This window comes from Thiocapsa marina 5811 (genome assembly GCF_000223985.1).
GTDB classification, from domain to species: Bacteria; Pseudomonadota; Gammaproteobacteria; order Chromatiales; family Chromatiaceae; genus Thiocapsa; species Thiocapsa marina.
In genome coordinates this window covers 1-57,671 of the sequence record NZ_AFWV01000006.1, presented here as the reverse complement: position 1 = coordinate 57,671, position 57,671 = coordinate 1, and the positions used below count along the sequence as shown (strand labels likewise).

The following is a 57,671-nucleotide window of genomic DNA, read 5'->3' as shown; positions in this document are numbered from 1 at the left end:
TCCCGCGCGCCAACGGCTTTTGGATCGACGAAGGATATTTGCAGGGATATGGGTATCGAGCGACACCCCCAATGAACCTACGTAGACTGAAACAATCGGTCGATCTCATTCGCGTCTTGGTGGGACGCGATATCAAGTTGCTTTACAAGCGATCGGCGCTCGGTGTCCTCTGGACACTGGTTAATCCCTTGCTCCAACTCTTGACTTTTGTTTTCCTGCGTGCAGTCTTGAAGTTCGATATTCCCCATTTCACCTCTTACGTCTTTACCGGACTCTTGGTCTGGCAGTGGTTCAGCAAGACGACAAGTCAATCGACCAGCATCATTATCGGAAACCGTCCCTTGATTCGGCAGCCCGGTTTTCCCGTCGCAGTCTTGCCGCCGGTGGTCGTTACGACCGGAATGATTCATTTTGCTTTGGCATTACCGGTTTTGATGGTCTTCTTGTTCTTCGATGGATTGCCGATGACGCCGGCCTTGATGTGGTTGCCGGTCGTCATGCTGATCCAATTTTTTCTAACGGTTACATTGGCATACCTGTTGGCGGGTATCAATGTCGTCTTTCGCGATACACAGAATGCCTGGGCGGTTTTGGTCCAGGCATTCTTTTTCCTGACCCCGATCTTTTATTCTCTTCGGCAGATTCCTGAGCATTTCCATGCGCTCTATGTCTTGAACCCGATGGTCTCGATCTTGACTGCCTACCGCAGCATCCTCATCGAGGGACATGCACCCGACTGGACAGCGCTTTTCAAGGTTGTCGCGGTGCTCGCCGTCTTATTCCCGATGAGCGTGCTTTTGTTCAGACATCAGAGTCGCCGGTTCGTCGAGGAGATCTGATGACAGCGGCCATTCGTATCGAGAATCTCGGAAAGCGGTTTCGTCGCTATCACGCGGACCGACCCCGAACACTGAAAGAAACGCTCGTCTCGGGTTGGCGCCCCCGCGGCAAAGGAGAGGAGTTCTGGGCGCTGAGACATGTCGACTTGGCGGTTGCCGCCGGCGAAATGGTGGGCATCGTGGGGCAGAACGGGGCCGGCAAATCAACCCTGCTGCAGTTGACGGGCGGCGTCGGTACGCCCGACGAGGGCGCGGTTCGAGTCCGGGGCCGTATCGGAGCCTTGCTCGATCTGGGCGCCGGCTTCTCGGGCGATCTGACCGGACGCGAGAACGTCTTCGTGACGGGGGTCGCGGCCGGATTGACGATCCGCGAGGTGCGCCGAAGATTCGAGCGCATCGTGTCCTTTGCCGAGTTGGAAGATTCGATCGACAATCCGGTCCGAACCTACAGCAGCGGGATGCAGATGCGGTTGGGCTTCTCGGTGGCGGTGCACACGGACCCCGAGGTTCTGCTTGTAGACGAGTTCCTGTCGGTCGGAGATCTCGCCTTTCAGACCAAGTGTCTGAATCGCATTCGGGAGATCAAGGCGAGCGGCTGCGCCATCCTGCTGATCTCGCATAGCCCGACGCAGATTAACGAGCTCTGCGATCGCGCGATCTGGTTGAAGCGGGGCGAGGTGGTGGTCGCCGGGCTGCCGGAGGTCGTGACCGGGCAATACGAGGTCGAGATGCGCTCGGAGACGCGACGGCGGACGCCGCATCGACCGACGACGCTGGCCGCATCGGGGCTTAAGCTCGAGGTCAATCGCAACCGCTTCGGGTCACAGGAGGTCGAGATCGTCGATGTCCGCTTAACCCCAGGCGAGGAGATAGGCCAGGGCGAGGCACTGGTCGTCGCGATCGAGTTCAACGCCCCGAAAGCCGTCCGGGCACCTCGCTTCAATGTGGGCATCAGTCGGGCCGAAGACGGCTTCTCCTGTTTGGACCTCAACACAGAGGTGATCGGGGATCGCGCCGAGGTCCTTGGGAGGGGCTGGGCGACCCTCTCGATCAAGCGTCTGGACCTGGCTGCGGGCCGTTATTACGTCAATGTCGGCGTCTTTCAATCAGACTGGGAGTACGCCTACGACTATCATTGGGAGGTCTATCCTTTGCGGGTGGAGGGCGGGGTAAGCAGTAAGGGTGTCCTTGGGCCACCGTTTCGTTGGGATCTCGAAGCACATCGAGCATTATCCTGATTCGCGCCGTTGACCAGCGCGGATCCGCATAGTGGGCCCAGCCCAATACTGAGCGTGTACTCCCGAAGATCGACAGTACTTTCCCCGATTCCTTAGCCTTAGCAGATCGAATCATCTGGATAGTCTGAATGAAGGTCCAAAATCGATACCAGCTCAGGATTTTCCGCGGGCGAGAAGACCTCGGTATGCTCTTCGAGGCATGGAAGTTCATCGGCGGAAAGATGCAGTCGCCCTGTTTCGTGCAGTTACCTGAATGGACTGAAGCCTTTATTTCTGTGGAACCGGAAGCAAGAAGTCGGTTTCGGGGAATATTAGTGTCTAAAGAGGAGAAGCCGTTCGCGGTGATCCCATTGGAGCATTATTCCCTTTCGAGGTTCGGATTGAGGTTCGGTGCCTGGCGTCTCTTCTGGCCGAACGACATGGGTATCAACGACTTAGTCTGCGAGCCAGGCAGCGATCTCGACGGGCTGCTGGATGCCATCATCGAAACGCTGGCAGGGGAGGCGGAACCTTTCGATCTGATCCTGTTTCAAAACGCAGTAGAGGGCAGTTCAGTTTCCGCTATGTTAGAGACAAGCAAGCCGCGGAGAAAAGTCAGCGTCTATAGCCATGACAGCAAATACGTCCTTTGTCGAAGCAGTTACCAATCTACGCTTGCAGGCGTTTCTGGGAAGTTCAAAAGAAACATTCGAAGGAAACTACGGAACTTAAACTCCCTCGGCACGATTTCCTTCGAGTCGGTGCGCAAAGACACAGATCTCGAAAAGGCTTTCGGAGAGTTCCTTCGAACCGAAGCGTCAAGTTGGAAAGGCAATGCACGGACGGCGCTTTTATATGATCATGCACTTCGCCGGTTTTATGAAGAGCTGACCGAAAGGCTCGCGACTAACAGGAAATGCGTCATCGATACCTTGAGACTTAACGGCGAACCGATCGCCGCACAGTATGGTGTGATTACCGGAAATACCTACCATCTGCTTAAGATTGGCTATAATGATGAATACAAAGGACAAAGTCCCGGGGCCTTGCTGCTCGATCATACAATCCAGATTTGCTCCGGGCACCCGGTAATCCGAAAAATCAGCTTCGTTACCGGGGCCAAATGGAACGATGATTGGGCGCCACAGAAGTTATCGGTATTCAACCACTATATCTATCGCGAAACACTTAAGGGCGGTCTTGGGCTACTTCTTCACAGTCTCAAACGCCTCGCGATCAGGTGATGTCAAGCAAGAGTCCGCGTGAGGGGACAAAGATCTGTGGAAATTCCGAGGCCGCTCCATCATTGCACGGGATGCGACGTGGCAATTCCGGGGGCTCAGAATTCCAAGCATCTGCCTTCGACGCCTATCCGGCCTCATTAGGTGTTCCATGGAATCGGCTGCCCTAGAGTCCGTAATTGATCAATCCTTCTGCGTTTCCCCATTGTTGCGGGAAATATGCATCCGGCGGATGCAGCTTTTTACTACTCGGACCGGTCGATATAGTTTCCAGAGCGGCTGATCAATCCAGGGTACGTTGAATGTCACTTCATCGGCAGGACGTGGCATTATGAGTGCTTGCAGAAAGTATTGGATCTGGTGCAAGCTCATTCCGTGAATGCGGAAGTATACCTCATTGATTCCGAGACATCTCAAGGTGCGGGACGGTTGTTTTTCAGGCAAAAACAAGGCTGAAAGTACCGGCGCCAAATCCCTCTGTCGCGCTTTTTTGCGCACGTACTTCGGAGCCTCCGGAGGGATTGGTGTCTCTATAAGATGGTGGGCTACTTGGATGCCGATACGGAGGATTCTTTCGGCGCGAGAGGCCTTTGCGAAGTGTTGAAGTCGTTCCCAATCAAATGCGCCTGTGGAGCGTAGGATACGATCGATATCAACAACCCATTTCAATTGCTTCCATCGGTCTCTCGCGGCGTGAATGCAGACGTTTAAGAGTTGGTGTTCAGCGGACAATGTCAAAGCACTTACGCCACCAAAGCTGAGGGGAGTGGCTTCGTTCCAAACCGTGCTGAGGTCGGGGTCGGACGGGTACATGCGCGGCGACCACCGCCAATGAAGATCGAGAGGCATAAGTTCGTCCCGGCTTTGAAGTGTGAACTCATGATAGTAATTCTCGTAGACGATTAACTGTTTAGGGCTTAACTGCTGAATTAGGGGGTTGCGAAGCATAAATTGCGGATAGATTCGACTGTAACCGATGTCTTCGCACAAGTGGCACGCTCGGTCGAGGTGATCAGGATGTAGCAGCAAGTCGATATCGCCAAATTGTCGGAGTGCCGGGTGCTCGTAGACAGTGCTCGATAGGGCGAAACCTTTAAAGACAATATGCGGAATGTTTTCGGAGCGAAGGATATTGTGGCAGGTTTGAAAGACGTCGGCCGCGAGGCGATTTCTTAGATGATTCGCTTGAAAGTGATCGCTTAACAACTCCATCGTGGCACTCGGCACGTAGGCTGCGAACATTCGGTCGAGCCCCCAGAATAACATGGGCAGCAAATCGTGTAGATTTGCGAATTCGAATAGGGCTTCCCAGTCGACGCCGCTATGGAGCAGTTCACGACATCGGTCGGCCTCGGCATTGTCGCTGGGCTGCCTTAAGCAGGTAATAACGACCGACCACTCTGCGTTTTTTCTGATACTATCCAGTGTCAGCATATACATATTCCAGGCCGAGCGCGAAGTCGGAGTTTAACGCAAGCGATCGGAGATTTCTCGCGAGACCCCGCACAATTGTGTGAAGGCGCTCAAGGCCACTACGATCGACGGTGCGGGCGCAGCGAAGGTCACGCCCGAGGCGATGGAGTTGTAGTATCTGTGCGCAGAGAACCCGCGGCGAAAGCGCGAGGTCGACATCTCGGAGGAAGGGACGGTGTACTTCGCGAGTGATGCGATCTGCGGTGTGCCTTGATCGCTGCGCATCGCAACGGCTTCGCCCTGAACGCGCTCTGTGATGTCCTCGACTTGATTATCGGCGGCTACCGGACCCTGCAGGGCGGCCCGACACCGGATCGCCGGGCGCTGACGGATGGACGGTCTTGGCGCTGATCCAATCCATCCATGGCGAGCTCAAGGGTGCTTACGGCAATCCGTGGATGATGGATGAGCTTCGCGCACTAGACTTCTCGGCGATGTTGCGCGAGCACGGCATACGGGGCCCGCCGCGAGCGCCGCCTCAAGGCTACGATCGACTCCAAGCTCAGCCGGACGGTAGCCGAGAAGCTTCTTGCGCATGACTTCACCCCAAGCGGTCGAGGTCTGGTCTCGATTGTGGTCTGCTCGATGAGTCGCAAGGGAAACTGCTCGGACAACGGCCCGGGCGAGAGCGGGTTCAACAGGGTAAAGAACGAGCGGGTTCCCAGGGAGCGCGTCTACACCTGCGACCTGATGGAGGCCACCGCCTTCGACTACATGAAGGAGTTCTTCAGACGCAAGCGTCTTTATTCCAACCTCGGTTACGCTTCTCCGGTGCACTTTCCGAGAGACTGGATCAACCTTCGGCAAGGAGAATAGCAGGTCGCAGGAAACCCTGCACTTGGAAGACGAAATAGACAAGGTAACCTCATTCGGGAAAAGAGTATTAATGACATGGCAATACGTACGATCGAGATCGCACGCAGCGGAGATATGGTCGTCGAGAAAAAGTACGGAATGACAGTAGAGGAATTCCGGACGGACCACCTTTACCCGCTTAAACCAGTTGTGTTGGCTGACGCAACCGCGCACTGGCCTGCGCGGAAACTATTTACTCCAGAATTCTTCAGGAGCCGTTTCGGGCAACGCGAGATTGAAGTTGATGGCAAGCACTATCCGCTCGCGGAGTTCATCGACAGACTATATGCGAGCACGCCGGAGAACCCGGCACCTTATCCCGGAAAATTGCTGCTGAACAGAGATTTCCCCGAGCTTCTCGAATACATTCGGCCTCGCATTAAGTATTCGGTGCCCGATCGAATCGGTAATCGATGGATCCCGGAATCCTTTCTCTGCGGTGCGTCCACGCACGAGATCTTTTTCGGCAGTCCAGGCGGATCCTTTCCGTACGTCCACTACGATTACATGGGGCTCCACGCCTGGATCAACCAACTTGTCGGCGAAAAGGAGTTCATCGTCGTGCCGCCTTGGGACGGTCAGTATCTTTATCCCGATCCGAACGACCCGTGGAAGTCGATGGTGGGCGATCTCAAGCATCCGGATCTCGATCGGTTCCCGCTCGTCGCCAATGCGACCGTTCTGTCTTTCGTCGTCGGTCCAGGGGAGACTATGTTTATCCCGAACGGCTGGTGGCATACGACGGTCTCGAAATCCGTGACGATCTCTGTCGCGCTTGACCAGCTCTGCGGCTCGAATTGGAATCGGTTTAGAGAAGAGGTGCGCTGGAAGTTCGCGGATTCACATCCTGCGAAGGGGGCGGTGGCTCAGGCGTATTTACGCGCGCTCGGCCCCGTCCTGAGCGTGCAAGAGCGCTTCAAGCGGGCCTCGTGACGTCGTGCGGTCGAATCAAAAAACGAATCGCTGCCTCCATGGCTGCGGGCCAAGCTGCGCGTAGTAGGAATAGGGGTCAGTCCGGTCCGGATCGTGCGCGGCACGGGGAATGGCGTCGACGGCACGACGGATCCGCCGCAGGGTCTCGGCACAGAGTTTTAGGCTCGGTCGGCCTACCCGTTGCGCCCCGGTGGTCCGCCTCGCGGGAGACCGGCATCGTATGGAGGCTATCCGGTCGTCGTTAAGGTATCGGCACCCGTTACGAGGTTCAGGATGGTCGTGGCGCGCAGTTCGGCGAGGTGATCTAGCAGAGCATGGCAACATGCGGTAATCCTCTTGATCGCGCGCCAGAGGGGGTGAGGATGGAGGACCTACAAGTTCGTCGAGCCTGTTCCTGCGGCTAGCCGATCCGGGCCGGCATACCGCGGCGATCAGCAGCCGCACGCTGCTGCTTCCGGTGCCGGCTGCTCTCGCGCGCTGGTGAAGTACCTCAACGGCCGCCAATCGCCGCCGCCGGCCGGGCCGAGCTGCTGGCGCAGGCATAGGCGCCGCACCGAGCGTTGTGCGCACCCGCCCGTGGGCCGGAGACAGCCCGAGTCAGCGCCTGACGCTGAAGGCTCTTGTTTTTTGACAAATGTAACAATTTGACATTTTTTGCGTGGAGTATCCTAAAGTAGCAGCGCGAGGATCCGGCGGTTTTGAAGCGGTGATTGGTTGCGAGGGCATAGCCAGCCAGGCATCGTGTCTTCACTAGTTTTGAACACGACGACGCCAGATCGGCCTTCCTGGGGCTCGATCGGGTTCGGTTTCCCCGACTTGCGAAGGATCTGGTCGGTGAAGCAGCGCGTTTGTACACGTCGGTGTTGCTTGGCGAAGCGGGCGACCCGAACGTTCCTGGGTGCTTCGAAGAACCGGCTCGTTGTTTGCTAATGCCATATTGTTGATGGCGGGTCGGTCGTTGATCTGGCTCTGCCAAACGTCGGCTCGGACCCCCAATAGCTTACTCTCTCGTCGGCGGTTCGATTGAATCGCTGGCCAGCGGGCGACGTTTCCGGTGGCCTTTCGGCAACTGCTGGCGCCGCTCGGTCGCCCGTGGCGAAAAGGCGATCATCCTGGCAGACCGTCGAAATCTGTCTATGAAAACGCTTCGTTGCTGGACACCAACCCGGTCACGCTCTGGAACTTCTTCGAGCATGTCTCGGAACGTTATCCGGATCGCGCGGCTTTGGTCTTTGCGGATCCGACTGTCTCGTCGAGGCGGCCATATCGTGTCTTGCGACAGCGGTTTGTTCCGCTGCCGGGGCAACTCGTCGAGCGAGTTGGCCGGCAAGGGTTTAGTCTTGTGGCGATTTCGGATGGACAGGTGGAAGTCATCGCCGTTTATCTGCGAGGTTGTCGGGACTTGCCTACCCTTTGATACCTCGGAAGATGACCTTGGAGCTTATCGCAACGGCGACGGGATCGGTTCGTTTCAACCTGTTGCAACTGGATACACCTAAACGGTATGCCAATACACAACTTCACGTGCACAGTCCCCGCGGCCGTTACGTTATGGGACATGTTCGAACGGGCAGCGGCGGATTTTCCGGATAAGGCGGCTTTGGTTTTCGCTGATCCCGCTGCGCCCACGAGCTTGACATATCGGGAGCTCAGAGATCGCGCCATATCGGCTGCGGCGCAGTTCGAGGCCCGTGGCGTCGGTGCCGGGGATATCGTCGCGGTCATTGCGGACCGACAACTTGAGACCGTCGCATCCTATCTTGGCGCGATGCTGCTCGGAGCTGCGTATCTACCGATCGATCCTCGTTTCCCGAGAGACCGGATTGCCTACATGCTTCAGGACGCCTCACCGGGACTGGTGCTGGTGGATCGTTCGATGGAAATAGACTTCGCGGGGGAAACCTATCGATTAATGCCGGAATCGTTCGCTCACGATACCGGCTCCATTGGCGTTCCCGAAAGCGATCCCGAGCGACCTGCCTGCGTGATGTACACCTCCGGTTCGACGGGAACCCCCAAGGGGGTTGTTCTGCCGCATCGGAGCCTGATCAGGCTCCTGTGTGATGCGGACTATTACGAGTTCAACTCGGGTCGGGTGTTCCTGCAGCTCAGTGCATTGACTTTCGATGTCTCCATTCTCGAACTCTTCGGCGGTTTGCTGCACGGTGGGCAGAGCGTCCTTTTCCCACAGCACGGGGTCCCTGACCTTGAGCTGCTTCGGGAAGTCATCCAGCGCTATCGGGTTACAACAACCTGGCTTACGACTTCACTCTTCAACAGTATTGTCAGCATCGATCCCACAGTGCTCTCGGGAATCGAGGCGATCTTCGTCGGAGGCGAAGCGCTGTCTGCGCCTCATATCCGGTTGGCCCAGGCCGCTTTGCCCAATCTAGTGCTCTTTAATGCCTACGGGCCAACCGAGAACCATATCAGTACCTGCTACAAAATTCCCCGGCCGATACCGGATCACTGGACGTCGATTCCTATCGGGCGGGCTATCGCGGGAACCACGACCTACGTACTTAACGAGACGGGCGAGCCCGTGAGGCCGGGAGAGGTGGGTGAACTCTTCGTCGGGGGCTACGGTGTCGCTCAGGGTTATCTTAACAAGCCCGAGCTCACGGCCGAGCGCTTCGTTCCGGACCCCTTCATCGGTGAGCCAGGCCATCTGATGTACAAGACCGGTGATTTGGTTAAGGACCTCGGCGATGGACTGCTCGACTACCTCGGGCGCAATGACACTCAGGTCAAGATCCGCGGCAATCGCATCGAGCTCGGTGAGATCGAGAATCTCTTGTTGTCTCACCCTAGAGTGACCGACGCGAAGGTGCGGGTGCAGCTGGACGGTAGCGGCGATAAACATCTCGTAGCCTACTACCTTGCCGACGGTGTCGACGTTGATGATTTGCAAGATCTTTTGGCCCGAAAACTTCCTGCGGCAGTCGTTCCTTCGAGGGTGGAACGGCTGGCATACATGCCGCTCAACCAGAACGGCAAGCTGGATGAATCCCGCCTGCCGAACCCGTTCGAGGGCGATATGCCTGCCCCGATGGATGGGCACGGCTCCTTAATGGATGCGCAGTTGTCTTGGTCGACGGTTCCCGACCTTATCGAAGGTTTGTGGCGTCTCGTGCTGCCGTCCGGCAGCCGGTTTTCAAGGACAGATAGCTTTTTCGAAGTCGGTGGAACATCTCTCGGTACCCTCCAAGTGGCGGCTCGACTGAGTCGTGAGCTCGACAGACCGATACCCGTGATCAAGTTGTTCGAGTTCCCTTCCGTCGATCGACTTGCAGCGTACCTCGCAGGCGCGACTGGTTCTTCACATTTGGAGGCGGCCGAGCGCCGAGCGGCCCGTGCACGAGAGGCGCGCGAGCGTCGCCGTGGCAAGCGATAGATTGGCAGCGTTGAGCGATGGATTGGTAGCATTGACAGTAGGCCAGCCGGATGCAAGCCATCGGCGATGGTGACGAATCCCTCCGGTTTGGCCCGTCGTAGCGTTCGAAGCCTGGGAGATGGGTTCGAGACGACAAGAGATGCGCTCAACGCGGCTGCAGCCTCCGTGGCTAGAAATTGCGGTCGAAGTGGCGCTGCTTGGTGCCTTCTGGCGGCGATGGTATGACCGCCTCGGTAACGCTGGAAGTAAAGGTGTTGGTCAAGGCATCGTCTATCATGTCGGATGTCGGAAAACGACTTAAGGATGACGCGAATTCAATATGTCTCAGAATCGGAATGACATCTTACCGCCTGATTCAATTGCAATTATCGGTATGTCCGGGCGCTTTCCCGGCGCGTCCGATGCGCGCCAGTTCTGGCGGAATCTGCTGGAGTGCCAGGAATCCATCACATTCTTCTCGCCCGAGGAGCTGGATCGCGACAGCGCATACCCTGTAGACGACCCGAGCTATGTCCGGGCAAAGGGACTCCTGGACGGTGTCGAATTTTTCGACGCGTCGTTTTTCGGTATCCCGCCGGCCGAGGCCAGGATGCTCGATCCGCAGCAGCGCATCTTGCTTGAGCTCGCTTGGGCAGCGCTTGAAGATGCGGGTTACGGCTCTGATCGTCGGCCCGAGAAGATTGCGGTCTATGTCGGGACCAACTGGAACCGTTACATGGAGCTCAACCTGGCGAGCAACCCCTCGCTGTTGGACCGTTACGGCGAGTTCAACGCCGCGTTGGCGAACGAGGCCGATTTTCCGGCGACCAGGATCGCTTATAAACTCAACTTCAAGGGACCCAGTGTCAGCCTGTTCACCGCATGCTCGACCGGGCTAGTTGCTGTCTCGGAGGCCGTCAAGAGCCTCTTAAGCTACGAGTGCGAGATGGCGCTCGCCGGCGGAGCCTCGGTGAGCCTGCCGCAGCGTCGGGGTTACATGTACCAAGAGGGTGGAATGCTGTCCAAGGACGGGCATACCCGCACGTTCGATGCGTCCAGCACCGGTACGACCTTCAACGAGGGCGCCGCGCTGGTGCTACTGAAGCGTCTTGAAGACGCTGTCGCGGATCGCGACCACATCTATGCAGTGATCCGCGGCGCGGCCATCAACAACGACGGCTCCGATAAGATGAGCTTTACGGCGCCTAGCGTGACCGGCCAAGCCGAGGTCATTGCAACCGCGCTTGCCGCCGCGAACCTCGACCCGGACAGCGTCACCTTCATCGAAACGCACGGAACGGCAACACCCTTGGGCGATCCCATCGAGGTTGAGGCCCTGAGCCAAGTCTACGAGCGCTCTGCAACTGCGGGGCCGGGATCCTGCGTGCTGGGCGCCCTCAAGAGCAATGTCGGCCACATGATCCATGCGGCGGGAACCGCGGGGTTGATTAAGGTCGCGCTCGCCGTAGAGCAGGGCGTTATTCCGGGCACCCTGCATTTTCGTGAGCCCAATCCAGCTCTGAACCTTGAACGCACCCGGTTTCGTGTCTCGGCCGAGACCCATGCCTGGATCTCGGAGCAATCACCCCGACGCGGCGCCGTCAGCTCGTTCGGCGTCGGCGGTACCAACGCGCACGTCATCATCGAGCAGGCGCCGCTGCTCACCCCGAGCGACGCAGACACGGCGGTGCCTGTGGCGCTCCTCAGCGCCCGCCACCAAGCCGGTCCAGAACAATCGGCGCGTGCGCTGGCGGAGCGCTTGGAGGATCGGCTGCCGCCGAATCTCGGTGACGTCGCCTACACATTGGCCGTCGGTCGATCTTTCTACGACTATCGGCTTGCGGCTGTGGCGGAAGACGCCGTCGAGATGGTCCGTGCGCTTCGATCCGGTCGGGGCCCGCGTGTCGTCGTCGGGCGTGCAGATTCGCCGCCGGGAAGGCTGGCCTTTGCGTTTCCCGGCCAAGGGGCGCAGCGCCCCGGGATGGGCGCTGAGCTCTACCGTCGTCAACCGGCGTTTCGGGCGGCGATGGATGAATGTTTTCTGGTAGCGGACCGCGAGCTCGATATCGATCTACGCGAGCTGACGATCGCCGCGGAGTCAGAGGATCGAGCGGCCGGGCTGCTCGAGCAAACCCGTTATACGCAGCCTGCATTGTTCGCCATCGGATTCGCGTTGGCGCGATATTTGGGGAGCCTCGGTGTCCGTCCCGACGTTATGATCGGTCATAGTGTCGGCGAGTTCGTGGCAGCGGCCCTCGCGGAGGTCATGACGCCGAGCGACGCGATGCGCCTGATTATCGAGCGCGGGCGCCTGATGTACGCCATGCCGGCAGGTGCCATGCTTGCGGTGGGTCTTGGCGAGGCGGATGCCGCCGTTGCCGGTGCGGAGCTCGGTTTGAGCATCGCGGCATCGAACGCGCCCGATTTGACGGTCCTGGCCGGGCGGCCGGAGCAAGTCGATGCGGCCGAGCGTAAGCTTGACGCTCGGGGAATTCGCTGCACCCGCTTGCGGACATCACACGCCTTTCATTCCGAGATGATGGATCCGGCAGTCGAGGCGCTCGGCGAGGTCCTGTCCCGAGTGGTGCTGAGGCCCCCGCAGATCCCGATCGTCTCCACCGTAACCGGGGAGATGCTGACGGACGAGCAGGCCGTGTCGCCCCGATACTGGCAGTCCCAGCTCCGTGTCCCCGTCCGTTTCGCCCACGCGCTGGAGACATTGCTGGCCGTAGGGCGATGCGGAATGATCGAGCTCGGTCCGGGGGGAACCTTGACCTCGCTCGCGGAGCGCCAATCCGACGGCGGGCATGTCTTTGCAGCGGCCCTGGGAACACGTGGCGTTTCTGAGCCGGAGTCGGTCATGGTCGCGTTGGCTCGACTTTGGGTCAATGGGGCCGACCTGGACTGGGCTGGGATGTTCGAAGGCGAGACCCGAGCGCGCGTGAGTCTTCCCACCTATCCCTTCGAGCGCCAGCGTCACTGGATCGACCCGGGATACCCGACGCCTGAGCGATCCGATCAACAAGCCCCCGTTGTTCCCGCCGAACCGGCCGGGGCAGCAGTCACAGAGTCGCCCGAGATGCTGAATACCCAGGAACACGACGCACGGATCCTCGAGCGTGTCATTGAGCTCTTCGAGGACGTCTCCGGTATGGATCTTCGCAAGAGCGACACCGGGCAGTCCTTCATGGCGCTCGGATTCGACTCCTTATTCATGACCCAAATCAGTGCCGCGATCAATCGGGAATTCGCCGTCCCGGTTTCCTTTCGGCAACTCAGTGGAGATTTGGATTCGTTGCAGGCCCTGGCCCGGCATCTGGCAGGACTGATCCCGCCGGAAGCCACGCCGGTGACTGTGCCCCCGCCGACGCCACTACCGGTCCCGCCGACGGCAAGCGTTGCAGCGTCCGTGCCTGCCTCTGTCTCACCATCCCCCGGCGGGTTTCTGCAGAGCGGAACGCAGCTCGAGGTACTTGTGTCGGAGCAGCTCCGCCTGATGGGCCGCCAATTGGAGCTGCTTGCGGGCGGTCAGTCCGCGGCTGTGCCTGCAGCGACAATGACGACCGCGCCGTCGGTGGCCAACCTCGGGACCCGGTCGGAGGGCTTGGCGATCAAGGCGCCCGACATCGATCCGGATAGCCTTTACCCCGGCAAATTACCCCGGGATCCGGATGACGATCGGCCGACCGGCGTGGGCAGTTGGGATGATTTGGATCCGAGACGCCAAGCCGCTCTGCGGACGTTTATCCAGGAGCACGGTGCACGAACGGCTGCCTCCAAGGCACACATCGCGCGTTATCGCGAACATCATGCGGATCCGCGAACCGCAGCCGGATTTCACCGGGTATGGAAAGAGATCGTCTATCCGATCGTTTGCGAGCGCTCTTCCGGCGCCCGGCTCTGGGACCTGGACGGCAACGAGTATATCGACCTCCTGAACGGCTTCGGCCCGAACTTCCTCGGGCATTCCCATCCCGAGGTCACGGAGGCTATCGGCCGCGAGATGTCCCGCGGGTTCGAGATCGGACCCCAGCAGCGCCTCGCCGGCGAGACCGCAGAGCTGGTCTGCGAGCTGACGGGCATGGATCGGGCGAGCTTCGTCTGTACCGGTTCAGAGGCGGTTCAGGCGGCGATTCGGTGCGCCCGAACCTACACGCAACGCGACAAGATCGTCATGTTTCGGGGTGACTATCACGGGAATTTCGACGAGGTCTTGGTTCGTGGATTGGCGAGCGGGGGTTACCTGAAGACCCTGGCTTCCGCTCCGGGAATCCCGCGGGAAAGCGTCGCCAACGTGATCGTGCTTGAGTACGGTCACGACAGTGCCTTGTCGATCATCGAAGAGATCGGCGACCAGGTCGCAGCCGTGCTGGTCGAACCTGTGCAGAGCAGGAGGCCTGAGCTGCAGCCTCGTGAGTTTTTGCATCGTTTGCGGAGCATCACGCAAAGCAAGGGTGCCCTCCTGATCTTCGACGAGGTCGTGACCGGTTTTCGCTGTCACCCGGGCGGTGCGCAAGCCCATTTCGGCGTGCGCGCCGATCTTGCGACCTACGGCAAGGTTGCGGGGGGCAACCTTCCGCTTGGGATCGTCGCGGGACGGCGGGCCGTGATGGATACCTTCGACGGCGGTACCTGGGCTTACGGGGACGATTCTTCGCCGGAGGCGGGCGTAACCTTTTTCGCCGGTACCTTCGTCCGGCAGCCCTTTGCGATCGCGGCATCGCACGCAATGCTGAACATCCTCAAACGCGAGGGACCGCAACTCCAGCGTCGCGTCTCAATGACCACAGAGGGTTTCGTCGCACGGGTGAATACGCTCTTCAAGAACTACGACATTCCCTTCGAGATGCCGTGTTTTACATCCATCATGTATCTGCGCAATCGGGACAAGAGCGAGCTCGGATCCCTGCTCTGGTACTATCTTCGTCATCATGGCGTGTTCGCGCTCGAGGGCTTCCCCACATACATGACAGCCTCGCATACGCCGGACGACATCGATCGACTCGTCGAGGGATTCCGTCTCAGTATCGAGCGCATGATCGCCGACGGGATGCTCCATTCAGCCAAGGTCACGCAGGCCGAAGAGGGTATTCCTGCAAGCACGCTCAGGCCGCCTGTTCCCGGAGCCAGATTGGGTAAGGATCCTCGGGGCAACCCTGCCTGGTACGCCCCTGACCCGGATCGTCCCGGCGCATATCTGCTGATCACCTAGGCGAGATCGCTCCGGCAAGGGTACTTTTCGAGGAAGAGATACATGAAAGCCACGCCCATCGACTACGATCCCTTCGCCGACGGGATGTTGACCAGCACTTTGCCGGCGACCGAGGCCCAGAAGGAGATTTGGGCGGCCGCTCAGCTGGGCGACGACGCCTCCTGCGCCTTCAACGAGTCGATCCATATCCACCTGCACGGCGACCTGCAGCCGGATGCGCTCGCACTGGCGATCGAGCGTCTTGTCGTCAGGCACGAGTCGATGCGGACGACCTTCAGCCCCGACGGCGAGCTGCTCTGCATCGTCGATTCGTTCAGGCCCGAGATCGCGAGATTGGATCTGTCGACCGAGCCGGATCCGGAAGCCGCGCTTCGTGCATATTGCGTTCGCCAAGTGGAGACCCCTTTCGATCTCGAGCATGGCCCCTTGTATCGCTTCTCGATCCTGAGGATGTCCGAACGTCATCAGGTCCTCGTCGTCACCGCTCATCATATCGTCTGCGACGGCTGGTCCAGCTTCGTCATGACCTGCGAGCTCGGCCTGCTCTACGATGATCTTTGCGGTCGCGCAATTAGGCCCCTCGAGGCCGCGCCGGCGTTTTCGGAATATCTCAGCTTCCTCAGGACGCAAGATAGGGCCAAGTCGCGCGACTATTGGGTTCAGCAGTTCAAGGAGTCCCTTCCGGCACTCGATTTGCCCACGGACAAGCCCCGGCCTTCCTTCCGAACCTTCCGTTCGGGACGGGTCGATCATCTCTTCGACAGCGATCTCGTGGCCGGGCTCAACGAGGTCGCGGGTCGCTGTCGGGCCAGTCTTGTTGTGTTGCTCTTCTCGGGATGGATGGCGTACCTCCACCGTATCACGGGTGCAACCGACTTGGTGACCGGTATGCCGGCGGCGGGACAGAATGCATCGGGAATCCACGGACTGGTCGGGCACTGTGTGAACCTGTTGCCCATTCGCGTCGCGATTCTTCCTTCGATGTCGTTCGAGTCCTTGGTGGCCCTCACGCGGGAGAAGGTTCTCGATGCCTTAGAGCATCAAGACTTTACGTTCGGAAGTCTTCTGCAGTCGTTGCCGATTCCGCGTGACCCTAGCCGGATACCGTTGGTACCCGTGCAGTTCAACGTCGATCCCGCGGGCATCGTGACCGAGGGCTTTTCCGGCATCGAGGTTCAAGTCAACAATAACCCCCGTAGTTTCGAGAACTTCGAGCTGTTTTTGAACCTAACAAAGGTCCAAGACGGCATTCGGATCGAGTGTCAGTTCAACTCCGACTTGTTCGAAGAGGAGGGCATCCGAGACAGGCTGCGAGAATTCGAGACTCTGATGGCGGGGGTGGTGGCCGAACCCACGGAAACCATCGAAAGGCTGCCTGTCGTTCCGAGCGACTGGAGGACCCGTCTGATCGACACCTGGAACGCCACCGAGGCGGACTTGGATCTGTCGGTGCACGTACACGAAATGGTGGAGTCTCAGTGTGCCCACAGTCCCCATGCGACGGCACTCATCGCACCGGGCACGGTCTACAATTACCAAGCTTTGCTGGATCGGGTGAACCGACTTGCGAGTGCCTTGCAACGCTTGGATGTGGGTCGTGGCTCGCTGGTCGGTATCGCACTCGAGCGTGATGCCGACATGGTCGTGGCGGCGCTCGCCATCTGGAAAGCGGGTGGGGCTTACGTACCGCTGGATCCTGATTTTCCTCCGGATCGTCTGCGCTTCATGATCGACGACGCCGAGGTTCGCTTAGTGGTCTCGACGAGTGGTCTGGCGCCGCGTCTGCCGCTTGAGGGTGTCTCGACATTGCTGCTCGATGCCGAGTCAGAGACCTTGTCGGAGATGGAGCCAATCGCACCACCCAACACGTCTCGCCCCGATGACCTCGCCTATATCATCTACACCTCGGGCTCGACGGGACAACCCAAGGGCGTCAGGGTCTTGCACCGCAACCTCGCCAATTTTCTGGGTGCGATGGCCCAGCGCCCCGGGCTCCAGCCGCAGGACATCCTGCTCGCGGTCACCACTCTATCCTTCGACATCTCGTTGCTCGAGCTGTTTCTTCCACTCACTGTGGGGGCCACGACACTGGTGGCCAGTCGAGAGCAGACACGGGACGGAGCGGCGCTTTGTGACCTGCTCGAGACATCGGGTGCGACGATGATGCAGGCGACACCGGCCACTTGGACGCTCTTGATCGAATCGGGCTGGCGCCCATCGCGGCCCTTCACTGCCCTATGTGGCGGCGAAGCACTGTCCGGAGAGCTTGCAGCCCGACTGATCGAGCGGACAGACAGGCTCTACAACATGTACGGCCCGACCGAGACGACCGTTTGGTCTTCGGTTCACCAAGTCCGCAAGGTCGAGCCGATCGCGTCGATCGGGACCCCCATCGCGAACACTCGGATGTTCGTTCTGTCGGATGCGATGCAACTGGCACCCGTCGGGGTGGCCGGAGAACTCTTCATCGGCGGTGCCGGCGTGTCCGAGGGCTACCACAACCGTGAGGACCTGACGCGCGACAGGTTCGTGATGTCCCCGTTCAAAGACGGCGAACGACTCTATCGTACGGGGGATCTCGTGCGCTGGCGTCGCGGCGGGACCTTGCAGTACCTCGGCCGTCTCGATGCCCAGGTCAAGATTCGGGGTTTCCGCCTCGAGCTCGGCGAGGTCGAAGCGGCCATGTTGCGTTGCGAGGGCGTCGCCGAGGCGGTCGCCGCCGTATATGAGGCCGGCCCGGGGGACAGCCGCTTGGTGGGGTACTATGTCGCCCGGGACGGTTCGGAGATTCCCGCTGCGCGATTCCGCGAACAGCTTGCCGTATTCCTTCCAGAGTACATGTTACCTAACCAGTTCACTCAACTGGATGCCATCCCGCTGACGCCGAATCGCAAGGCGGATCGCAAGGCATTGCCGGCCCCCGCTCAGGCCGGGGCAGAACGCATTGCACGCGTGGCGCCTCGTACCCAAGCCGAGCGCGCTCTGGCCGCCATTTGGCAGGATGTCCTCTCCATCGAAGAGCCCGGGATCGCCGACGATTTCTTCGAACTCGGTGGTCACTCGATCTTGGCAGCGCGCGTGATCGCGCGTTTGCGCGACGAGCTGGGCATCCAGTTGCCGCTGCGGCGGCTCTTCGAGAATTCACGGCTCGAAGCGCTTGCGGCGCACATCTCGACGCTCATGAAGCTGGCCGAGCACCCGGTCGATGTCGAGGGAAGCGAGCGGGAGGAGCTGGCGTTTTGAAGGTCGGCGACTTGTTGACGTTGCTTGTCGAACGCGATGTCCGGCTAAAGCCCTCCGGAGATCGGCTGATCGTCAACGCGCCCAGCGGAGCCCTGACCCCCGAGCTCGCCGCGGCCATCCGCGACAACAAGGCCGAAATCCTGGCTGTCCTGAGCGAGATCTCGGATGGATCCGATACGCGGTACGTCCGCGGGCCCGAGCCGAGCTCCGAAGCGACCGGTTGCCTGTCTCCGAGCCAAGAGCGCCTTTGGACAGTGAGCCAGTTGGATCCGGCAAACCCCAGGTATTCGCTTTGCGACACCCTGAGGTTGCAGGGCACGCTAGACGTCTCTGCCCTCGAGCGTGCACTGCAGGCTGTCTGCGAGCGTCATGGCCTCCTTCGCTCGCGTTTCGTCTCGGCCGCTGGGGGCGAAGCTCGGGTCGTCACGGAGGAGGATTGCCGTCTTACGCTCGAGCGCATCGACCTGTCCGGCTACCCGTCGGAACGGGTCGAGTCCATCGCGAGAGACCGGATGGAGGCGCTCGCCATGGTGCCCTTCGATCTGACCAATGAGCCCGCTCTGCGTGCTTATCTCGTTTCGTGGGGTTCGGACGAGCACCTGCTCGGCATCGTGACACATGCGATTATCTGGGATGCGGCGAGCTTCGAGATCCTGGTTCGCGAGACCGGTCAGTTCTATACGCAGTTTGTCGGGAGGCCATCGGTCATGCCCGCCGAGCTGCGGCTTCGGTATGACGACTACGCCTATTGGCAACGACTCCGCCAGGAAGCTCCGGATACCCGTGCCGCAGTCGCCTATTGGAAGGGCCGCCTCGCGGGCGATTTGTCTCCGCACCCGTTGCCCGCGGATATCGATTCGGAGGGTGAGTCGGTCGCACGGGGTGCACGGATCCATGCCGAGATTCCCCGTGCCTTGTCGGCGGCCGTGCATGCCTACTGCAGGAGGTCGGGCGTCACGCCCTTCATGCTCTGGCTCGCCGCCTATGTGCTCCTCCTATCGCGCTACAGCGACTCCGAGACGTTGGTGGTGACCACGACGGTGCAGGGGCGGGACAGCCCGGAACTCGAGCGGCTGATCGGAACCTTCACCAATCACATCTTTCTCGGGTTCGAGGTCGACGAGCGCCGGAGCTTCGAAGACCATGTCGTGAACGTCAGAGACATCGCACTCGACGGATTTGCGCACCAGAATTGCGCGGCCGAGTCCGTCATCGAGGCGCTGGATGTCGATCTGGCTCGCAGTCGTCTCTTTCAGCTGAATTTCACCTATCGGCACTCCGGTGGCCGACCGCATCCCTGGGGCGAGGTTCTGATCCTGCCCGGTCCGGTCGTGGATGCCCATGGCATCAACGGCGATCTGGCCCTGTGGATGGACGAGACTCCGAAGGGGGAGGTGACCGTCGATCTGAGTTATCGCGCCGACCGCTTCAGCGAGGGCATGATCACGCGGCTGCTCGATCGGCTCTTGTCTCTGCTGGAGCAGGGGTTGGCGCGGCCGGATTTGATGCTTCTCGACATGTCCCTCTCGCTGTCGAGCGCGATCACGTCAGGCCGAACCCCGCCTCCGGTTGTGCCCGTCCCGGCCGCTGTTCCGGCCCTGATCGGAAAACCGGAGCAGGAGAAGGCCGAGCAGCTCGCGCGGATGCTTGGGCTCTGCCCGGGCGATCGACTGATGATCGCCGATTCGGGCGGCGGAGACGCCGGTTACCGCATCTTCGAGCGGGTCGCGGCTCGGTCGGGGGTAGTCGCCTCGACGCCCTCGCGATACTCTGCGCACGATGAGCGAAGCCTTTATTCGGAGATCTCCGCTTGCCCACCCGAGGTTCTCGTGACCGGTGTGCCGATGGCAGCGGCCTTGTCCCGGCTCGACACGGATTCCCGCGTGCTTGGCGCCACGACATTGATCGTGAATCCTCGGCATGCACACCCGGAGGTCCTGAGAGAGCTGATCCGCTCGTTTTCCGCCGTCCATTACGTCCTGACGAGCGAGACGCATCAGGGTCCGATCCTTTTTGCAGCGGGGAGAGCGGAATCCGGAGCGGTTTGTGTCGAGCCGCTCGAGCCGGTCGAGTTGATGGTTGTAGATCGGCTTGGCCGGGCCAGTCCGATCGGTGTGGACGGTGAGATCGTTCTGGGTGTCTCCCCCGAGGAGGAGGGCGAACTGCGGGTGCCGGCTGGATGTCGCGGTCGATGGTTGAGCGCAGATCGCATTCGCGTGACGGCTTGGCACGATCGAGCGACACTCTATAAGCTGGCCGATCGGTTGCGAGGGCGTCTCGCGGAGCAACCCGGCGTTGTGGATGCACACGTCGAGATCAGGCGGGCCGACACCGGTGCGGCGCGTCTGCTGGTCTGGGTCGAACAGTCGTTCGGTGCTGAGCAGACGACGACGTCCCTGCGTGACGCGCTCTCCGACCTGCTGCCGGGGCGACACTGTCCGACGCTGATTGTCGATGTGCCGGCCCTACCGCGGCGAAGCGATGGGTCGGTCGTCCGCGAGCGTCTCCCGGATCCGTTCGGCGCCCCGGGGATGCTCGGTTTCGAGCTGCCTCGCGCCGGTACCGAGCAGAGTATCGCCGAGATCTGGGCGGACATCCTAGGGACCGAACGCATCGGCGCGCACGACAGTTTCGCCGAGTTGGGCGGAACCTCTTTGCAGGCACTCCGCGTGATTCAGCAGATGCAGTTGCGTCTGGGCTGGCGTGTGGAGCCGAGGCTTCTGTTCTTCCAATCGCTCCGTCGGGTCGCCGAGTATGCCCCCAAAGACGCGATTGTTCGAGATCGAGCTGCGTAATGTTGCCTTTCTTCTTCGGGGCCACGGGCCGGGAGCTATACGGTGTCTATCATCCGGCGGTCGCGGTCGGGCATGCCGGTCGAGGGGTGGTCTTTTGCAGCCCGCTTGCGCACGAGGCGATCGCGACGCAGTGGGCTTATCGCATCCTGGGCGAGAGCCTCTCGCGCGAACGGATCCACTGCCTGAGGTTTGATTACCGTGCGACGGGCGATTCGGCTGGCGATTCCCGAGAGACGCGGATCTCGGAGCACCCGCGGGACATCGGGACCGCCATCGACGAGCTCAAGGCGATTAGCGGGGTTGATGCGGTCCACCTGATCGGTATTCGTCTCGGCGCCCTGTTTGCCCTCGACGTTGCCCGACAGCGCACCGACGTCCAAGGGGTCATCGCTTGGGAGCCGATCATCGACGGCACAACCTATTGCAATGAATTGATTGAGGCCACGATCGGTGAACACGCCGGTTGTCGCAACGTCGGCGGACTGCCGATCGCTGACGAAAACCTCCATCAAATCAGGGAGCTGAGTTTCGAATGCGCATTGAATGCAGTGAGCTGCGAGGTCGGCGTTATTGCTTCGCCCCATCAGCCGGAATTCGGCCGGCTTGGATCGTTGCTCGATCAAGATCAACTGCGTTGCAGATTCGAAGTCGTGCAGGACGCGTTACCTTGGAAGGCCGACAGCGAGGTCGGCGTGGCGCCGCTGCCGGCGCAGGCGACCCGCGTCATCAAGAGATGGCTCACGGATCTCGGATGATGGATCAGACTCAAAGGGCTCCTCAGACCCGTGTCCGCGAACGTGTGGTGAATTTCGGGAGGAGCACCCCCCTCACGGGTGTTCTCTCCTATCGCTCAGCGGCGACCGCGCGTCGGTCGCCCTGCGTCGTGATCCTAAACGCCGGCGTCGTGCGCAAGAGCGGGCCGAACAATCTGAATTCCTTTCTCGCGCGTCGCTTTGCCGAGAATGGATACACCGCGTTCCGTTTTGACTTTGCCGGGGTCGGGGACAGTCCAAACCGGCAGGATCGCCTGCCGCTCAAAGAAGGTGTCCTGCAGGATATCACCGAGTGTCTCGATGTTCTCGAAGGGCTCTGCGGTACACGCGAGTTCGTCCTTCTGGGACTCTGCTCGGGTGCGGACAACGGACTCCGGGCGGCCCGTGTCGAGGCCGGCCGCGTTGTTGGCCTGGTGATGCTCGATCCGACGGTATTTCGCACCAAGCGCTGGTACTTGGTCAAGGTCTGGAAACGTGCCGCCTCGATCGACTTCTGGAAGAGTCTTGTCTTGCTTCGACATCGCTGGATCGGCCTCATGCGTGATCGCGTCCGGGGACGGGAACCCGTTGCGTGCGACTTGGCGCGGCTCGAGGAACCCGAGCTCTACACTATCGGCTTGCAAGATCGCCGCGAGATCTCCGAATGCCTGCGGGAAGTGCGCGAAAGAGGTGTTCGGTTGTGTTTCGCCTTCACGGGTGGCTGGAGCGAGATCTACAACTATCGTACGCAGCTCTTTCACGTCTATCCCGAGTTGCACTTGAAAGAGGATGCGGAGGTCTTGTTCTTTCCGGAGGCCTCTCATACCTTCATGAGCGACGCGCATCGGGAGGCGCTGGCTTCCGCATTGCTGAGGTGGCTTGAAGGTGACCACAGCCAGCGCCTTGAGCCTGAAGTTCCGCCGGCGATTCGGGCGGTCTCGGTCTAGACCGGCGGGTGGGCAGCGAGCCGCGAGTATCGCGCGAGGACGCCCGCCAAGGCTCCGACTCATCCTGGAACTGGTCCGATCGCGTTGCCGCTGCGGGAGACTCACGCGACAGCATGCTGTGGTCGTGGACTGCGAGAGAGGCCGGAGGTGGGGCAAATCCGCCGAATCGGCCTAGTTCACAACATGGTCCTGTAGAGTGGACGAGCGAGAGCGAAGTCCACCGAATCCCGCGCCGGCGCTGGTAGACTGCGCTGCGGTTGTCCACCGAACGGCGTAACGCCATCGCAGTGGCCGGCGTTATGAGCACCGCCGCCGAATCGACAGAGGTCCCGACCGGATGTTTTGGACGCCCTTCACCCCGGCCAGCGGCACTGTTGACCTCTACTATGCCGACATGGACGATTCGAGTCTGGATGTCGAGCGGATCACTTCCGTGCTCTCGGATCAGGAGCTGGCCAGAGCGAATGCATTCCGGGATCACGTGCACCGACGCCGGTTTATGATTGGACGAGGCGCATTGAGAGGTTTGCTTGGGAATCTGATGGATAAGAATCCCGCGGCGTTGGACGTACGGGTCGGCAAGCCGTTCGGAAAGCCTGACGTGCTCGGGGGGCCCGCCTTCAACCTCTCTCACAGCGACGGACATCTCCTGATCGGCATCGCTCCGGAGGGTCGACTCGGGGTCGATGTGGAGGTCGCGAGGCAAGTCGTAGACGTAATGGCGCTCGCACGGGATTGCTGTTCGGCGCAGGAACGCATCGGTTTGCTGAAGCTGGATCCCGAAGACCGGAGCCATGCCTTCCTTCGGATCTGGACCCTGAAGGAGTCCTTGCTGAAGGCGATCGGCACCGGTCTTTCAGCGCCGCCGAACCAGGTATCGATGGCGCTAAGTCATTTGGAAGGGAGCCAGTTGGTCGATTCGAACACGAACGCGATCGGACCCGCGTTCTGGTGCGTCCGCGCCGTCGAGCTGACCGAAGGCCTCATCGCCGCCGTGTCTTGGGACCGTACAGATTTTGCTCTGCGTCGTTCGTTCTTTGGGTCGGGCGCCGCGCGGAGCGTGCTCCAGGGGTCGTAGCGCCTTCACCCGGCGTGGGAGTCATCCGATGACCACGATCGTCAACAACGTCAAACCCTTGCATGCGGCACGAAGCGGTCAAATGCCGGATCTGGCTTTAAAGGCGGATCCCCACACCCGATACGCCCTTATTGTCAGGAGCTGAATTCATGGGGCAGACACGTTCCGACACGGCGGCGGCCATCTCGGTTGTACTACCCACCTATAATCGACCCGCGTTTTTGAAACGAGCAGCGCTTAGCGCACTCGCCGCGATGCGCCCGAGTGACGAGCTCGTCATCGTCGACGATGGTTCGGAGATGGATATCGGCGAATCGATCGGTCGACTCGGCGACCCTCGGATCCGGATGGTCAGGCAAGACAATCAGGGCGTGAGCGCCGCACGAAACGCCGGTATGCGCGCAGCGACACACGGCATGATCGCCTTCCTGGACGACGACGACGAATGGAAGGACAGCAAGCTCGAGATCCAAAGGGCCTTGATGGGGCAATACACGGACGCGGTTGCCTGCTTCAGCAATTTCTCCGTGACTGATCGGCAAGGACGTGTCTCTTCCGGTTACGTCTTTCAGTGGGGGCAGGCGGTACAGGACTGGAATCTCCTGCTCGGGCCACCGGACCACGTCAAGCTCCCAAGCGGTCTCGGCACCGCGAGCGCATACGTCGGGGATCACTACGTCAATCAGTTGTATGGCGACTATATCCTCCCGAGCTCCCTCCTGATTGACCGCGACCGCCTTGGGGATCCCCTGGAATTTAAGGTCGGGGTGCAGCGCAATGAATCCTGGCTCTTCAGCTCTCAGTTGTGTCGACAGGGTCCTGTCGTCTATGTCGATCTGGATCTAGTGTGTCAACACGGAGACGCCCCCGGCCGACTGACCGATATCGCCTATCTACCGGAGATCCAATCCCGGATCGACGTGCTTGTGGATGAGTTCGGGGCCAATCCCGCCTTTCAGTCGCAGTACCGGAGGCGCTATCGGCATTATCTTGGGATCGAGCTGAGCAAGATGGTTAAGGCCGTCTTGTCCGGGGATAACTCGGATCGCAAGGTACTGCTCGCCCGCTATGCCCCGCACAGCCACGCAATCGGCTTGTTGAGCCGTCTCTCCGAAGGCTCCTTGGCGAGACTGGGGTACACTCTGACGTCGCTCAAGCGCTTTCGCGGCGGTGTGCGGTCAGGATTCCGGTGAGTGACAACCTTGGCGGGAGCTCAAGCCGCATTCAGGGAAATCAAGCAGGAGATCAGCAGTGTCAAGACGTAGACGCGAAACACCGATGCGGTCACCTACCCACTGCGCTTTTGGATGGCGGCGACCACCATCACCTAGATCTACGGGGCTAGCTTGGAACAGGCCCCCGCGCGGCGGATACGCCGCCGCGCGTCGCACCGAATATGTCTTCGCCGCCGGGCCGAGCGCTCGCCCATGATCGCGCCGACGTGGGTTTCGGGGTCGATTGAGGCAACCTGGGCTACGGCACTAGGAACGCCCTCATCACCACAGCCATGCACTGGTCGTCTGAGGAAAAACCAGAAGCCTTAGGAAATAAAGTGAGCGACAGCAATTACCCAGCCTGATCGTGCCATCATAAAGGTCGCTCACCGCGCTGATAAGCAGCTGATTCGACTTAAGTCTATGGCATCATTATTCGAGCGGTATTGGAACTCGCCGACCTCCCGGCCGGATTGATTGCAATAACGCGGTAACGGTAAAAAGTCCCGCTTTCCACCGTGTTGTCAACAAAAGTGACAACATCTGCTCCGACATCGGCTAATCGCTCGAAGGGGCTCGGGTACCGACCGGTTGCACGCTTAATCCTGAACAGCGTCTCGTCTGTACTGTTGTCCTGCCAAGTGAGTTGGATTTGTGTCGAGGACAGTGCGGTCGCTGTGAGATTGGATGGCGCCGCAGGCGGCGTGGGTAGATCGGCCTCGCGTTCCTCCTCCCATGCTGCATTGAAGGCAGCTAAATCGTCCCCGTCTACAACCCCGTTGTCGTTGAAGTCGGCAAGTGAATCACCACTATAAAAAGCGGTTTCAAAGGCGGTTTTGTCACTCTCGTCAACGCGCTGATCGGCGCTGAAATCCGCCTTCGGTCCAACCTGTAGACGTACCCAGCGAACATTGTTTTTAAAGTTACGGCCGTCGCCGCCATCGCTAGTTTTATAATAGCTAAAGAAGAATCGACCCGAATTGTCCAAATAGCGATCGGCGGGCTGAGCATAGGACACCCAGTTGATTCGCTGTAAGGACCCATCCGGGGCACTCCCCACGCTGTCGACGGTGACGGGTTCACTCCAGGTGAGACCTTCATCTAGGCTCACGCGTACCAAAAGCGTTCCAGGTGTGGCGGCTTCCGAATAGGCGCAAACAACATAGTCACGTACGGTGCCGCAGGCCATCGGGTCTCCTAGATCAAGTCGGGGGGTGAGCATGCGGTTGTCCCAACGCGACTCGTTCCAGACAAAGAAGCGCATTTCACGACCGTCTTCGCCAACCGGCGCAGCCATCCAGGGTGTCCCCTTCGGCCCGAAGCCGACGTCTCGCGTTAACCAACCCATAGTCTCGCCCGCTGCAAGATGATCATAAGGCGAAATCGTCGAATCTTGGGTAGCGTAGGTCAGTGGCAGAGTCGCCGGTGAACCGTCCGCCAAGCTCCAAGTCTCTCCTAAGTCATCCGTGTAGAGAAACGGGTTGGAACCGAATAGCTTGATGAGTTGGTCGTTCTCTTGGAATCGTTCAAACCAGTGCCAAGTTACCGCTAGAGCGCCGCGCCGAGGATCCCAGCGTGACCAGACCTGCTCAATCGTGATATCGCCACGGCCCTGTACGAAGCTGGCCCGGCCGATCGATTCTTGCTTGACCAACTGCGGCGTGGAAGAACTTAGGTCATATCGCTGAAACAACACGGCTCCGTCGGGTCGAGTGCTATGCAAATAGCGATAAGTCAATAGTCCGGTCTGATCGACTACGCTGAGGGTCGGGGACGTGGACCTCTCAAACGTTTCAAAATTATCCAACACGACGTCTGACTGACTGGGGTCGAACAGCTCGCTCGAACGCGCCAAGTCGAAAGGAAGCTCGTTGGCGCGTGCCCCGAAGACCGACCAAATCCGGCCTTCCTCGTTTGCGGCAGCGTTGGAGGTGAACACTGCATTCCCTCCGGGGTTCACGCCATCCTCTAACAAGACGCCGGCGGGGTGTTCGAGTGCCAAGGCCTCACCTGTGTGCTCATCGACCCATACCGCGAAGTCCGGGCTACCGAGGTCGGGTCGCGAATCGACCGGATTATCCCTTGTGCGCCGCGACATGAGGTGAACGCTTCGCCCGTTTTTATAGGAACCCAGGTGTTGCTTTAAGCCGGTGTTGTAGCCCCAGGAATATTCGGAAACGATCTCCTGAGATTCCGCCGTGATCGTCGGATCGGCGCCTTGCGCCGACGGCATCACTGCCATAAGAGCCAGGACCGCGAGACCGACCATCGACGGTTCTTGTCGCGGCAATCGGTGGATCGGTAACCGACTAAGTCGTGCGCGCGGTGTGGCTTTCATATCATCTCCTGCGAAAGATGCCTGAGTAATTGGGCGGCCCGAGCTTTGATCCAGTGCACTGCATTGGCGGTGGATAAGGACCTGAAAGGGACCTGCAAAATCGCGGCGAGTGTAGCTTCAGGATTGTTCCGGCGGTTGCACAAGCGTCCTCAACTCTCTTCTCCATGCCTCGATTCGGGGCCCTTGCTGGACGCACGACCCCCTGATTTGGAACCGAACTATTGGGATCGAATGATGATCGTGCGAGACCTTGCGTCACTTGGAAACTATCGCATGAGTAATAGCTTAAGTTATAGAGAGTGAAAATACGTAGGGGTATACGAAGTTGGGCCTAGGAGTCTCAGATGTTAACGGTATAGCGGCCCGCCCAACGTGGTAGATACCTACGCGAAAGGCGCAGGGAGAGACGAAATCCTCGTTTCGGGATGCGGGGTCGAGATGCCGAGCGCGGGCATGCGACGATCCATCAGACGCTCGGGGCGAGGCACCTCGAGGGTGCAAAGGATTGATCGCGCCATGCCGCCTTGACGATCGGTTGGTCGCCAAGGGCAGTGATCCAGAGCGGTTGGCTCCCGTCGCGGGCCGTTTCCGGCCTGCGGGCGAGTACACATAGCGACTACTTAAGGGGCTGCGCCGCATTCTGCGGCGCTGCAGGCGGTTGCAGTTGGCGGCCGTTCAGTTACCTCACCAGCGCACGCGAGAGCATCCGGTACCAGCGTTGCAGGGGACTGAACTGCTCCGCAGTTCGGCGCAGGGTACCGAAGAAGCCCGCGATCTCGCGGCAGGTCGCCTCTACCCACCCGGCTTCGGCATGGGGATGGCTGATAGATCAGGCGCGTCTGCCCGCCATGACGGGTCAGGTGTGCCGGTGCGCTGAGCAGCAGCGGGCGGCTGGTGATGGCCTCGGTGTGCCAGTGCGGATCGGCCAGGCGCACGAAAAGGCTCCACCAGTTTTAGGTCAGGTCGGTGATGCGCGCCATGAAGCGGCAGCGCTTGATGTCTTGGGTGGTGAAGTCGCCCCGGCCCCAATGGTTCTTCAGCTCGTCGAAGGGATCCTCCGCGTAGGCGCGATCGCGATTAGAGTTGCGCCACACTCGGGATCTCATGGGGGCAACGAGGTCACCAGCACGGCGCACTCGTAGACGACGGTCGCGTCGCTGAGCGCGGGGAAGCTCAGGAGCAGTTGCTCGGGATCGCCATGATCGAGGACGACCAGGTCGGCCTTGATGCGCCGACGCGGCACGACGGCGCGCCGTGGGCGGCTCCAGCCCGACAGACGCGGCATTATGTACCAAGCGCACATGACCGGACCCGGCCGCCGGGCGAGAATCCGACCCTCAATCTTAGGCAGAGGAGTTGGCATCATGTCCGATACGCAGGTCCCGGGCGGGTTGGTCGCGAAGCGGGGCGAGCTGGCCGGGCACGTGGAGCAGTGTCGTCGTGAAGTGCAGCGGCTGGCGGAGGAATTGATCCACCTGGACGCCACGATTCGTCTGTTCGATCCCGACTACGACGTCGGCGCCGTTCAGTCGAAGGGGCCACGCCACCGGCAACAGTGGTTCGCCTCGGCCGAATGCCAGCGTCTGGTCCTGGAGGCCTTGCGCGATGCGCTCGCGCCGTTGTCGGCGCGCGCGGTGATGCATCTAGTGGCCGCGCGCAAGGCGCTCCCCGAGGATCCCGAGGTGCGCGCGGGCGTGCAGAAGACGGTCCAGGCGGTGCTGCGTCGCCTCGCGGCCAAGGGCGCGGCGCGGGTTGTGGCGCTGGACGGGCAGACGCAGGTCTAGACGCGTGGTTGAGCCGCTCAGGCGGCCAGCAGCTCCGGGCGGGCGGTATTGCCCTGCCAGTCACGGCACCAGTCCCGATGCGGGCGGGTGCGGGGACATTTGGCGAGGGTGTCCTCGAAGATCGCCCCGTTGGACCAGCGCCGGGTGTCTTCTCGGTAGGCGGCCTCGTTGGCGTAGCGCGCGAGGTGGGACAAGCCGAACTTGTGGTGTTGGCCGATCTGCATGCGCCGAAACCGCGAGAAATACGATTCGGCCTGATTGTCGGTCGTCTCGTCCGCGGCGCGGTAGGCGTGTTGATGGTTGACCCGACGCATGACATAGCGCCCGTGCAGCAGATCGTAGGCATCGGACTCATCGGCTGAGAGCGTGGCCCCGGGGGCGATGAAGCGCGCCGCCAGCGCGCCGACGTCGGTCTGGTTCTCCCGCCCGATGATGAAGGTGAGCGTGCGCTTGCCGCCGACCTGCCCGAGCGGATCGTCCGCCGGGTGGGTCTCGCGCATCACCAGCACACTGCGCTTGTCCGGGTTTTGGTTCTCGGCGAGGCGCCGATCCACGCGATCCTCGGCCCGGTTCTCGGGACGTACCGAGCCGTTCGTGTAGGCCCCGTCGAGCTGCACCTCCCCGCTCAGCGCAGTCTCGTCGCGCTGCACCATGAGACTCTCGCGGATCTTGTGCATCATGACGAAGGCGCTTTTGTACTGCACGTCCAGGTCACGGCTCAGTTGCAGTGCCGACAGCCCCTTCGCAGCATTGCTGTCGATCGCGATGGCGCCGAGATAGACCTGCAACGGCAACTTATGGTGAGCAAAAATCGTCCCCGAGGTCACCGAAAAGGTGTGCCCGCAGGCGCGGCAACGCCACTGCCGGCGGCTCGGCAGGAACCAGGGCTGCTCCGCGACACCGCAGGCCGGACACACCGCTTCGCCCTCCGGACCCCAGCGCATCGCGCGGAAGCGCTCGAAGGCTTGCGCGTCGCTCATCTCGAACACTTCGCGCACGGAAAGCGTCCGGGCGGCGCCCGACAAGAGGAAGTGCTGGGACATCGCATGCTCCGGGGGCTGGATCGATCGTGCCAGTGTGCTCCCGGGGGTGGCTCAAAACGTGAGCCTGCGCGCTAAGTTGTTGAAGCGAAATTCATGTGCGCTTGCTACATAATGCGGGATCGATCTCTATCCCGCCCTTGCAATGACCTTCCGAGTCGGTCTCCAATGCCGTTCCTACCGCAAGGTAGTTGGCGACCCAAACAGTTACGTCGTGACGTGATCAACAATGCATTTGAACAAGTGGGACCGCAGTAATTCCTAGCGTGTGGCGCGGCGCTGGGCAAGCACCGTCGTACCACCCCTCTCACCGGCGGGCGGCGCAGATGGAGCGGTTGGCATTTGGTGACCATCAAGCGTAAGCCGCCACTCGGGGAAGTTCATCAACGCGCTGCTGCGTCCTTGGTCGGGCGCGGCTGCGGCCGCAGGGCGAGCCCCGGCGCAAGCGGCTCACCCCAAGGAGCGAGTTCTCGCAGCAGAAGGATGTCCCCGTGCGGTATCGCGGGGGACACGCGATTCCTCGGGAAGCGGTGCTGTGAGTCCGCGAACGCTTCAAACCTCCGGTCTGGCCGGCCAGCCCGACTGTCGAAGGGTCCGGGAAAAACGCTGCAGCGCAAGTGGCTCGCTGAAGCCGCCACTTTACGTGCGCTGAGAGTAGGTCTAAAGTTCGGGAGCGCCATAGCAGCTTTCTAATCAAGTTGTGCCGTTTCTGCGGCAGCGGCGTGGATCGAAGGCCGGCACACACGGTGATCGATTCATACCGCACATCTCCAGTGAGCTTGATGCGATAATTTCGTCACGGATGCGTCAAGTTTCATACGACAGATCTTGAGTTCTTCATTAAGGATTGATCGATGCCTCGGATGACTTTGGCTACCCGTCGATTCGGGCCTTTGGGCCACTATCGAGGAACTCCAAGAATCCGGGCGGGAAGACACAGGCATTGATCTTCGTTAAGGCCAGTGACAGGCGCTTGTCGAAGTCGTTGATCTCGTAGCATTGAGTGTGTGGGATTCACGGGGCATTTAGCCCATCGTTGATCTACTGCAGATGCCGGGGATCAGCACGAGGAGCGATGATGTTGTAGAGCGGTAGACCGCACCGAATCGACTTCCACCTTGGGGCATTAGCGCTTCGCAAGATTGTGCCTTTTTCTCCAGAGTCGTGCTGTAGCTGTATAGGGGGGATGATGAGGGCTTGGGCATTGCTGGTCTGCGGAGATTCATGCAACAAGCGTTTCGCGATATGATTTTCGTTGATACAACAGATGGAGGGGTCGCCAAGGGACGTCTTCGAGTTCCGTGGAGTGCCGCGTTCGCATTAGCCCGAATGGTGCATGCCGTCGGGGTGGAGTTGTAGTGTACCCGCGGACAAGAAGTGAATGTGTGTCGTGTCAACTGCAATCTCCTAGGAGAATTGATCCATGCATCAAAGAATGGGTGTAGAGCCTGACTCCGGCGGTCCGGTCTTTGTCGTCGGTATGAACGGATCCGGAACCACGATGCTTTCGGATTGCTTAGACAATTCTACGGAGCTTTACGTCTTCCCATTTGAGACTGTTACCATACCTTTGTTTATTAAAAAGCTACATCGCTTTGGGCCGTTGGATGATGCTGAAAATCTGAAACGCCTATTCCTGGCATTCAAAAAAACGTCTGCGTTTCGACGACCGATCCTCAAAGAGTCTTCTCGATTTGAAGATGTACGTGAGCCTACGTTTTTCGGAGTTATTGACGCGGTCTACCGGACGCTCGCAACGACGCACAAGGACACCTGCAGGTGGCTGGAAAAGTCACCGATGAACGTTCAGTTCATGGGTGAGATCGCCGAGCACGTTCCGGGTGCCAAGTTTGTGCATATTTATCGCGATGGTCGGGATGTCGCGCTCTCTAACGCGCGGCGTTTTCATCACGATTTAGAATCAACGATGTACCGCTGGGTTCAGGTTGTCAGGATAGGACGCCGGGACGGAGCTAAGCTTGGACCCGATCGCTACTTCGAGTTGTCTTACGAAGCGCTAACCGAGGACCCCGAGCATTGGATGCGGGGAGTTTCCGCTTTCATTGGGATCCCTTACAGTGACGCCCTGCTCCGTTCCGCGATGCCTTGGATGAGCGGCCCAAAACGCAACCCTGTCGCCGAAAAGGTGGGCGGCATATCGCGCAACAGTGGAAAGTGGCGATCGGAGATCCCTGCGGCAAAGTTGGTTGCACTTGAGCGATTGGGCGGGCGGCTGCTAAGCGATCTCGGTTATCAAACTGATTTTCCCCTCAGCGAGCAACCCCCGGGCGATTGGAAGAGGGCATTCTGGGAGGCAAAAGACTACTTCCTTCGCGCTCGTGTGGCCGTATTACGTGGGCACCTTCTAGCTCGACCAGGGCGAACGCTGTATCGTTGGGTGGAGCGAGTTCGTTACCGCTGGAATCAAAAGATTTAGCCGACGACATAGGCTAGTTATAGCCCTTACGGGCATAAACTGCACTTTCCTTATATCGACTCTCAGTAATGCTCGGTAACGTTTTGGTTCTTAGTTAGATTTGTTGCTACCAACGGGCCTCTTTGTAATTTTTTGCGACGATGATCAGAATCGAGTTCGCCGAAGAGGATTCGAAGAAAATGCAGAAGCTGCGTTAAGAGCATACACAGCCACGGATGCGCAGGCGAATGGAGGTGCTGTGGCTGAAGAGCCGGGGCCTTGCGCACCGGGAGATTTGTCGGCTCGCGGCAATTTTCAGGTATTCAAGAAACGCGACCTTGTGCCTATATGAGGTATGTCTCCGAGATAGCTTGGGCGACTCGATGAGGGACTCGCTTCAGATCACGGTGGGCGATGCGTCAACGTTTGGCGTTTTCGGTGCCGGGTCACCGTGCCAACTTGGGAGAGGCCGGCCGAGTAAGCTCTCAAGCCTGGCGATCGACGGGGCGAGCTCGTCGAGGAGCTGCGCACGTAATAACGGGTCGATCGGTGATCGGGGTTTCGTAACGCTGTTCATGCCATTTGCCGTATCCCGTAAGCGCTTTCTGAGAGATGAGCTCGGAACGAGTACTCGCACGGCTCGCGCGACGGCGTCCGGTTTGTCTTTGAGAAAATCACGAAGCCAGCGAGAGCGCACAACCTTGTTTACATTGATGGCCTCGAAAGCAGGCCGATAAGTCGTGTCAATGTCCAGGAAAGTGCAGAGCTCGCTATAAATGCTCGGCAGATCATTCACGAAATCATCATATAGAACTATCTTTACGCTTTCATGGCCAAAGGAGTCGAGATATCTCTGAACCTGTGGCGCGAAATCCACGAGATCATGATAGAAGAGTCCTTGTCGTAGTCCGATTCGTGCAGGCAATCGCATCCCCATGCGCCGATCGGACTGCGCCGCCAACGCTTCTGCGAAGCTCTCGATCTCTTCCGTGCCATTGAAAAGCCTCTGGCTATGAAAAGAGTGCATGACGTCGACGGGGTTCCGGAGCATTACGACGATTCTCGCGTTCGGATTGTAATCCCGGATCTCTTCGGCCGCATTCTCGGACATCAAATAGAACACCGAGGCGTCGCCGAGCTTTTGATCGGGCCGGGCACCAGTGAAAAGGTCTAGATAGTCTTCCTGCGTGATCCGCGGTTGTCCATGAAAATCCAGATCAGTACCGAAGTAATGGGGTTCCTTTCGTTCCGGAAAAAAGACGCTCGGGTGCGATCTCAAGTAACTATACATGGCCGTAGTGCCGCATTTTGGCGCACCCACGATGAAAAAATCGACTTTGCGCATCGTCTACCCCTAGATAAATGTTGAGAGATTGGGTTGAATTTGGCTCGTCGGGTTTTGTCGCGCCGAGTTCCGGTCACGCGAGTTACGCCAGTCATATCGGCGACCGGGCGATGTCGAGGGCCCTGCTGGCCGGAACGCACGCCAGCCCGTGGTGGTCGAGGTGGAAAAACTCGGGAGCGGCACCGCCGGCTCGGTCCTGCGGAACCCCTCGACCGGCAATGAGTGCGGTCGTTTTTGTCACGCTCGTGGCTCTTGGGCGCTGCGGCGCCTGGGGGGGCTCGTCGGAGGAGCTGCCTCAGGGTACTCGTCATGAAACTTCCCGCCCCGGGATTGGTGGCCGTCGGTCCGAATCATCCGAATCGGTTGGCGTGCAGCGTCTCGTCCGGACAAAACCTGCTGGTGCATGTTATGGATATTCCGCGCGGCCGGTCCCGACGCGACGATACGGGTCGGGAGCGATGCCGCGAGGATCAAATTCCCCCAGTGGTTCACTAACTCCGAGGCGAGTAACCATGTCTTCCGCGCCAGCGTGGTAGCCGGGATCGAGTTCCCTAGGCGCACCTCTATCAACAGCATCTTCGACACCGTCAATGCCCACCATGAAACGCACTCACGAAAAGTCCTGCGGCGTGGTTTCCGGGAGGTATATAAGAACTTTGGCATGGCTTGCGCGATATGCTCCGTGAGACCATGAGAACTCCGAACCCCTTTCCTGCCATGAGGACTTGGCTATGGAGACACCTAGGGCGGCATCTCAGTCGCGACCCTAGACGGAGTCTTGCGGTAAGGATCACAAGAACAATCTGTCACTTCGCATTATACTCCTGGCATACGCTGTTCGGAATCCCCCGAAGGGAGTCCGGCGCCGGCGCCGGCAACGGCCGCATCCGGAGCGTCACTTGGGCGCGTGCTAATAAACCCGGCCCCGTCGCTGATCGTAGCAGGAGGGTGGACACGCCCGGCGCAGTCTGTCAGCGCCGTCTCGTGGTTCGGTGGACTTCGCTTTCGCTCGTCCACCCTACAGCCGGGGCTATGAATAACGCGCCACGTCCCGTGGGCGGGAGGGCCGGCCGAGGCCGGAATCAGCTAATCCTCAGTTCAAGGATGTGGAACCGAATGCTAAAATCTATTTGCTTCGTAGGGTTGGACAATTATCCCGTCCTCAACCCTGATTACGGCGACCGATATTTCGGAGGAGAGTCCGTTCAACAGACTCTGCTCGCCGGTGCTTTTCGAGATCTCGGCATCGAGGTCAGCATGGTAGTGCTGGACTACGGTCAGCCGGACGGGGAGTTCATCAACGGCATTCGTGTCTGGAAGACATATCGAGAAACCGAGGGTGTTCCAATCCTTCGTTTCATTCACCCTCGGGCCACATCGATCTTCTCCGCATTGGGCAGAGCCGAGGCCGACGTCTATTTTCAATCCTGCTCCGGCGCGATGACCGGCTTTGTCGGAGGGTATTGTAAGGCAAACCGGCGCACCTTCATTTATCGTGTCGCTAGCGATGGAGACTGCGTGCCGGATCTTCCTCTCATAAAGTACAATCGAGATCGCTTCTTGTATCGATATGGGCTGACGCGAGCCGATCTCGTGGCGGCGCAGAGCAGCCATCAGGTCGCGCTGCTTAAGAGGAATTTCGGTCGTGCGAGCGCTCTGGTCAATATGGCCGTAACCATCCCTCAAATTCCGACCGAACGACAAATCGATTTCGATGTGGTCTGGGTAAACAATCTACGTCCCTTGAAACGGCCGCGTCATGTCCTTAGACTCGCGGAATGTCTGCCGCAATACCGCTTCGCGATCGTTGGAGGGGCGGTGCCCGGAAGCGAGGCGTTCTACGAATCGATCGCTCGTCAAGCCGAGCCTATCGGAAATCTGGAGCTGCTGGGACCAATACCCTTCAGGAACGTCTCAGATTATTTCCTACGCTCCCGTGTCTTCATTAATACGTCGGAGATCGAAGGGTTTCCGAATTCGATGCTTCAAGCCTGGGCCGCGGGATTACCTGTCGTCTCGTACTTCGACCCGGATGGCGTGATCAAGAGGCACGGTCTCGGCCAAACACCACGCGATCTCGGTGAGATGGCCGAGGCGATCAAGGGCTATCTACAGAATGAAGAGTATCGTCGGGAGACAGGCGAACGTACACGAGCCTATGTGTCTGAAAACCACGCCCCGCGCGCCGTTGCGGAACGGTATCTCGAGGCCTTGGCGGGGATATCCACTTCGATGCCGCACTCCCTGCGCATTAGGGAGCGGTCGAGAGCATGACTCACGTCGCAGTCGCTGTTCTCGGCAGGGGTTCATATGCGCTGTAAAGCGTTTCGTCGGTCTCCGTCAGTATGGATTGGATGTCTTCCAGATCTTTCGTTTGGATACGATGCCGCCAGCTCTGGTGTGAATCGATTGCCAGCTCATTGTCGCGCCAAGTCGCAGATGCCTGCTGAGACGGTCGGGACAAAAGATCCTGATCCCAACCGCCGGAGCTCAGATCAAAGAACTGTGCGATGCGATCCCAAACCGGTCCGCCACGTTCTACGAGATCCTCGTAGTGGACCAGGAGGTAGCCGTTTTGCTTTGCTTCGGCAATCGGCAGTTGGTTTTCGATGCACCAGTGAAGAGCAAGCGCTTGCGCCGACGTTAGTTCGCGGGATAGAAGGTCCCGGTAGACGCCCCCGCGGAGGTGATGGATCGTTTCATCCTGTCGGTAAACGTCGAGAAGCCTCCCGGGATCCCAGGAGAACCCCCCGAGCCTGAGCTTGGACTCGACCACCGCTCCCGGGTGGCGCACCAACAGAAGGACTCTTGCGTCGAAGTGTTGCGCTAACCAGCCGAGCAGGAGATTGGCACGGATAAACTTGACGATGATCCTTGACCTGGCGCGCAAGGGTGCATAGGTCCGGTAGTGATCGAACGCGTTGATCCACCGATGCAACATCAGCTTCGCAGACTCGGTTCGACGGAAGAAGTCCGGCGGGGGAATAAGTTCAGCCGGGTGGAAGCGGAGATCGGTCCAGCAGCTGGAAATATCACCGGTAAAAATCTCTCTGAAGAATGCATCCATTCCCGCGAGATCCCCGCCGGGCGCCACATGCTTCCAAGCGTAAGCCTTCGCGCCCTTGATCGCGCCGGGATGCAGGGGCTCGAAGATCGGGCGGAGCCGGAAGGTCCGCGCGAGCACGTCCAGCACCCACGTCGTCCCACTGCGTCCGGAACCCGCGATGATCATGGGTGGCAGATCTAGCTGTATTTCGTTCGTGCAAGTCGGCATCTCTACGGATCCCTAAAGAACGGCTGGCTCGATCCTATCACGCAGTCGCGCGCGGTGTGATCACCCCTGCCCGAGACCCATGTGGTAGGAGGCTCGGATAAAATTAAGGTCGTGACCGGGGTCAACGGGCGATTCGCTGAAGAATTTTCGGAGGGCTCGTAAAGGTACACCCGTGTGGATATGTGTTTGATGCACCCGAATATCCGTGATCGCTACATGAAGACGTTTGCCCAGTCAATCGAGGCGAAGTTCGCTGCATCCCGGCGAGCACAACCAATGGGGATGGTGCTGCGCCTTGCGGTCGCGGGCCGAATGAAACGAGCGTTCGGCCGCCCCGCGATACCTTGGTCAAGACCGGGCTATAGGGCTCGAACCGACCGGCGCCCATTCAGAACCGAACCGTTTGTCGTGAGCGGGTTCGGGGATGGTGTGCGCTGTCTCGATGTAGTGTCTCGACCTGACTCTACTGCGGTCCGAGCACGGAGATCGGCTCTCTGCGGATGATCTCCTAGCGCAGCCAAGCCTAAGCCACAGACCCCCTTTCGAGCAAGCTAGAGGCATCCTCGGGTGCTTCGACTCCGGAGCGCTTTTCGATCCTCTGCGGCCCGCTGCTCCGCGGCCGTTGCGCGCATCTTCCGGGCCCGTTATGATCTAGGCCTAACAGGCAAAGAGGGACTCGCGAAGGCCGTTCGGATGCGGCCGGCGACATGCTATGATCGGCAGCGGTGCCGGAGAACTTGCGTGCAAGCGGGTTAAGGCTTTCGTCCTCGCGCGTTATCGCCGTAGACGTAAGGCACCTCGGTACGGCTCCGTACGCCCGCCCGGCTCAGCTGCGAATCGTGGCCTCGGGATTTGGTGCCGAGGGAAATTGAACCCCGCGCGGCGCGTACAAAGAATAGCGACAACCGATCTGCTGGCCCGGCTTTATGGAGGTGCGTGTGTTTCGACTGCGGAGGGACAAAGGTCCATCGGTTCTGGGTATCGTTGGTTTGGCGCTTGCGTTATGTTGCGGTGGGGTTTTCGCGCAGACGGGCGACGTTGGCTACCAGCTGCGCCCGGGCGATGTCGTCGCCGTCTCTGTTTGGCAGGAACCCGGCCTTGAACAGCTCGTTCTTGTCCGGCCCGACGGCGGTGTCTCTTTCCCGCTTGCAGGCGATCTGCGAGCCGAAGGTCTGACCGTCGAAGAACTGGGCGCATCGATCCAATCGAGGCTGAGGCGCTTCATCCCCGAGCCGGTGGTGACCGTCACGCTGCAGGAAATACCGGGGAACCGGATTTACGTCCTCGGGCGCGTCAATGATCCCGGAGACTTCCCTATCATCTCGCGCGATGTCACCGTGATGCAGGCGCTTTCGATGGCAGGCGGATTAACGCCCTTCGCCAAGGAGCGTGAGATTCGAGTGCTGCGGCAGGTCGACGGCAAGGAACAGGTCTATCCATTCGACTATCGGAGCGCGATTCGCGGGGAGGGTCCGGAGCAGGTGATCAAGCTTCAGCCCGGTGATGTCGTCGTGGTGCCCTAGGCAGTTTTGCGGCGGTCCCCATGTTCAGCATTAGTCGCCACCGTCGCGAGTCTCGGCTCAGCATCCCTGGAGCCGTTCTGATCGCCCTTTTTTCCCCGCCGGTGTCTGCAGAGCTAGCGATTCCCGCATGGGATTTCGAGCCCGGGCTCAGTCTGCGGCTCTTCTACGACGACAATGTAAGGCTCTCCTCGGAAAACCCGCAGGGCTCGTTCGGCGGTATCGCCGAGGCTTACGGGCTTTTATCCCACACCTCCGAGATCAGTGAGATCAGCATTCGGGCGGCTGTAGACTCCTCTTATTACGCAGACGTGACCGAGCTCGATTCCACTGACGGCGCGCTCGACATTATCTATGCCTACCGGATGGATCGCGTTGAGCTCGGCTTGGAGGCCGGGTTCGTCTATGACTCGACGCTCACCAGCGAGGAAGAGACAACCGGTTTGGTACAACTCAACAAGCGTAGGAGCTTGTTTGAGATCCGTCCCTCTATGGAGTATGAGGTTTCGGAGCGGGCGCGTGTCGGCGCGGAGGTCCTTCTGCAGGATGTGTCCTACGAGGATGTTCAGGACATCGTGCTTTCGAACTACCAGTTCCTTCGCTTCGGATTGAACGGCCATTACGACCTTAGCGAACGAACAGCCCTTATCGGGCGCGCGATCTACGACCGATACGACGCGGAGCAGAACGCGGACCAGTCGGAAACCTACGGAGCCGAGGTTGGCTTCCGTTACCGCGTGTCGGAACGGATGGTCATTTCCGGTCTGGCCGGAGGCCGGTCGGCTTCGGCGACTTCGGATAGTCCGACCCAAGCCGGCAGTGGTCGCAGTACCGGACCAATCTTCGAGTTCGGGCTTGAGCGCGACTATGAAATCGGCTCCATTAGCCTGGGATTGCAGCGTTCCTTGCTGCCAAGCGGCAGAGGAACGCTTCTTGACACCACTAGAGCTAATCTTGTCATTGCTCGACCGATCACCGAACGCGCAACGGCTCGGCTTCGGGCAAGCGTGTTTCGAAATCGCAACCCGGGGGGAGAAGTAAGCCTCAATGATCGGGATTTTTTTCTGATCTCACCGGGCGTCCGATGGCGGCTCGCCGAATCGACCTGGGTCGATCTGAGTTACCGCTTCCGAATGCAGAGCCGCGAAGTTCTCGATACCGATGCGGAGTCAAACGCGGTCTTCCTTGGATTGAGTCACGACTGGGCGGCGAGGTAGCGGGTTAACCCTGTACGGTGTCGCGCCTGGAACGCTAGCTCGGGGGAAGGCCGCAGTTAACCTTCCGCGGTCGCTTCGGTAGAATTCGCAAAGCAGGAGGGCCGTTGGGTCGAGATCAGTCCCGGTTCCGTGAGCGGGCAGGGGTAGATGGTCATCTGCGCCCCACCGACGGGGCGGTCACGACGAGATGTATTGACTGTCCCGAGAATTCGACTTGTTGAGGTAGGGTGACGGAATGGACGACCAGGGTATGTCTTTCGGGAGCTTTTTGGCGACCATCAAGCGCCGAAGATGGTATTTCGTTCTTCCCTTCGCATTCGTGCTCCTCGGTATCACGCTGCTCGCGTATAGCCTGCCCGCGGTTTACCGGTCGACGGGCAAGATCCTGATCGAACAACAGGGCCTGCCTGCCGACTTGGTCCGTTCTACGGTGACGAGTTACGCCGATGAACGGATTGCCGGGATACAGCAGCGGGTGATGACAGCCGCGAATCTCGTCGCAATCATGGATAGACACGGCCTCTATCCGGACATACGGCGGGGCTCGGACAACAGCTCGGCCCTGCAGTTGATGCGCCGTGCAGTGACCTTGGAGATGATCAGCGCCGATATGGTGGATCCTCGCACGGGTCGCCCGACACAGGCGACGATCGCCTTCTCGATTTCGTTCGATGCGGACTCCCCCCAGATCGCACAGGCCGTTGCAGCCGACCTGGTGGAGCTCTACTTGGCTGAGAACCTCAAGGAGCGCCAGGAAGTGACACAAGAGGCGTCTCGCTTCCTCGACGACGAAGCCGCGCGGATTTCCAAGGATGTCGCAGCGATTGAGGCGCGTCTTGCAGCATTAAAGACGGAATCGGGCTCGAGTCTTCCCGAGATGATGAGTGTCAATCTCCAAGCCCTGCAGAGGCTGCACGACCGGTTGCGTGACCTCGACCAATCGATCAATGCGCTGACCGAAAGCAGCATCCTGTTGGAAGGCGAGCTCGCAAGGACATCCCCCTATTCCTCGGTTTCGTTGCCTGGCGGCAGGGGAGAGCGGGTACTCGACCCCAGGGAGCAACTAAAGGTTCTGGAAGCCCAGTCTCTGGAGCTTTCTGCCCGCTACTCTGTCGAACACCCGGATCGCATCAAGGTCGAGCGGGAGCTGTCCGCCCTCCGATCCGCGCTTCGAAACGAGTCGCGCACGACGTCGACGGCGCCCGACGCCGACAATCCGGCCTACATCCAGCTCCGGGCCCGGATCATCGCCAACGACGCGCAGCTCAGCGCGCTTCGGCAATCTCGTGGCGAGCTTGAGGAACAAGTGCAGGCATATGAGGAGCGTATCTCCGAAGCCCCGGCGGTTGAGCAGGCATATCTTGCGCTGACTCGGGACTATGAAAGCGCGTTGTCACGCTATCAGGAAGTGAGAAGCAAGCTCATGGACGCCAAGCTGGCCGAGTCTTTGGAAACGGAGAGCAAGGGAGAACGTTTTACCCTGATCGAGCCCCCCGCGCTCTCGCCGGTACCCGTGAAGCCGAATCGAAGCGCCTTGCTTTTTCTCGGATTGGTTTTGGCCACCGGAAGTGGAGTCGGTTCGGTGATCTTGCGCCAGTCATTCGACAAAGGGATCTACGGCGCGCAGGCCCTTGCGAGGATCGCCGGTTCGCCCCCGCTCGGTGTCATCCCAATCATCGAGACCGTCTCCGATCGGAGCCGGAGAAACCGAAGGCGCCTGATCGGTGGACTCGGCGCGGCAGTAGTCCTGGTGATCGTTGTTTTGATCGTACACTTTCTGGTTGCCCCCCTTGACGTGCTGCTCGGGATCACCGCGAGCGGTGGTTAGTCGACTGGGCGCCAGCCAGCGTTTCCCATTAAGCCAGTAGGTTCACCAAGCATGGATCCGTTAAGCAAAGCATTGGCGAAGGCTCGCGCGAGTCGCGCCGCCTTGTCGCAGGCGGACCAGGGTGAGGGCGTCGTCGATCGGGGCCTGGAGCAACCCGAGAGGCTTCCGGTGGAGCGTACCCGGCCAACCCAGCGGAATCATCTCGAGGCCCATCGTATTCTCACCAACTCGGGAAACGCGGTCGCGCTCGCTGCTTTCAAGCAGCTTCGCACTCAGGTCGTGCAGCGGATGCGCACGAACGGATGGCGCACCTTGGTTGTGACAAGTCCTCGCGAGGGCAACGGAAAGACGGTCACTGCGATCAACCTCGCGGTTAACCTCGCGCGTCAGACTCACTCACACGTGCTTCTCGCCGATCTGGATCTTCGCCAGCCTAGCGTTCAACACTATCTGTCCGCGGAAACCGCGCCCGGCATAAGCGATTACATCCTCAGTGATACACCGATGGACGAGATCCTGTTCAATCCCGCCGGGATCGAGGGCCTCACCGTATTGCCCGGTCGCGAGGCGTTCTCCCACTCCTCAGAAGCATTGCTTCTTCGCAAGACCGTTGATCTTATCACGGCCCTACAGAGCCAGTATGCGGACGGCTTTCTCATCCTGGATATGCCACCCGTCTTGGCGACCGACGACGTACTGGCGTTTTCGAACCACTGGGACGCGGCACTCTTGGTCGTGGAGGAGGGTTCGACGACCGAACCTGATCTTCGTCGCGCTCTCGATATGTTGAGCGTGAAACCACTTCTCGGGACCGTGATGACGAAATCCCAAAGTGCGCTTCCTAGCGATGCTTATTAAGCGAGCGAGGATGCGACGCCGATGTGCCGCCCCAGACCGGTCCGTGCACCAGTTGGATCGCTTAGCCCAAATCGGCCCATATAAGCCGGGATTTCGTGCTGTCCGCGACCCTAGCGGTACCCCGCGACCGCGGAAGCCCTCCGGTCACCGCCAAACGATTGACACCAGCGGTCGCAATACTCTGCAGGCCGCGGTGTACCCCGGCTCCAGTTCAAGCGAACGGTTCCGTCGGTTTAACCGCTGTTGTCTTCGCGAACGCTCTGCGTCCTGTATTGGAAGACGGCGCAGGCCGACTCGGCATTTGGTTATCCTCTCGACGCCCGAGGGAAATCCGTTACCGGCGCTACGTTCGAGATAGTGGTTTTTTGGTATCTTCGTGGACCTCTCACCCTCACATTGGATTCAGCTCAATATCGCGGGCCTGCTCGCGTTGGTCGCGGGAGTAGTCGCTTATATCTTGCCCACCCGGTGGATCATCCCGCCGTTGATCCTTCTGCTTCCTTTCCCGCTTATCGTTTCGAAGTTCGGGTCGATCAATGTATATCTCATCTATCTTGTTGCCTTGATATTCGGGGTGCGTGGACAGCTGCGACATCTTCCTTATATCGGATTCGTTCTGTTGATAGCCTTCGCCTACGCTATTGCGCTCACACAGGCTAATCCGGTGACGATGAGAGAGCAGCTACTCTATTTGCTCTTTATCGGCTCCGATTTCCTTTTGTTCTATCTCGTCTACAATTTCTATAAAGAAAATTCGGATGCGCAAGGGTTTCTGTATTTACTGGTGGCGCTGAGCGGGCTAGTGTTGACCTATTCGTTAGTCCAGATGGTCGTAGGCATGAATCCGAATTCTCCCTTGTTTCAAGGCGAGATCAGCCTTAAGCCTCCGCGCTCAGACGGTCGACTCACCGGTCCATTCGGGGGGGTCGGGATTACCGCAGAGTACATGGTGATGACGGTTTTCATTTCTGGGTTCATCCTGTTGACAGCGAGGCCGGGGCCGGCGATGCGCCGCCTTCTGATCCTTATAATTCTAGGAAGTCTTGCAGCGATGGTAGCTACCGCGAATCGTGGCGCGGTGTTTACGATTGTTTTCTCTGGCTTGTTTTTTCTTTATCTCTTTCGTCGAGAACTTGGATTTCGGGGTATATTAATCGCGATCGGCGGCACAGGGTTCGCTTTCGCACTTGTCGCTACTGTGGTCATCAACTACACCGACTTCGATCGCTTGTTTGAGCGGCTGGAAGAGACAGACGTTGAGGAAGGTATGCCCGATACACGTTCGAAGGTGTGGCCGGCGACCTGGGCGCTGATTCAAGAGCGCCCCATCGCCGGACATGGTCCCCAGTCGCATTTTTCCGAGGCAACGTATTCGAAGCGAGGTGCACCCGCTCCCATTTATTGGCCGCACAACCTCTACCTGTATCTGTGGTATACGCTTGGAATCATCGGGCTGATCGCGTATCTGGCCTGGTTCGGGAGAATGTATCTAGACTACTATAGGGCCAGTCGGTTGAGTAAACAGGATGCGATCGATGATGGTCTGCCTAAGCTCGCAATGGTCATCATGAGCGTTTTCATAATCGACCAAATCAAAGTCGAATTTCTTAGATCTCTAACAATGGAGTACCAGCACTTTATGTTCATGCTCTGGGGCGCGTTAGCTGCGCTCGCGACTAGGAACGGAAAAGGTGGAGTTGGTCAACAGCCGGTTCGGTCAGAAGGCTCATGACCCGATTAGCCCGGATCGCTCACCAAGGGATTGGGCCGCCGGCATCGGGCGCTGAAGATCCGGCTTGTCGCGCCGGTGCACCGGCCCGAGCGTGATTCGGACGACTTTCGATGCCGCCGAGGGCGACGACCGGACCGAATCACGGCGTGATCGCACACGAAAAGTGAGAAATTGGTGGCGCCAAACCATAGCCACCCGTGCGGCCACCCCGGAAGCACGCCTTTCCGGCTTTTCGATGGGGCGCGAGAAGCGAGGTCAGGGGCTGCTCGGCAGTGCCGCGGCCGTCCGAAGACGGCGCAACACCTCGATAAACAGATCCTGCGCCGTGAAGCTCTCGGAGAAGGCGATCCAGACCCGGCGCACACTGACGCGGATGTGGGCACCGAGCTTGAGCAGACGCGTGCGGATGGTGCCGCATTGAGCCTTGGCCAGCTCGGTCTCTTGGAGTGCGTTTCGGGCGTCTTGGGCGATGACCGATCCTCGCCGCATTGAGCCTTGGCCAGCTCGGTCTCTTGGAGTCCCAGACGACGCATGGCACACAAGATGATGAAAAGGCGAAGGAGCTGGAGGATTTAGGCGAAGGAGCTGAAGTAGAGCCGGATCTGGTTGGCCAGCAGGGTATGGGTGCTGGTGCGGTCGGCGAACAGGTCGAGCTGTTGCTCCTTGATCCGATTCTCCATCTCGCCTCGGGCGCAGTAGAGATCTTCGTAGAGGGTCCGTGCATCGGCCCCCACGCGGCCGAGCGAGGTGACCACGTAGCGCGGATTGGCCCCCTTGGCGAGATGCTCGGCCTTGACCACGACCCGGCGCGCGCGGCTCCAACTGTCGCGCGTGCGGTCGTTGAATTCATCGAACACCCGGCTGGCCCGTTCCGCCTCGAGGAAGCGCTGTTGGGGCCGGCAACGGGCCTTGAGGCTCAGGGCATTGAGTCGATCGTTCTTGGCCAGGCCAAGGACGAAGTCGATGTGGTTGGTCTCGCACCAGGGCATGATCTCCTCGCGGCAGAAGCCCGAATCCCCCCGAATGATGATCTGCACCTCGGGCCAGCGTTGGCGCAGCTGAGTCACGATCGGGGTGAGTTCCTTGAGACTGCCTTTGGAGGCGTCGATGTTGGACGGGCGCAGGCGCGCGCACAACAGCTCCTCGCCCCAGAAGATGTACAGGGGCAGATAACAGTAGTGACCGTAGTAGCCGTGGAAGAACCGCCCTTCCTGGTTGCCGTGTAACGGGTCATCGGTCGCATCGAGATCGAGCCGGACTTGCTTGGGCGCTTCGCCGTGGGATTCCAGGGCACGGCTCACCATCAACGCATCGATCCCGGCAAAGTCGGCCGCGATCTTCTTGTAACGTGAGCCGCTGTCGGCATCCAACCGGGTTAACTCAAGGCGATTGAGCGTGCTCGAGCTGGCCAATGCCTTGCCCCGACCCTGCGCCTTGAGCCGGCCGGCGCCGGTCGGATCAAGCTTGCCCACCGCTGCCGCCAACAAGGGGTCCAGACGCAGGCGGTCATGATCGTTGAGATCCTCGTAGCCCAGCGCCAGGGCAAACACGCGCTGCCCGATCAACTCGCGCACCGTGTGCTCGATCAACTCCGGGTCGCGATGGTCGACGAACTGTTCGGCCAATCGCTCGATTATCCGGGTCTTCGCCTCCACTTCGCTCAGCAGCATCACCCCGCCATCGGAGCTGATCGTTCCACCGTCGAAACGTCCGACGACCGTCCGGCGGCCAAGGCCGTGAAACTCAAGCTGTTCGACGTTACACTCCGTCATCCAAAGCCCCTCGTCGCTCTGGTCATAACTGATTGGTTGCACGCCCGTTATGCCAGACCGAGGGGGCCTTGCTCAACCCCCTGGTGAGATTTCCGGGCTGGTTGAGTTGGCAAAACCTGAAAACAGAAGTAAACGTCGGGGTCACAACTGCACATTGGAGGAGACTTCAAATGAAACGCGCGTGCCGGGCTGGTCTGTCCGGTATTGCGAGTGCGCGAGCTTGAATTCAGGGGTCTTGCTGGGCCCTGTTCGTATTCTGGGGCAATTTCCGCACTTGAAACTTACCGCTACGGGTGCGCGGGGTCCCGTAGAGCGGGAATCACTTACCTCCTTAGCTTGGGCGGCTGATATAATGAACGAAGTCCTTCGGTTGAATCTCGGGAGCAACGGTGTCCGGAAAACCGAGCTTGGGTGGCCACAGACTGCCGCTGCCCGAGCGTCTCATAGGGCCATGGTTGCGGCGGCGGGCTTCTCCGCTCGTTTTGCTATTCCTCACCGGGGAGCACGGACAGCCCGGCAGGGCTAAAAAAGCTCGAAAATAGCAGCAAAAAAGACGCGACAAAAGGATTAAAATGGGGGTTGCTCTGGTGTGCTGCAAAACCGCCAAAAGGCATGACCCCAATGATTCTCGGACGACTCGCTAGTTAGATGCATCGCCCTACCGACAAGACTGTTTTCGCCGAACTGCTCTTCCCCGTCGAGCGATTACTCGCGCGAATGCGCAGTGCTCAAGGGCCGGGGGCGGACTCTGAGCATGAGCGATTTCATCGCCCTCTAGGCGCTGCGCCATTTCCAGGGCATGGGCGCCCTGCGCGAGCAGGTGCAGACGTTGCTGCATTTGGATCCTGCCCTGGGCGCGCGCGTGCCTCTCGCCTGCTCGACCTGGTCGGATGCGCTGTGCTCGGCGGCGCGCCTGGGCGTGCTCAGGGAGACGCTTCCGGCCCTGGTGGCGGACGCCGTCGCAGTGCTGCCGGATCGCTTGGCCGACATCCCGGGTCTGGGCACGCGCCCCGCGCGGGCCATCGATGGCACCTACCAGGCGAGAGCGCGCATTTTCGCCGCTGTACACCCAAGCAGGGTCGAGAGGGCAACCCCACGGGCTATACCCTGTTGAGCTTCTACCACCTGCGCTTGGGGGTCACCGAAGATGTCCAGGTCGAGACGCGCAGTCGCCACGAGACGGCGACTCTGCGCGACTACGACCGCTCCCCCGGGGCCCTTACCCGCGAGCGCTACACCCTGTTCCTGGTCGATCGCGCCTTCATCGATGCCCGCTTTTGGGATGCCAAGAAGGCCGCGGGGGCGATCACGATCATCACCCGCATGAAAGCGAGCCTGCGCATCGACTCCACGGAAGGTCTCGGCGTCGATGCCGACCCCCTCAACGCCGGCGTGCAGCGCGATCTGCGCGTGATGCTCGCCAGTTCTCCCGAGTCTTGGCGCTTGATCACCTACCGCACCCGCCGCGGCCATGTCGTGGAGTTCCTCACCAACGTCAAGTGAAGAAAGAAGAGCGCCGAATACCAATGAACGATCGGGGGATGGACTGATCCAAATTTGGGGGTCAATGGAATGGGAGCTGTTCACGATTAATAGCGGAATACTCCGCATGAGGCAATATCATGATTATCAGTCACGCTCACAAATATGTCTTCGTCGAGCTACCTTTGACCGCATCGACTGCGATAAGTCGCGAATTACGTCAGAATTATGAAGGCGCGCTACACCTTTATAAGCATGCCACGTATCAGGATTTCCTGAGACATGCGAGTATCAACGAGAAGAATTACTTTGTGTTTGGTGGCATACGCAATCCACTTGACAAGGCTGTTAGTCACTACTATAAGTATAAGACGGACCATAAAACAGCGTTTTCATCACCACGTCGTCCGCCTCTAAAGAAAAGATTGTCGTTTATTGCAGATACATCGCACCAACGCAAGAGGTATCAGTTTATAAGAAATAGAGCGGCCGATTTCCCATCGTATTTCAATGCCTTCTATAGGGCTCCATACAGTGATTGGAGCATTCTTTCACATAAACGCTTCGACTCGGTTATTCGCTTTGAGCGTCTTCAGCAGGATTTCGCCCACACGATAGCGAAACTAGGTATTCCGTTGGCTCGACAATTGCCTATGCAGAACAAGACTAACGAGAGGCGGACGGACTTCGTTTCGTACTACACTCCAGAAATCATTCCGCGAGCGCAGAAGGTATTTTCGCCTTACATGCGTTATTGGGAATACGATTTTCCGCCAGAATGGGATAAATATGAAGACACGCTTGGGAATCTTATTTATTATCACGCACTAAATTTTCCGCGAATTCTATACTGGAAATATCTCAGGAATAAATTTTAGTAACGGTTTACAACAAGCTGAACGCGTTACAGAAGTTTCCGGGTTCTGGCGCGGGCAGGCGTCAGTAGTACTTGGGAAGACTGGGATTTCGAAAGGGTTTGCGCGAATCTAGGCAAACCCCCTCAAAATACCGGCTCTCTTGCGTTTGGTGTGGGAAGCCGTCCAGGCGCGCTACGGAGCGGCCGTGCAGCAGTGGCTCGACGGCGAGGACACCGATCCGGATCCGGGCCCGCAGCCCGACGCCCTCACCCAACTGGACCCTTTCGAGAACGACTTCGACGATCCGCTGCCCTTCTGACTGACCCTCGCCCGGCGGGTCGCCATCCGCCGGGCACCCTCCACTCAGGCGCCCGACCCAGGCGGGTCAATCACCGCCGCGAAGCACTCCACACACCGCCTTCGCGCTCCTCGGGCTTCTCGCACTCCTCCACCTGCCGACACTGCGCCACCGGGGTGATCAGTGCGGGAAAGCCGCGAGCATTCCGCGCGAATCAATTCGTGAACCGGCCGGTGAAATAAAGTGGGTGACAACAATCTTACTCTCCTCCCAGGTTTTACTTGGCGCAACGAAATTACGAACGAGGCTATCTCCCACCGTCTCACTCAAAGTGGAGTTCTAAGTTCGTTGGTGGCGGTAGACGAACCATGCTCCCAGGAGGAGTTTTTTTAATCCTCGCACCTTCTTGCCGCAGCATGGTAATAGTGTCATCGAACGACCATGCGCGCCCCTCGCCGGGGTTCCAGGTCATGAAGTGAGCGCCTAATAGATCGATAGCGTAGTTGAGACTCTCAAGCGGGCTTGCGACGTCCATCGACGGAATTTGAGCGCTCATCGTAATCGGGGCAATGCCCATATACTGCGTGTAGTATTTCCCAAACGCATTATCCAGCGCACCAACTGTCCCGTCGGGCAGATTCGCGCGGTCTACCGCCAACGCATCCGGCCCGCCAAATCCGCTACCTTGCGCAACAAGGGCAGCCATTATTTCGTCGGCCCCCGCCTCTGTTAAGCCACCCCGCCAATTAACCCACTGTGAGAAAAGCGTCTTCTTCAGCCCCGTAACGGCGATAGAGTGGATCGTTCTATACCCGTCACGCAACGCATCCGCAGAAAAACCGTCTTGGAACTGCGCTCCTACCAATGCGGTCTCTTCAGTGTTGACGTAGGAGAGGGTCTGATCATCGTCGAATTCGTCTCCAATGGAGGCAGCCAACTTACCAACCCGTTCAGCGACAGAAGGGACCCAGTATTTCGGCATGTACTTTGCGACACCGGCTTGAGTCTCGGCGTACTTATAGATTCCGCCTTCATAGATTGGATCTGTCGTGATATAGTCGGGGACAGGACTGCCGTGATCTGCGTCGTGGGCGCGGTCCAAAATTGTGATGATAAGTTTTTTCCCGTCTCTGACCGCTGTTGCAATATCTTGCCTTATCATTGAAAAGTCATAGACATCTTTTTCAGGCTCCAAGACTCGCCACTTATAGCGGACATGGTAGCCGGTAAAATCCGGATTGTCTTTGGCTTTCTCAATCATATACGGGGCGATTGGCGCTACGCCTTTAACTCCATTGGCATAAACGTAATGCCCGGGAAACCACTTCTTGTCTACGGATTGATCGGCATGGACGGGCAAAGCAACTAACGTTGAACAGACCACCCCATAAAGCAGACTTCTTAGCGCAAACAATATTTTCATACCTTACCTCGGCAAGTATGCTTAGGTCTAAACGAAACAGCTCGATTAGACTTTTCAGGGAGCACTGCGGCTCCGTTAATCGCGGGCAAGGAACCTGCTCTTGCCTGCGCCGTTATATTATACGTCTCGCGTGAACATTTTCGGCCATTTGCATCAGATCATCCACCCGATCCTCACGGTGGTCTTGCACCTCCGTTGCAGTTCTGCGTAATGCCCAGTGACGCTCTGCGCAGCGTGCTCCGTTGGTTGGGCGTACGGACGAGGCCATCGTTCCAGTATCCCACCCTGTCATTCTTATTCGTAACCGTGATGTTAGTTGGGGTTAGCGCCATTCGAAGTAGACAGTGAGAGGAGTTTACGTCACCGAGTGAACGTTGTTTGGGACGGCTGTCACATTGCGCTCGCCATCCCTTTGCCAGCGTGTCCTCAACGCGCCTAACCGGCTCTGTTCATTGTCCCAGCCACCGCCCTGAGCCCACGACCCGCATTATAGGGTGGTTTCGGCGGACGGGGTCGGCGGCGTCGCAGGCGCGGCGGCAAGGTCACACGCAGGAGAAGTTGCTCGAACAGCGCGGGCTGTGTCCATCCGAGGAAGCGTTCGGCGGCGGTCGTGCCGTCGGCGCGTCGGATGTGAAAGTTGTGCTGTCCACTCGGGCAAGCGCGCGCGATACGGCAAAACCTAGGCAAACGCCTGGAGAAGACGCGCATAGTCCCGATCGGTCAAGCGCCAGAAGGTGTCATCCAGGTCCTCAAGCGCCGTGGCGCAGGCAGCGTGCAGCGCCTCGCACAACGCCGCACGCGTGTCATAGTGGGTTCCGATCAGGGCACACAGGGGTTCGATACGCCGCTTGTCCCACGCCATGCGCACCCGACTGCGTCCAGGTGCAGCAGGAGGGCCAAACCCCACCGACAGTACCAATTCAGCACGTTGGTGGAGGCGGGGGCACCCAGCGGCAGGTACCCTGCCAACGGTCGCAGCACCCAACTGACCCCGCGACAACCGAAGCTGGCGCGCAGGTAAGACTGCAGACTGATTTGCATGACCTCCAGGGGGCAATGGTGGTTGGCAAGATGCGTCGGGGCCAGCGCCGTGGGCGGCTCCTCGCCACTGTCCTTGTCGGTTTTACCCCGGATGCGGCGCTCGCCGGTGCCCGGCCCTCAGCCACCAACACCCGCGTTTTCCAGTAGGCACGGCGGTCCTCTGAGTCGCGAACGCGCACCTGCGCCGCGCGCAAGCGCTTCGGCCGCTCCAGTGCCGTGGCTCTCCAGCGGTCGAGCGCGTCGCAAAACGGACGGACCAGCCGGAACATGAGAGTCTTCACATCATTCAAGCGCGTCGAACCTCAGATCGGATGCCTGCCACGTTGGGCGCAGCGGCGTGCTAGCAGAGCAAAGACGTTCATACAGTTAAGCGCGCTTCTTTAGGTCGGCTATCCGTTCTGTCCGCTAAACACTAATTCTGCATGAGCGACCGGGCCTCGATCATCGGTTGGTCCAAAACGGGGTATTTTGGTAGGCGATCAAGCGCCCTGAAGGAGTGGCAGGAGCGCCGGGAAGGCGTACCCTTGGAAGTGCAAACTGACCGAGGGAAATGCCGTTGTCCGATGCTCCCGCCTGTGTCGACTCTAGTGCAGATCGACGCCCCACGCCAATCCATGATCGCTTGGATCGCGCCAAGCATCGGCATGCGGTGGCGCAAGCCCGGCAGGATGGACAGAGTCAACGCGCGGCGGTCATCGGCGCCGGCGTGGCGCGCAGCACCCTGCGTCACTGGAACGCGTCCCCTGCGCCATTGGCGCCGGCGGCGCTGTCGGCTTTCGTCGAGACCCCCGAGGGCGTGGTGTGGCTGCGCCGGATCCTGGTTGCCGCACACTGGAGCATCGGCGAGCAGGGCGGCGCGGGCGTGCGCGTGGTCTGCGACTTTCTCGAGCGCAGTGGGCTGTCGGCGTTCATCGGCGCCTCCTACGGCACGCAGCAGGCATTCCAGACTGAACTGGAGGAGCGGATCGTCACCGCTGCCGCCGAACTGCGCGGGACGCTGGCCCAAGCCATGCCTCATCGCCTGCTGAGCATCGCCGAAGATGAGACGTGGAAAGACGGCATGCGTTTGGTGGGCATCGATCTGGTGCGCATTCCACGCCATTCGGCCACCTGTTCCACCGACATCCGGCCGGCGATTCCACCGGCATTCGGCCACCCGTTCCACGGCCATTCGGCCGGGGCAGTCGGAGCGAAGCGACGCAGGTGGGTCATTGTTACTCGGCGGGTACGCTCGGCGTCAACGTCCGGGCGTGGCGTTTGCGCATCGACTCGCCTTTGAGGGTGATCCGGTAGGCGTTGTGGACCAGCCGGTCGAGGATCGCGTCGGCCAGGGTGGGATCCCCGATCAGGTCATGCCAATGCTCGACCGGCAGCTGGCTGGTGATGAGGGTGGCGCGCTGGCCGTGGCGGTCGTCGAGCAGTTCGAGCAGGTCGCGCCGGGCCTCGGCGTCCAGGCCCATGAGCCCCCAGTCGTCGAGCAGCAGCAGGTCGGTCTTGGCGAAGCTACGCATGAGCTTGGGGAAGCCGCCGTCGGCATGAGCGAGGCGCAACTCCTCGAACAGACGCGGGGCACGCAGATAGCGGGTGGTGAAACCCTGGCGGCAGGCCTGCTGGGCCAGTGCGCACGCCAGCCACGTCTTCCCCACGCCGGTCGGGCCGAGGACCAGGCAATTGAGACCCTCGCGGATCCATTGGCCGGTGGCCAGTTGGGTGACGAGGCCGCGATCCAGACCGCGCGGGGTGGTGTAGTCGAGGTCTTCCAGGCAGGCGCTGTGCTTGAGCTTGGCCTGGCGCAGACGGGTCTGCAGGCGGCGATCCTCGCGCAGGGTCAGCTCTCTGTCCACGAGCAGGCCGAGGCGCTCCTCGAAGCTCAGGGTGTGGATCTCTGGCAGGTCGAGCTGTTCGCGCAGGGCGGTGGACATGCCGGTGAGGCGCAGCTGTTGGAGCTTGTCCAGAGTGGGATGATGCAGCATGGGTGTCTGACTCCTCTGTTGTGGCGTGACGGTCAGTGGAAATAGCCCGGACCACGCAGGTGGTCGTGGGCGACGGGTAGATCCAGGCTCTGCTGTTCGGGGAGGGCTTGGCGGTCGAGGCCGCGTTGCAGCATCGATTCGATGCTTTTGTAGCGGCAGGCGTTCAGACGCAACGCCCGCGCACAGGCGGCCTCCAGGCGGTCGTTGCCGTAACGCTCGCCCAGGCGCAGGATCCCCAGACAGGAGCGGAAGCCCTGCTGGGGATGCGGACGGTTGGCCATGATGTGGCCGATGACCCCGGCGGTGGCCGGTCCGGTCTTTTCGGCCCAACGCACCAGGCGTTCCGGGGTCCACTCGGCGAACTCCCGATGGGCCTTGGGCATGTGCTCGGGGACGGTGGTGTGGCGACCCTTCAGCGGCGAGCGCACGTGGCTGGCGATGCGTTGGCGGTGGTGGAAGCATTCGACCGTGTGCTCGGTGAGGCGCACGTCCAGGGCCTGCTTCACCAGGGTGTAGGGCACCGAGTAGTAGTGCCCGTCGACCTCGACGTGATAGTCGATGTTCACCCGCACCCGCTTCCAGGTGGCGTAGACGTAAGGGGTCAGGGGGAGCGGGCGCAGTGCCGGACGATCGATCGTCTCGAAGGCCGTGCGGCGCGAACCGGGCAATTTCTTGAAGGGCCGCTGATTGAGCCGTTCCAGCAGGCCGCCGATCGCCGTGTTCAACGCGCTCAGGCTGAAGAAGCTTTGGTGGCGCAGCGCCGCCAGGATCCAGCGCTCGACGATCTGCACCCCGGTTTCCGCCTTGGCCTTGTCGCGCGGCTTGCGCACCCGCGCCGGCACGACCGCGACACCGTAGTGGTTGGCCAGCTCCAGATAGGTGGGATTGAGATCCGGCTCGTAGCGATGCGCCTTGCTCACGCCGCTGCGCAGATTGTCCGGGACCAGAATCGCTGGAGCCCCATCGAAGTAGGCGAAGGCCCGCACATGCGAGCCGATCCAGTCGGACAGGCCTTGCGACCAGGTCGCCTCGGCATAGGTGTAGTTGGAAGCCCCGAGCACCGCCACGAAGATCTGTGCGGTGCGGATCTCCCCGCTGGCCGGATCGACGACCTCCACCGTGTGCCCGGCATAGTCGACGAAGAGCTTCTCCCCGGCGCGGTGGGTCTGGCGCATCACCACGTCGAGCGACCCGCTCCAGGCCTCGTAGCGCTTGCAGAACCAGCTGTAGCCGAAGCCCTCGGGATGGGCGGCCCGGTATTCCTCCCACAACAGCATCAGCGTCACGCCCGGACGGCGCAGTTCCTGATGGACCACCGCCCAGTCCGGCACCACGCGGGTGTCGCCCGGCACCGCCGGTGGCGGCGGAAACAGCCGCCGCTCCAGCTCCCGATCGCTCAAGGCCTCGGGCAAGGGCCAACTCAGTCCCGAGACGGCAAAGCGCCGTTCGTACTCCCCGACGCTGCTGCGCGACACCTGCAGGCTCGCCGCGATCTGCCGGTGCGACAAACCGCCCTCGAACCGCAGGCGCAAATACTCACGAATCTTACGCATGGACAAACGCTCCATCTCGACCCCTCGCTTCGAAAAAGGGGTCGATCCTAGTGGATCGTGGTCCTGCGTCGCCCCCTGCCCGGGGGTGGCCGAATGGCCGTGGAATCAGTGGCCGGATCGCCGTGGAACGGGTGGCCGAATCAGCGTGGAATCAGTGGCCGAATGCCCGTGGAATGGGTGGCCGAATGGGCGTGGAATACGCAATCTGGTCTCGAACTTCATCCTGCTCGAGCAGAGGAGCGATGAGCGCTCGGCGGCGGCCTGGACACAGGCGCTCGAGGGTGGACTCGAGGGTCTGAATGTCACGGTGGTGCAAGGCACCAGTGATGAGGCCAAGGGATTGTTGGCGCATGTCGAGCGTGATCTGGACGCACACCATTCCACGGACCTGTTCCATCTGCAGCATGCGGTGAGCCAGGCGATGAGTCTGTCGCTGAAGCGCGCCGAGCAACAGGCCGAGACGGCGGAGGCCGAGGCGAAGGCGCGCTGGCAAGACGAATGCGCCGCCGAGCAGGCCTACCATCGGCGCCGCCACGGCCCCGGGCGCCCGCCGGCATTCGCTGCGCGCATCGATGAGGCGCTGAGCGCCTCCGTCCAAGCCAGCCTCGCGCGCGAGCAGGCCCACGCGCACCGCGCCGAGGCCAAAGCCCTGATCGGTGCTTTCGGCGAGGTCGATCATCCCTACGAGATCCAACAGGGACAGGCGCAAACCCCCGAGCAGTTGGAGGCGCGTCTGGGGACGCTCTTTACGCGCCTGGAGGCGATCGCCGAGGAGGCGGATCTGTCCGAGCGCCTGCGTGCACATCTGGCCAAGGCGAAGCGCTTGACCCACAGCCTCGTCGCCACGCTGGCCTTCTTCTTCATGATGGTCAACACCTGGGTACAGGCCCTGGACCTGGCACCGGCGATCGAGCAGGCGATGCTTGACGACCTGATCCCGGCGCTCTATCTGGAGCGCGTCGCCGCACGCAGCACCCGCGCCGAGCCGCGTCATCGACTCCGAGCCCTGAGTGCGCAGCGCCTCGCCCCGCTGCAGCAGCTCTCGCACCCGATCCAGTCGCTGGATCCGCAGACCCGTCACCATCTCGAGCAGGTCGCCGGGGAGTGTGCCGATCTGTTCCAGCGCAGCAGCTCGTGTGTCGAGGGGCGCAACGGCTTCCTCGCGCTCTATCAGCATGGGCATCATCGCCTCGGCCCGAGCAAGCAGCAGGTCTTGACCGCGCTGCACAACTTTGCGATCAAGCGGCCCGACGGCACCACGGCCGCCGAGCGCTTCTTCGCTCAGCCCCACCCCTCCTTGTTCGAGCAGGTGCTCGAACGCATGCCTTGGCCCGCCCGACCGGCGCGACGACGACCGCGCCAGGCGAGGCAACCGTACCTCGTCCCTGTGGCGGCCTAGCAACACTGGACCAATCGATGATCAAGGCCAGCGACCGAAAACGGTTTTTGGCACAAACTGAACTAACTAGTTACGGCCCCGCCAAGAAGCGACCGTATCCATGGCTGACCACCTCCTGCACCATCTCCTCGTAGTTCAGCACTCTCTCGTTCAGATGAGCACCTGAGAGCCTCTTCAGTGGCGACACAAGCTCGATCGCTGACTCCACACCAAGGAATTCAAGTATTCGACGCGACGATTCTGATCGGGAGTTAACAAAATCCTCATAAGTCTGATCAAGACAGCGAAGACCCTTGACGGCGGACCTCCAGCGAATCTTTTCTCGCTCCACTTTTCTCATCTCAAGGATAAGCGTTGGTATGTTGACCGTCTGAGACCTGGGTTGATATTGCTCCACTGCGTGATACGTCTTACTCGCTCGAGCGAACTGACGTGAAATACAAATATCAAGTGTGTTTTCCCGCACAAGATGAATTACACGAACACCGTAATCACGAATATAGTCAAAAACCATTGGAAACTTATACGGCCGATATCCCATTTGGCCATACATAATTTTGAATCCACGCGCCCCCGCCAACGTATCGTCATATAGGCGATCCAGATATGAGTACACCAGACGACGCCTATGAAGTAACTCGGAGATTCGAGAAAGTTTTTTCTCCGATACGAAATCCCGAAACGAGTCTCCCTGGGAGTAAGACGGCAGAAACAATTCTCCGCGACATGATATTTCGGGGTGGCTATCGAGGGCTGTTCGTAACAGTGTGGAACCACTGCGCTGAGTACTCAGAACAACAAAACTTGCATAATTCATTTAGAGAGTCTCCTAAAGTCACGGTTCCTCGGCAACGCTGGGGTTTAAATCATTAATATCCACTCGGGCGGTAATGGATCCACGCCGATGATCCCGCTCTAGTTGCTGGATTTGATCGAGCGTTGCCATTTTATTTCGATGGACGGCCGAAACGAGCTTATCCCCTGAGGCAGTCCCAGGAAACTTACTATCTTATCTTATCTTATCATAACCTTGAATATCATTATTGGTACGGAATGAAACATGCGCGGGAGATCGTTGTCCCTGGAAAGCGGCAAAACCCACCAAGAGACCTACCGTGCATGTCGGAAACATCTTACACCGCTGCCTCGATGCGTTGCTGCAATCCATTCACCGCTCACATCTGAGTACGGCCACCTTCCCTGATGTTTCTTCCCCCTTAAATCGTCATCTTTCATGAGGGAGAGCGGTGTGCCTCCCTCGGGGTGCTTGAACAACAGCACCCGTCGGGAGAGTCTCTTGTTTGCGAAGACAAAGAGACTCCATCAGTGTGCCACGCCGTCCTTGAAAG

General features: G+C 59.8%; 40 protein-coding genes and 1 pseudogene. 27 read left to right on the top strand and 14 right to left on the bottom strand.

All coding sequences use genetic code 11. The features are described 5' to 3' along the window. Positions 1-71 precede the first annotated feature (71 nt). The 3 genes from THIMADRAFT_RS09685 to THIMADRAFT_RS24690 all read left to right on the top strand — a co-directional run bounded on the left by THIMADRAFT_RS09685 (position 72) and on the right by THIMADRAFT_RS24690 (position 3,300). Positions 72-839, top strand: a complete 768-nt coding sequence (locus tag THIMADRAFT_RS09685; protein ID WP_007192846.1) for an ABC transporter permease — start codon at positions 72-74, stop codon at positions 837-839. Next, positions 839-2,077, top strand: coding sequence for an ABC transporter ATP-binding protein (locus THIMADRAFT_RS09680; RefSeq protein WP_007192845.1), 1,239 nt, complete (start codon positions 839-841; stop codon positions 2,075-2,077). The genes THIMADRAFT_RS09685 and THIMADRAFT_RS09680 overlap by 1 nt, the downstream gene beginning before the upstream one ends. Before the next feature lie 128 nt (positions 2,078-2,205). Next, positions 2,206-3,300 carry a GNAT family N-acetyltransferase gene (locus tag THIMADRAFT_RS24690; RefSeq protein ID WP_007192844.1) on the top strand — a complete coding sequence of 365 codons (1,095 nt, stop codon included), beginning with the start codon at positions 2,206-2,208 and terminating at the stop codon, positions 3,298-3,300. A gap of 180 nt (positions 3,301-3,480) precedes the next feature. On the opposite strand, the gene THIMADRAFT_RS09670 is transcribed toward THIMADRAFT_RS24690, so the two are convergent. Further along, entirely contained in the window at positions 3,481-4,731 is a 1,251-nt protein-coding gene (locus THIMADRAFT_RS09670) for a nucleotidyltransferase domain-containing protein (RefSeq protein ID WP_007192843.1), read from the bottom strand. Positions 4,732-5,355: 624 nt separating this feature from the next. Between THIMADRAFT_RS09670 and THIMADRAFT_RS09660 the strand changes: the two genes are divergently transcribed. The 10 genes from THIMADRAFT_RS09660 (at position 5,356) to THIMADRAFT_RS24685 (ending at position 25,151) form a co-directional block, all read left to right on the top strand. Then, complete coding sequence (locus THIMADRAFT_RS09660) at positions 5,356-5,586, top strand: hypothetical protein (protein ID WP_007192841.1); 231 nt, start codon at positions 5,356-5,358, stop codon at positions 5,584-5,586. Positions 5,587-5,661: 75 nt separating this feature from the next. Then, positions 5,662-6,558 carry a cupin-like domain-containing protein gene (locus tag THIMADRAFT_RS09655; RefSeq protein ID WP_007192840.1) on the top strand — a complete coding sequence of 299 codons (897 nt, stop codon included), beginning with the start codon at positions 5,662-5,664 and terminating at the stop codon, positions 6,556-6,558. Positions 6,559-8,116: 1,558 nt separating this feature from the next. Next, a complete protein-coding gene (locus THIMADRAFT_RS09645; protein ID WP_158308375.1) occupies positions 8,117-9,952 on the top strand; it encodes an amino acid adenylation domain-containing protein in 1,836 nt (611 codons plus the stop codon). 319 nt (positions 9,953-10,271) lie between these two features. Further along, positions 10,272-15,143, top strand: a complete 4,872-nt coding sequence (locus THIMADRAFT_RS09640) for a type I polyketide synthase (RefSeq protein ID WP_040730819.1) — start codon at positions 10,272-10,274, stop codon at positions 15,141-15,143. A 42-nt stretch (positions 15,144-15,185) separates the two neighbouring features. Continuing rightward, positions 15,186-18,386, top strand: a complete 3,201-nt coding sequence (locus THIMADRAFT_RS09635; protein ID WP_007192837.1) for a non-ribosomal peptide synthetase — start codon at positions 15,186-15,188, stop codon at positions 18,384-18,386. Then, the gene (locus THIMADRAFT_RS09630; RefSeq protein WP_007192836.1) at positions 18,383-21,181 is read left to right on the top strand and encodes a condensation domain-containing protein; all 2,799 of its coding nucleotides are present in this window, start codon (positions 18,383-18,385) and stop codon (positions 21,179-21,181) included. Before THIMADRAFT_RS09635 ends, THIMADRAFT_RS09630 begins: the two co-directional genes overlap by 4 nt. Beyond that, positions 21,181-21,936 carry an alpha/beta hydrolase family protein gene (locus THIMADRAFT_RS09625; RefSeq protein ID WP_007192835.1) on the top strand — a complete coding sequence of 252 codons (756 nt, stop codon included), beginning with the start codon at positions 21,181-21,183 and terminating at the stop codon, positions 21,934-21,936. The genes THIMADRAFT_RS09630 and THIMADRAFT_RS09625 overlap by 1 nt, the downstream gene beginning before the upstream one ends. 128 nt (positions 21,937-22,064) lie before the next feature. Then, the gene (locus THIMADRAFT_RS27085) at positions 22,065-22,880 is read left to right on the top strand and encodes an alpha/beta fold hydrolase (RefSeq protein ID WP_040730816.1); all 816 of its coding nucleotides are present in this window, start codon (positions 22,065-22,067) and stop codon (positions 22,878-22,880) included. Between the two features lie 337 nt (positions 22,881-23,217). Further along, positions 23,218-23,958, top strand: a complete 741-nt coding sequence (locus THIMADRAFT_RS09615) for a 4'-phosphopantetheinyl transferase family protein (RefSeq protein WP_007192833.1) — start codon at positions 23,218-23,220, stop codon at positions 23,956-23,958. Between the two features lie 149 nt (positions 23,959-24,107). Continuing rightward, positions 24,108-25,151, top strand: coding sequence for a glycosyltransferase family 2 protein (locus THIMADRAFT_RS24685; protein ID WP_007192831.1), 1,044 nt, complete (start codon positions 24,108-24,110; stop codon positions 25,149-25,151). Between the two features lie 442 nt (positions 25,152-25,593). On the opposite strand, the gene THIMADRAFT_RS09605 is transcribed toward THIMADRAFT_RS24685, so the two are convergent. The 3 genes from THIMADRAFT_RS09605 to THIMADRAFT_RS24680 all read right to left on the bottom strand — a co-directional run bounded on the left by THIMADRAFT_RS09605 (position 25,594) and on the right by THIMADRAFT_RS24680 (position 28,795). Next, positions 25,594-27,510: a fibronectin type III domain-containing protein gene (locus tag THIMADRAFT_RS09605; protein WP_007192830.1), complete on the bottom strand. Its 1,917-nt coding sequence runs from the start codon at positions 27,508-27,510 to the stop codon at positions 25,594-25,596. 953 nt (positions 27,511-28,463) lie between these two features. Further along, complete coding sequence (locus THIMADRAFT_RS27080) at positions 28,464-28,604, bottom strand: hypothetical protein (RefSeq protein WP_158308374.1); 141 nt, start codon at positions 28,602-28,604, stop codon at positions 28,464-28,466. Between the two features lie 8 nt (positions 28,605-28,612). Beyond that, positions 28,613-28,795, bottom strand: coding sequence for a hypothetical protein (locus THIMADRAFT_RS24680; RefSeq protein WP_050799536.1), 183 nt, complete (start codon positions 28,793-28,795; stop codon positions 28,613-28,615). A 79-nt stretch (positions 28,796-28,874) separates the two neighbouring features. Between THIMADRAFT_RS24680 and THIMADRAFT_RS09595 the strand changes: the two genes are divergently transcribed. Beyond that, on the top strand, positions 28,875-29,294 hold the full coding sequence (locus THIMADRAFT_RS09595; RefSeq protein ID WP_007192827.1) for a hypothetical protein: 420 nt from the start codon (positions 28,875-28,877) through the stop codon (positions 29,292-29,294). A 17-nt stretch (positions 29,295-29,311) separates the two neighbouring features. On the opposite strand, the gene THIMADRAFT_RS09590 is transcribed toward THIMADRAFT_RS09595, so the two are convergent. Then, entirely contained in the window at positions 29,312-30,337 is a 1,026-nt protein-coding gene (locus tag THIMADRAFT_RS09590) for an IS1595 family transposase (RefSeq protein ID WP_007192826.1), read from the bottom strand. Positions 30,338-31,757: 1,420 nt separating this feature from the next. Between THIMADRAFT_RS09590 and THIMADRAFT_RS09585 the strand changes: the two genes are divergently transcribed. Continuing rightward, on the top strand, positions 31,758-32,771 hold the full coding sequence (locus tag THIMADRAFT_RS09585; RefSeq protein WP_007192825.1) for a sulfotransferase family protein: 1,014 nt from the start codon (positions 31,758-31,760) through the stop codon (positions 32,769-32,771). Between the two features lie 376 nt (positions 32,772-33,147). On the opposite strand, the gene THIMADRAFT_RS09580 is transcribed toward THIMADRAFT_RS09585, so the two are convergent. After that, positions 33,148-34,095, bottom strand: a complete 948-nt coding sequence (locus THIMADRAFT_RS09580) for a sulfotransferase family protein (RefSeq protein ID WP_007192824.1) — start codon at positions 34,093-34,095, stop codon at positions 33,148-33,150. Positions 34,096-35,211: 1,116 nt separating this feature from the next. Here THIMADRAFT_RS09580 and THIMADRAFT_RS09570 point away from each other — a divergent pair. Then, the gene (locus THIMADRAFT_RS09570) at positions 35,212-36,369 is read left to right on the top strand and encodes a glycosyltransferase family 4 protein (RefSeq protein WP_007192823.1); all 1,158 of its coding nucleotides are present in this window, start codon (positions 35,212-35,214) and stop codon (positions 36,367-36,369) included. Position 36,370: 1 nt separating this feature from the next. Here THIMADRAFT_RS09570 and THIMADRAFT_RS09565 read toward each other — a convergent pair whose 3' ends face one another. Beyond that, entirely contained in the window at positions 36,371-37,327 is a 957-nt protein-coding gene (locus THIMADRAFT_RS09565; RefSeq protein WP_158308372.1) for a sulfotransferase, read from the bottom strand. Positions 37,328-38,307: 980 nt separating this feature from the next. Between THIMADRAFT_RS09565 and THIMADRAFT_RS09560 the strand changes: the two genes are divergently transcribed. The 5 genes from THIMADRAFT_RS09560 (at position 38,308) to THIMADRAFT_RS09540 (ending at position 44,524) form a co-directional block, all read left to right on the top strand. Continuing rightward, the gene (locus tag THIMADRAFT_RS09560) at positions 38,308-38,892 is read left to right on the top strand and encodes a polysaccharide biosynthesis/export family protein (RefSeq protein ID WP_007192821.1); all 585 of its coding nucleotides are present in this window, start codon (positions 38,308-38,310) and stop codon (positions 38,890-38,892) included. A 20-nt stretch (positions 38,893-38,912) separates the two neighbouring features. Next, complete coding sequence (locus THIMADRAFT_RS09555; RefSeq protein WP_007192820.1) at positions 38,913-40,106, top strand: porin family protein; 1,194 nt, start codon at positions 38,913-38,915, stop codon at positions 40,104-40,106. A gap of 268 nt (positions 40,107-40,374) precedes the next feature. Beyond that, on the top strand, positions 40,375-41,934 hold the full coding sequence (locus THIMADRAFT_RS09550; protein WP_139052779.1) for a GumC family protein: 1,560 nt from the start codon (positions 40,375-40,377) through the stop codon (positions 41,932-41,934). Between the two features lie 51 nt (positions 41,935-41,985). After that, complete coding sequence (locus THIMADRAFT_RS09545; protein ID WP_007192818.1) at positions 41,986-42,792, top strand: CpsD/CapB family tyrosine-protein kinase; 807 nt, start codon at positions 41,986-41,988, stop codon at positions 42,790-42,792. A gap of 376 nt (positions 42,793-43,168) precedes the next feature. Next, a complete protein-coding gene (locus tag THIMADRAFT_RS09540; protein ID WP_007192817.1) occupies positions 43,169-44,524 on the top strand; it encodes an O-antigen ligase family protein in 1,356 nt (451 codons plus the stop codon). A gap of 255 nt (positions 44,525-44,779) precedes the next feature. On the opposite strand, the pseudogene THIMADRAFT_RS09535 reads toward THIMADRAFT_RS09540, so the two are convergent. After that, positions 44,780-46,296 (bottom strand): annotated as a pseudogene (locus THIMADRAFT_RS09535) (IS1380 family transposase). Positions 46,297-47,125: 829 nt separating this feature from the next. Between THIMADRAFT_RS09535 and THIMADRAFT_RS09530 the strand changes: the two are divergent. The 4 genes from THIMADRAFT_RS09530 (at position 47,126) to THIMADRAFT_RS27875 (ending at position 48,954) form a co-directional block, all read left to right on the top strand. After that, positions 47,126-47,410, top strand: coding sequence for a hypothetical protein (locus THIMADRAFT_RS09530; RefSeq protein ID WP_139052778.1), 285 nt, complete (start codon positions 47,126-47,128; stop codon positions 47,408-47,410). After that, a complete protein-coding gene (locus tag THIMADRAFT_RS09525) occupies positions 47,407-47,799 on the top strand; it encodes a hypothetical protein (RefSeq protein WP_007192813.1) in 393 nt (130 codons plus the stop codon). The genes THIMADRAFT_RS09530 and THIMADRAFT_RS09525 overlap by 4 nt, the downstream gene beginning before the upstream one ends. Positions 47,800-47,918: 119 nt before the next feature. Further along, entirely contained in the window at positions 47,919-48,656 is a 738-nt protein-coding gene (locus THIMADRAFT_RS26590) for a hypothetical protein (RefSeq protein WP_007192812.1), read from the top strand. Positions 48,657-48,804: 148 nt separating this feature from the next. Then, a complete protein-coding gene (locus tag THIMADRAFT_RS27875) occupies positions 48,805-48,954 on the top strand; it encodes a hypothetical protein (RefSeq protein WP_007192811.1) in 150 nt (49 codons plus the stop codon). A 301-nt stretch (positions 48,955-49,255) separates the two neighbouring features. Here THIMADRAFT_RS27875 and THIMADRAFT_RS24675 read toward each other — a convergent pair whose 3' ends face one another. The 3 genes from THIMADRAFT_RS24675 to THIMADRAFT_RS09515 all read right to left on the bottom strand — a co-directional run bounded on the left by THIMADRAFT_RS24675 (position 49,256) and on the right by THIMADRAFT_RS09515 (position 51,218). Next, positions 49,256-50,356 carry a hypothetical protein gene (locus tag THIMADRAFT_RS24675; RefSeq protein WP_007192810.1) on the bottom strand — a complete coding sequence of 367 codons (1,101 nt, stop codon included), beginning with the start codon at positions 50,354-50,356 and terminating at the stop codon, positions 49,256-49,258. A gap of 435 nt (positions 50,357-50,791) precedes the next feature. Further along, on the bottom strand, positions 50,792-51,064 hold the full coding sequence (locus THIMADRAFT_RS27870; protein WP_233490221.1) for a DUF6399 domain-containing protein: 273 nt from the start codon (positions 51,062-51,064) through the stop codon (positions 50,792-50,794). After that, positions 51,036-51,218, bottom strand: coding sequence for a hypothetical protein (locus tag THIMADRAFT_RS09515; RefSeq protein WP_007192809.1), 183 nt, complete (start codon positions 51,216-51,218; stop codon positions 51,036-51,038). Before THIMADRAFT_RS09515 ends, THIMADRAFT_RS27870 begins: the two co-directional genes overlap by 29 nt. Positions 51,219-52,019: 801 nt before the next feature. Here THIMADRAFT_RS09515 and THIMADRAFT_RS27075 point away from each other — a divergent pair. Continuing rightward, a complete protein-coding gene (locus THIMADRAFT_RS27075; protein ID WP_040730801.1) occupies positions 52,020-52,676 on the top strand; it encodes a hypothetical protein in 657 nt (218 codons plus the stop codon). Here the strand turns inward: THIMADRAFT_RS27075 and istB are convergent. Together istB and istA are read right to left on the bottom strand one after the other, a co-directional pair. After that, positions 52,612-53,370, bottom strand: a complete 759-nt coding sequence (gene istB / locus THIMADRAFT_RS09505) for an IS21-like element helper ATPase IstB (RefSeq protein ID WP_007192806.1) — start codon at positions 53,368-53,370, stop codon at positions 52,612-52,614. The two genes, THIMADRAFT_RS27075 and istB, sit on opposite strands and share 65 nt — an antisense overlap. A 32-nt stretch (positions 53,371-53,402) precedes the next feature. Next, positions 53,403-54,938 (bottom strand): IS21 family transposase, encoded by a 1,536-nt coding sequence (istA, locus tag THIMADRAFT_RS09500; protein ID WP_007192805.1) that lies wholly within the window; start codon positions 54,936-54,938, stop codon positions 53,403-53,405. A gap of 130 nt (positions 54,939-55,068) precedes the next feature. Here istA and THIMADRAFT_RS09495 point away from each other — a divergent pair, with 130 nt between their 5' ends. After that, a complete protein-coding gene (locus THIMADRAFT_RS09495) occupies positions 55,069-56,322 on the top strand; it encodes a DUF6399 domain-containing protein (RefSeq protein WP_007192804.1) in 1,254 nt (417 codons plus the stop codon). Between the two features lie 70 nt (positions 56,323-56,392). Here THIMADRAFT_RS09495 and THIMADRAFT_RS26580 read toward each other — a convergent pair whose 3' ends face one another. Then, complete coding sequence (locus THIMADRAFT_RS26580; RefSeq protein WP_007192803.1) at positions 56,393-57,139, bottom strand: sulfotransferase family protein; 747 nt, start codon at positions 57,137-57,139, stop codon at positions 56,393-56,395. Between the last annotated feature and the right edge of the window lie 532 nt (positions 57,140-57,671).

Bases quoted from the DNA above. Each gene is read 5' to 3' on its own strand.
- THIMADRAFT_RS09685 (WP_007192846.1), top strand. From the start codon at position 72: ATGAACCTACGTAGACTGAAACAATCGGTCGATCTCATTCGCGTCTTG.
- THIMADRAFT_RS09680 (WP_007192845.1), top strand. From the start codon at position 839: ATGACAGCGGCCATTCGTATCGAGAATCTCGGAAAGCGGTTTCGTCGC.
- THIMADRAFT_RS24690 (WP_007192844.1), top strand. From the start codon at position 2,206: ATGAAGGTCCAAAATCGATACCAGCTCAGGATTTTCCGCGGGCGAGAA.
- THIMADRAFT_RS09670 (WP_007192843.1), bottom strand. From the start codon at position 4,731: ATGCTGACACTGGATAGTATCAGAAAAAACGCAGAGTGGTCGGTCGTT.
- THIMADRAFT_RS09660 (WP_007192841.1), top strand. From the start codon at position 5,356: ATGAGTCGCAAGGGAAACTGCTCGGACAACGGCCCGGGCGAGAGCGGG.
- THIMADRAFT_RS09655 (WP_007192840.1), top strand. From the start codon at position 5,662: ATGGCAATACGTACGATCGAGATCGCACGCAGCGGAGATATGGTCGTC.
- THIMADRAFT_RS09645 (WP_158308375.1), top strand. From the start codon at position 8,117: ATGTTCGAACGGGCAGCGGCGGATTTTCCGGATAAGGCGGCTTTGGTT.
- THIMADRAFT_RS09640 (WP_040730819.1), top strand. From the start codon at position 10,272: ATGTCTCAGAATCGGAATGACATCTTACCGCCTGATTCAATTGCAATT.
- THIMADRAFT_RS09635 (WP_007192837.1), top strand. From the start codon at position 15,186: ATGAAAGCCACGCCCATCGACTACGATCCCTTCGCCGACGGGATGTTG.
- THIMADRAFT_RS09625 (WP_007192835.1), top strand. From the start codon at position 21,181: ATGTTGCCTTTCTTCTTCGGGGCCACGGGCCGGGAGCTATACGGTGTC.
- THIMADRAFT_RS09615 (WP_007192833.1), top strand. From the start codon at position 23,218: ATGTTTTGGACGCCCTTCACCCCGGCCAGCGGCACTGTTGACCTCTAC.
- THIMADRAFT_RS24685 (WP_007192831.1), top strand. From the start codon at position 24,108: ATGGGGCAGACACGTTCCGACACGGCGGCGGCCATCTCGGTTGTACTA.
- THIMADRAFT_RS09605 (WP_007192830.1), bottom strand. From the start codon at position 27,510: ATGAAAGCCACACCGCGCGCACGACTTAGTCGGTTACCGATCCACCGA.
- THIMADRAFT_RS24680 (WP_050799536.1), bottom strand. From the start codon at position 28,795: ATGCCGCGTCTGTCGGGCTGGAGCCGCCCACGGCGCGCCGTCGTGCCG.
- THIMADRAFT_RS09595 (WP_007192827.1), top strand. From the start codon at position 28,875: ATGTCCGATACGCAGGTCCCGGGCGGGTTGGTCGCGAAGCGGGGCGAG.
- THIMADRAFT_RS09590 (WP_007192826.1), bottom strand. From the start codon at position 30,337: ATGTCCCAGCACTTCCTCTTGTCGGGCGCCGCCCGGACGCTTTCCGTG.
- THIMADRAFT_RS09585 (WP_007192825.1), top strand. From the start codon at position 31,758: ATGCATCAAAGAATGGGTGTAGAGCCTGACTCCGGCGGTCCGGTCTTT.
- THIMADRAFT_RS09580 (WP_007192824.1), bottom strand. From the start codon at position 34,095: ATGCGCAAAGTCGATTTTTTCATCGTGGGTGCGCCAAAATGCGGCACT.
- THIMADRAFT_RS09570 (WP_007192823.1), top strand. From the start codon at position 35,212: ATGCTAAAATCTATTTGCTTCGTAGGGTTGGACAATTATCCCGTCCTC.
- THIMADRAFT_RS09565 (WP_158308372.1), bottom strand. From the start codon at position 37,327: ATGATCATCGCGGGTTCCGGACGCAGTGGGACGACGTGGGTGCTGGAC.
- THIMADRAFT_RS09555 (WP_007192820.1), top strand. From the start codon at position 38,913: ATGTTCAGCATTAGTCGCCACCGTCGCGAGTCTCGGCTCAGCATCCCT.
- THIMADRAFT_RS09545 (WP_007192818.1), top strand. From the start codon at position 41,986: ATGGATCCGTTAAGCAAAGCATTGGCGAAGGCTCGCGCGAGTCGCGCC.
- THIMADRAFT_RS26590 (WP_007192812.1), top strand. From the start codon at position 47,919: ATGATTATCAGTCACGCTCACAAATATGTCTTCGTCGAGCTACCTTTG.
- THIMADRAFT_RS24675 (WP_007192810.1), bottom strand. From the start codon at position 50,356: ATGAAAATATTGTTTGCGCTAAGAAGTCTGCTTTATGGGGTGGTCTGT.
- THIMADRAFT_RS27870 (WP_233490221.1), bottom strand. From the start codon at position 51,064: ATGCGCGTCTTCTCCAGGCGTTTGCCTAGGTTTTGCCGTATCGCGCGC.
- THIMADRAFT_RS09515 (WP_007192809.1), bottom strand. From the start codon at position 51,218: ATGGCGTGGGACAAGCGGCGTATCGAACCCCTGTGTGCCCTGATCGGA.
- istB (WP_007192806.1), bottom strand. From the start codon at position 53,370: ATGCTGCATCATCCCACTCTGGACAAGCTCCAACAGCTGCGCCTCACC.
- istA (WP_007192805.1), bottom strand. From the start codon at position 54,938: ATGGAGCGTTTGTCCATGCGTAAGATTCGTGAGTATTTGCGCCTGCGG.
- THIMADRAFT_RS26580 (WP_007192803.1), bottom strand. From the start codon at position 57,139: ATGAATTATGCAAGTTTTGTTGTTCTGAGTACTCAGCGCAGTGGTTCC.